Raw genomic sequence first — 57,671 nt, forward strand, 5'->3', positions numbered from 1 at the left:
GCAACAACTCGTTGCAAGGATGTTTACCCCAAACCTGATTTATTCAACAAAGCCCTTTCGATCAAGCAAACTCCCCTCCGTATCATAATAACGACTCGGCCATATTTCGGCGGGATGTACCCCAAGTGCGCCTGCAACCAGCCATTCGCCTTTAGGCCAAGGGCGCGTTAATACATTTGCCAGCGTTGACGAACTCAAACCTACAGAACGTGAAAGCGCAGCCATTGAGGTACTTTTCTTATGCAAGGCAGCAATGATATCCGCTTTGTGCCAATCCTTTTTCATCTAACCTCCTAACAGTTCATCATTAAAGGAACATGCACCACCAATACTACGTTATTCGTAGTATCTAGCTCAAGAAAAAACTACGATTCTCGTAGTCATGATGACAAGACAAAATTACCATGACATTTTCTGCCAACGGCTAAAACAGGCTCGCCTGGCAAAAGGCTTATCGCAAAAAAAACTCGGCATAGTTGCTGGTATCGATGAATTCGTCGCTAGCACGCGCATCAATCGCTATGAGAAAGGTGTTCATGAAGCAAGCATTGAGACTGCACAGCAGTTAGCAGAAGCACTAGACGTACCGCTTGCCTACTTCTATACAGAGAACGATGAGTTAGCCGAAATGATGTTGGCGTTTTTGGGATTATCACCAGAGAAAAGGGCGGAAGTTTTGGCGTTGGTGAAAAATGAGAGAAACACATGACAGGCTGTTAAGTGTTATCCCTGAACTCTGCTTTAGATTTTGTTACCGCACCGCAAACCTCACCTAAACTGTCTCTATCCGATCCTAATAAGGACAAACCTTCTATAAATTGTCCTTATTGGCTTGAATTTTGTCCTTATCTCTACTACGTTTAGAGACACCGACTACTATTCTGTCCTTATAAAAATGAGCAAAGACAATCGTATACAGCAAGAAAAAACATCAATTTTGAAAGCAATGCTTCAGTTCGATGAAGCAAAAAGTCTAGGCGAAATTGAAGAATTATTATTATTTTCAATAAATAAGAAAACACTACAGCGCCGACTTAAAGAGCTGTACGGCGACGGGCAGATCGTGACGGTAGGGGAAAAACGCAATACTAAATATTATGCAAATAAGGACAACTTATCTTCATTGCGTGTCCTTAAGTCATTAGATAAGGACACTATCGATAACAACATAAGGACAATACGTGCAGATGAGGACAATCACCCCATCTTTTCCAAAGAGGCTATCTCACAGCTCGCCTATTTAGATACGCCTTCGTATGCACGTAAAAAATCCAGCTATCAATTTGATATTTTGGATAATTATTTACCCAACGTAACTCAGTACCTGCCGAATCAGATACAAACGACGCTGGCGAAAATGGGGAAACGATTTGATGACAAACTGGCAGCAGGGACTTATGCGAGGAATATTAGTCAACGTCTACTCATTGATTTGTCCTATAACTCTAGTCGACTAGAAGGTAATACCTACTCCAAGCTTGATACACAAAAACTCATAGAACAGGGGCTGACAGCCGATGGTAAAGTTCATGAAGAAACCATCATGATCATGAACCACAAAGAAGCGATTGAATTTTTAATTGAAAATGCCGAAGAGATAATAATTAATCCCTTCACAATCAGAAATATTCACGCCCTGCTTTCGCAAGATTTACTCGCCAATCCCAACGCATGCGGTAACATCAGGCAGATAGAAGTCTCTATTGGAAAATCGGCCTATTTTCCGCTAAACAACCCCCATCAACTCGAAGAATACTTCTCTCTATTGCTACGCAAAGCAGAACAAATCCACGACCCATTTGAACAGAGCTTTTTCTTATTCATTCATTTATCGTATCTACAAGCCTTTGAAGACGTAAACAAGCGAACCTCTCGATTATCCTGCAATATCCCTTTTATTAAGCACAATTTTTGCCCGTTAAGTTTTATTGATGTACCGCAAGAGGATTACTTTAAAGCATTGCTGTACTTCTATGAAACCAATGAGCTCCTGCCCGCTTTGGAGCTGTTTAAATGGGCCTATACGAGATCTTGCGAACAATATGATGTAGTAAAAGAGTCGATTGGCGAAATTGATATTTATCGCATACAACATCGTGTGGCACGAAAAGTGGCGATGGGGAGTATTATCCGGGAAAATCTTAATGAACAGCTTGCAGAACAATATCTTGAGAAATATTGTGCAGAAAATGACATTCCTTCTGCCGATAAATTTATTGCCATGACACTCAGTGATTTAGCTCAACTTCATGTTGGCTCAATCGTTGGACTTGGCATTACAGAAAAAATGTTTATTGAGTGGAAAAAATAATTGAATAAACGGAAGATTCGCAGCGAATCGATAGGAGTTACTCGTCAGGACAGAAACGTAATAGTGGCGAGCGGCAAAACAGTATCCAAAGATCACCAAAATACCAAGTTAGACGCCGAATTTGCTCTCATCATGCAGCGCCACGGCCATACCATCGAAGCACTGCATGACCGATGATAAGTGCAACAAAATAGGACTGTATTCCTACAATCCCCCCAAAAATGGGAATATAGTCCCACCATCGCAGTACAAATCGATCCACCAAATCACCAGCACCATCTCAGGAACATATTCACCCGCAACAAAACAGGGAAAAACCGTCATGCGTTACCTCGTCCTCCCGCTCATCCTTCTTGCATTAACTGGCTGTCAGGCGCTCACCACCTTCGATAAATATGCCACGCTGCGGCTTTATGAAGTGTATGAAGCCAAGAACCTTTCCGCGTGTGAGTACAAGCCGCAGTTTCGCGACTGTACCGTGGAAAAGCGTTCTTTTAACGTCAGAATTACGGACGATAAGAGCAAAATTGCGTTAGTGGTAGGAAAGCGTTATGCCTATTTCGGCTTCACGCGTGATGATTTTTCCCGCCAGACTCAGCCACTGCGTGATTTCCTGATTTGGGCAAACGATCCGAACGCGCAGGATAAACAGATCAAGCAGCGACGTAAGGCCGGAAACGTAGGCGGAACGCTGTTTTACAACACCGAGGTGGAATATCAGTTCGATTATCTGCATACGCGTGCGGATGTTCCGCTGCTCGTCGTTAAACCTCATCAAACGGCTAATTCTTATGGCCTGACCATCGAGGAAGTGAAAAACCTGCTGTCGGTGATGGATGCCTGGTATGCCGGTACGTTTTCCGGGAAGCAGCTGACCTAAGGTCGATGGAAACGGCCAGACAAATCACGTCTGGCCGAGAGAGGAATTAAAATTGCTGCATTCTGGAAGCAAACTGGCCGCAGTTTTTCAGCATCAAATCTTTGACGGGTCGGCGGTCGTAGTAGCCTTTCTCCGTCTTAAATACTTCGTAAACTTCAATGTGTCGTGGCGAATATGATTCGACAAGTTTGCCGGTGACGTAATAGTAATTCCCGACGACGGGTTTAAACGTTACGGTGCTAAATCCGCCATTCGCCGCAATCATTCTGACCGCAATATTGTGTTGCGCACTAACCCAGAATTCACGAATCATCGTTGGCGTTTCGGGAATAGCCGGGAAGCCGAGTGTTTTATTATTGAGTTTAGTTTGGAACCCTATCGCATTATTGGTGTAGCCATTTTCTGGCGCATCAAGATTAATACATCGGTCGGTCGTCGGATAAACGCGAATATAGTCGAGGTTACGATTATCGAACGTGATACCCACGCGGTCAGCTCCCTGATAATCCTCCAGTTTATGACTATAGGTTGCTACCGAGCATCCGCTGAGTAATGCCGCACTTATCCCAATCAGAATAATTTTCCCAAACATAACCCTCCCTTACCTTTATAAAATCAGAACTTCCTGATTATTTTATGCCGTTTTTTATTCGAAAATTTATCCTTTATTACCTCACTTTAAACACTATTAATAAACGAGGCAACATGGCAATTTCTCTCTATTACACCGCTCGACGCAAAAAATCCCTGAGCCCACAAGAGATATCTGCCGTGAAGGAGATCGTTCAGCGCCATTCCGTTAATGAGCAAATTGAGAACTATCTGACAACCGGAGAAGGTTTAAACTGGGAATCCTTTGATTTCGCTCTCAACGTGAAAACCGGTAACGTCTTCAGAAAAGGAATCGTGCTCTCCGGTTCGACCAAACTTCCCGATAACGACGAGGAAGCCACCTGGGTTGGCGTTCAGCATTGGTGCCAGTGTTTATCCGAAATACGTGCCGCTCTGACGCACTGCGAATGGTACGTCGCGGTCGACGATCATGTGATTCCGTGGAGCCATGAAATAAATGCCTACGATCCCACACGCTAAAACCAGTGCTCGCGTCACGGGCTGAAGAGAGGGCGATAAACGAATGTGGCTTCTGGTTCTTGGTCAAAGCCCCCGCAGGCGTCGTGTGGATCACGCCCGAGGGGCAAGAGAGTTGGACTTAACGTAAGCGGCTCACTCGACCTTCTTATTCACCGCCCTCTGGCTTTCCGCCATTCGCTCAGTTGCCGTCTTGCTGCCACTCACCGTCGCATCAGCCGCTTCAGGAGTCATCGAACTCGCGTACAGGCGGCCTTCCTCGATAAAATCTTCATCGATGCCTTCAATATTCTCCTGATTATCACGTCCGGAGAGGATGTTCCAGCAGGCGATGAATAACGCCGCAATCAACGGACCAATCACAAAACCGTTGATACCGTAGATTTCCATACCGCCCAGCGTGGCGATCAGAATCAGGTAATCCGGCATTTTGGTGTCTTTCCCTACCAACAGCGGACGCAAAATGTTATCCACTAGCCCAATCACCAACACGAAGAATGCGACGATGAAGATGGCCTGCCAGAGCATATTCGTTGCAAAGAGATAGATCGCGGCGGGAACCCAGATAATCGCCGAGCCAACGGCAGGGATTAACGACAAGAACGCCATCAGAGAGCCCCACAGCAGGCTGCCCTCGATTCCTGCAATGGAGAATGCAATCCCCCCCAGCGTCCCCTGTACAACCGCCACAACCACGGTACCTTTCACGGTCGCCCGGGATACCGCGGCAAACTTCACCAGTAAATGGTGCTTAACATGGGTGGATAGCGGTAGCGATTCCAGAATCAGATTCACCAGATAGGAACCATCTTTCAAGAGGAAGAAAAGCAGGTAGAGCATCACCCCGAAACCCACGAAGAAGGTGAATGTTCCTTTACCGATCAGCAGCACGCTTCCTGCCAGATATTGCCCGCCTTTCAGCGCAACCTGAGACAGTTCTTGCTGTATTTTGGCAGCGTTATCCAGACCGTGTTCCGCCAGGAAATGTCGCGCCCATCTCGGCAGATGCTGAAATAGCTCTGCCAGCACAACCGGAAATCGCGTGTTACTGTCCTGTAATCGTGTATAAACCTCATTAATTTCAACTACCAAGGAGGACGCAATCACCCCCAATGGAATGAAGACGATCAGGAAGATGATCAGGACAGTCAGCAGCGAGGCAACACCGTTGCGATCGTTTAATTTTTGCCGAATTTTGCTTTTTAGCGGATGAAAGATGACGGCCAACACCGCCGCCCACAAGATGGCGGAATAATACGGCGCCAGTATGTCAAAAAACGCCAGCGTAACGACAAATAAGATAAGGATGAAGAATCCCTTCGTAAGGCCTTTAATATTCACAACGATTTCCCCTTCGTTCAATCTGCTCTCGAAATATAGAACGAAGTGGGGCGTTTGCAATATAGGAAAAAACGCCTGATTCTGAGGAAGTGGCTACATAAGCGCCTCATGCATTGCGATAAAGTCATTTTTTAGCTGGCTATACACGGCGGCATCATTGTCACATGCCCGTGCAGCGGCACGTTTTATTGCCGCATATTCCGCACATACAGAAGGGTTCGCCCGCAGATAATCACGAAAAGCCAGATGCCGCTGAATAGGCTCGTCACCCACCACAAAAGCGTGCAGATGCTGAGTACGCACATCGCCGCCTTTGGTGTAGTAACGACGCCCCGCTATCCCATTTTCGCCGCGGGGGCGATAGCCCAAATCGACCATGACATGATCGAGTCGGTCCAAATCGGATAACGAAACCACTTCCAGCAGCATATCAATCACTGGTTTGGCGGTTAGCCCCGGCACGGCTGTGCTGCCGATATGGTGAATTCTCACCGCAACGTCACCGAGCGCCTGCGCTATCGCACGTGCCGCCGTTGCATAATTCGTCGCCCAGTGTGGATCGTAATCCACCACGGTAATTGTTCGCCCCCCCATGTCCTTATCCCTCAACGCGGTCTTATCACGTAAAGGTTAACAACGTTCAAGGGAAGGTTCAAAAACCATCAGACGGCGAGTGACTCTCACCGCGCGATGTGTGCTTACAGGCCATCCAGTCGCTGCTGAGTGGCCTGCACCAGCGAGTCAGTGGTGATATCGGCAATGGCTTTAGCCCCCGTGAGCGTCATCGCCACACGCATCTCTTTTTCAATCAGGTTCAGCAGGTTAACCACGCCCGCTTCGCCCGCCGCCGCTAACGCGTAGACAAACGCGCGCCCGAGCATGACGCTGTCCGCCCCCAGCGCAATCATGCGCACCACGTCCAGCCCGGTACGAATACCAGAATCCGCCAGAATGGTGATGTCGCCTTTCACCGCATCGGCGATAGCAGGCAGCGCATGTGCCGTCGATAGCACGCCGTCCAACTGGCGACCGCCGTGGTTGGAAACCACGATGCCGTCTGCGCCAAACCTGACCGCTTCTTTGGCATCTTCCGGGTCAAGAATGCCTTTGATGATCATCGGCCCTTTCCACATCTCGCGGATCCACGCCAAATCCTGCCAGGAAATAGAGGAATCGAAATTCTCCGCCAGCCAGCCGATATAGTTTTCCAGCGTCGTCGGCGTGCCGCGATAGGCAGAAACGTTGCCCAGATCGTGCGGTTTACCGTTCAGGCCAACATCCCATGCCCACTGTGGATGCACCATCGCCTGCAAAACACGGCGTATCGCCGCATTCGGGCCGCTCATACCAGAGTGCGCATCGCGATAGCGCGCGCCCGGCGTCGGCATATCCACGGTAAATACCAGCGTCTTGACCCCTGCCGCCTGCGCGCGCTCCAGCACGTTGCGCATAAAGCCGCGGTCTTTTAACACGTAGAGCTGGAACCATAGCGGCCGATTAATGGCGGGAGCCACTTCCTCAATCGGGCAGACAGAGACGGTAGACAGCGTAAAGGGAATGCCCTTCTGTGCCGCGGCACGGGCAGCCTGAACCTCGCCGCGTCGGGCGTACATACCGGTCAGGCCAACGGGCGCCAGCACCACCGGCATTGCCAGTTTTTCGCCGAACAGCTGTGTTTCCAGGCTAAGGTCGGAAACATTTTTCAGGATACGCTGACGCAGCGCGATATCCGCCAGATCGGCGGTATTACGCCTAAGCGTGTGCTCGCCATACGCACCGCCATCGGCGTAGTGGAAAAGAAACGGCGGCAGCTTACGCTGCGCCGCCGCCCGGTAGTCCGTTGAAGCAGAGATGATCATCGTCCTTTCCCATCCTTCTTCTTGTTGGTGTCATTCTTGCGGTCAGTAATGACCGTTACTGGAGCTACTTTTAGTGAAATTATGCTGTTCACGTAAGCCCGTTTTTAGGGGAAACACAGGGGGAGGTTCCCGCAGGGACACCTCACCCTTGTGGTCGCCCCGTGTATCTCGATGCTTAAACGATCGGCATTACCTTTGGTGAAATTGCCTGTTAGTGAAATTGAAGGTACGCGACATGCGTTTGCAGGTATTCCTGCAAGCCGTGTTTACCGTCCGCCCCACCTACACCGGATTTACGCCAGCCCGCATGGAAGCCCTGCATCGCCTCGAAGTTCTCACGGTTGATGTAGGTTTCACCAAACTTCAGCCCTTTCAGCGCCTTCATCGCGGTGTTGATGTTTTGAGTATAGATCGATGACGTCAGGCCGTATTCGCTGTCGTTCGCCATCGTAATCGCCTCTTCCAGCGTGTCGAAGGTCGCGACGGGCAGCACCGGACCAAACACCTCTTCGTGCATGATCGGCATCTCCTGTTTCACGTCCACCAGCAGCGTGGGCGGGTAGAAATAGCCCGTACCGCTTTCGCGCTTGCCACCGAGCAGCACTTTCGCGCCCTGCAATACCGCTTTTGCGACTTTGTCTTCCACACGCTGTAACGCCGCCGCGCTGATCAGCGGCCCCATATCCAGCGCTTTTTTCTCCGCCGTGTTGCCGAAAGTCACCTGCTCCATCGCGGCTTTAATACGCGCGATAAACTCGTCGTAAATGCCTTTCTGCACGTAAACACGCTCAGCACAGTTACACACCTGCCCGCTGTTGATGACGCGAGAACTGACAATCGCTTTCACGGCCAGATCGAGATCGGCATCGTCCATCACGATGGCTGGCGCTTTACCACCCAGCTCCAGCGATACTTTGGTGACGTTCTGCGCCGCCGCCGTCATGGTGGCGATCCCCGCCGCCACGCTGCCAGTCAGGCTGACCATCCCCACTTTCGGGTTTGCGGCCAGCTCTTGCCCGACCGTCGGGCCGTATCCGGTAACAAAATTGATAACGCCTTTCGGCAGGCCAATGTTGTGAATGATTTCGGCGAAAATCACCGCGTTATTGGGGGTGATTTCGCTCGGTTTGATGACGATGGTATTGCCGGTAATCAGCGCGGGCGCCGCTTTACGCGCAATCAGGAAGAAAGGAAAGTTCCACGGTAGAATCCCGGTCGTGACGCCAATCGCTTTGCGGAAGACGAAGATGTTTTCATTCGGGCGGTCACTCTGAATGATTTCCCCTTCATAACGGCGCGCCCACTCCGCCATATAATCTAGGTAGTCAGCGGTGAACAGCACTTCCGTCTGTGCCAGCCCGTGCGTTTTACCGCCTTCGGCAATAATGGTGTCGGTCAGTTCGGCTTCGCGCTCGCGGATACCGTCGGCGATCTTGTGAAGCCAGACGCCGCGCTCAACCGCAGGCAGCGCTTCCCAGCCCGGCTGTGCGGCTTCTGCCGCGTCTATCGCTCGCTTTGCATCATCAGCGGAGCCTTCCGGGATCTGCGAAATAACCTGCTCTGTGGCCGGGTTCACTACATCAATCCACTTCCCGCTGCTGTTTTCAACAAACTCACCGTTGATGTACATACGTTTCTGGGTAGGGCTCATGTCAGGCGTCTCCAAAGTAGGGTAAGGGAATACCACGCATAAACGAATTGTTAATAAAACACGTCTTTTTTGTGAAGTTTTGCCATGCTGCACGATCTACGCCGCATTTACCTTTTCATGGCTGCCATCTCAGTCTAGCAAGTGGCAAAAAAGTCATGCTGAGCACGCCTGACGTAACACTTTTGCAAAGTATTGGGGGAACGCGGGGGAATAACCACAGAGTGGAAAAAGAGGCAATGACAGACGCCGCATCCAACCACGACGCCTGTCTATGAAGCAGGAAATATTACCGTTCTTCGATTTTCACGATCTCTTCCTTCACTTTCCACTTGCCACCCACCAGCTCACCCTGGAAAAAGGTGGGGCGTCAGATCTAAGTGCAGCCTCAGCCCAGTCCGTACCCAGCAGCAAAAATACCACCAGTAAGGAGGCCAACATTTGCCCCAGCACATAACTGAGCACGACGACCAGCATAAAGACAATGGGTAAGGCCAAATCGATCGTGATGTCATTCCTGATGGCGCTTATCGTCAGGCAACGGAGCCCGTGGAGCAATAGCCTTTACCGCCTCTCGGCTGCGCAGAAACATCCATCCGGTCATTCCCGCCAGCATCGCCCCGGTCACCAGATCGATGAACAGGTGGCGGCGCAGTTGCAGAATGGAAAAAGCAATCGCGCCCCCCCACAGAAGATAAAAGCCGGTTTTCACCTTGTGCTGGCGATCGCTCATTGCCCACACCGCCAGCACCGTGAGCGCAATATGCAGTGACGGCAGGCAATTTTGTGGCGAGTCGATGCGTTGCAAAAGCTGTAGCAGGTGGGCGGATAGATCGTCGCTAATAACCTGTGGATACACCATCGTGGTCGGAAAAATCAGATACACCGCGCCTGCGATCAACGCGGTAAGCTGCGTTGCCCGACGTAGCCCTGCCAGACGCGCGATCGGGCAGGATAAATAAGACAGCGGAATAATGATGAAAAAGGAGAGATACAGCCAGATAGCCGAGGCGCTAAAGAGAACCCATTCATCAACGAATGACGTCGGCAGCACCGTACCCGGCCGCTGAAACTGTGCACTCAGTTGATACACCACGCCGACCGTTCCCCAGCCGAAGAGCAGCGCTTTCAGCCGTAATAACGTCGCGGCTTGAGGAAATCGCCTCATACCTCCTCCTTCAAGCGGGTAATCCGTCTGCGCTTTTGCGTAAACTCTGGCGAAATCTCACTGGCGGCGAGATGCCACCGTAGCCGCGATGTATCAATCCCCTGTAGCGCAAACTGCTGCGACAAACTGTCCCGACAGGCTTCCAGCGCTGGCAGGCTGCACGCGGCGGATAAATGCAGCGTCGTTTCACCCTGCTGAACTAGCCGATAGTCCGCATGCAGCGGCAGCGCATTGGCGATAATCCGGCTACAGAGATCCGCAAACACGGTCTGAGACTCGCCGTTACTGCCTGGCAAGCGTAGGCTGTCGTCACTGCGCCCTTCAATGCGAGCAATCGCCATCGTCACTCGACCACACGCACAGGGCGTTTTTTGCTTCATCAACACATCGTCCAACCGATAGCGCACAATCGGCTGCGTGCTGCGGGTAAAATCGGTAATGATGGGCGTAAAGCGTGTGTCATCCAGCCACTGCGGCTCAATGTGAACAAACTCCTCGTTGAGGTGCAGCGTGCCGTGTTCGCAGGTCGAGGCCAGAAAGCCTTCTGTCGCCTGATATACTTCCCCGACTTGCCCGAAAACCTGCTGCAACAATTGCTTATCCTGCGGTTCCAGCACCTCGGCCACGGAAATCACCTTTTTGACCGACAGGCATAGTTCACCGCGCTGTACCGCTAGCGCCAGTTCGCGCAGCACCTGTGCGGGAGCGACGATAATGGACGGTGACCACGCTTCCAGCCGCGCAACATGTTCGGAAAACGGCGCAAAGAGATCATAAAACGACAGGCTGAGCCAGCGGTTATCGACGCTGTGGTACAGATTGTTATCCGCCCGCAGGAACAGCGCCACCCGCTCACCAGCGCGCAAACCATCCGGCAGCATTTTAGCCAGCATTCCCCCCGCCCACACCTGCTGTTCACGCGGGCTGACAACAAACAGCCCACGCTGCCCGGAGGTGCCGGAAGACAGCCCGACGCTAAACCCATTCACATTCGGCGTGAAGTCACGATCCTCCTCACTGCGGCGTGCGCAGGCGAGCAGTTCATCCCGCTTCAGCCCGACGGTGTTCATCCGATCGAATTCGGCCATCATCACGGCTTTATCCATCGTGGGCCAGGCGCTAATCGGCAGTCGGCAATAAGGGCGAAAATAGGGGCTATGCGCCAGCACCCGCCGCGCAAAGCGAGAAAGCTGGCGCTGTTGGTGGCGCTCAAGCGCCTGACGGGTGGTAAAGGTGAGGCGTCTGGCGCGGAAATAGTGCCAGATCGTCATCAGCGGAATCATAGGTCTCCCTCATGGCACAGCCGAATCTCGACCTGCCCGTTCAGGTGCAACTGGTGCAGTTGATCCAGCGTGTGGTAATAGGCTTGTGGATCGTCCATGACCAGATTCGCCAACCGCGACGGCCCGCGACCTTCGCGATAGCTGTGCGGTGACCAGGCGGCATCGCTTGCCAGCAATACCCAACCGCTTTCGGTCAGCACAAACGCACCAAGGTGTCCGGCGGCATGGCCGGGCAGCGGCACCAGCACGATGTCTTTAGCGCTACCCGGCAGCACATAACCTTGCGTAAACGGTGCCAGATCGGCAGGCAGCTCGGTGAGCGGGAAGCTCTCAACAAACTGGAGCGCCTGCTCAAATTGTTCAGGGATCAGCGCAGGGACAAACGCCCGCTTCAAAGCCGCGAAACCACGCAGGTTTCGCGTCTCCTGCCAGCCCAGCGCCGAACAGATAAACGGCACGGAAGGGAAATCCCGCAGCCCCGCGATATGGTCGCCGTGAAAATGGGAGATGATCAGGCCGTCGATATCGGCAGGCTGAATGCCCTGCGCGTGTAGCTGATGAATCAGCGCGTCTTTCGTTTCAAAATGCACTGGCGTCATTCTACGGTACAGTTGGAACAGACCGGAACGCGTGGCGTCGGTGAAATGCTGGGCATAGCCAGTATCCCACAGCCAACGCTTACCTTGACTTTCCAGCATCCAGACCCGCGCTGGAAAACGGCATACTTTCCATCCCGCACCGCGCAGCGCCATGCAGCCTGGATGCAGGCAGTATCCTACTTCAAACGTCGAAATATTAGCCATGTCCGTCAGTGCTCCACTGCGCAAGGTGTGTTTTGAACCAGCGACCCGTTAACGCGATGCCCTGCTGAAGGGAAAAACGCGGCTGATAGCCCAGCTCGCGCTGCGCTTTCTCTGCACTGAGCGTCATATCGAAATTCACCGCCCCCGCGCTGTAGCGCGTCAGCAGCGGCTCTTTTCGACTAAACCACGAAAACAGCTCCATTCCGCCCGCGATAGCGTGCAGCAGCGGATACGGCACCGCCCTGACGCGATAATGCATCGCTAATTGACCGACCAGCAGTTGCTCGAGCATATCTGCAAGGCGTGCAGGTTCATGATTGGTGATGTTGTACGCCGAGCCAGACACTAACCCCGTTCGCTGGCTGGCAAGCGCCATCGCCTCCACCACATTGCCGACAAAGGTCAGATCCAGCAGCGCCTTACCGCCGCGAGGAAGACGCAGTACACCGCCGCCCACCGCGATCTGCTCCAGAACTCGCGGCAGAATCACGCGGTCATGCGGGCCAAACAGGCCGCGCGGACGCAGAATCACGTAGGTCGTTTGCGGGTAGCGTGGCACTAGCGCCTGAAGGCGTTCTTCCGCCAGAAATTTGGTCTGCGCATAGTGATTAGCAAAACGCACCGCGCGGTAGCTTTCATCAATATTCAGGTGGTGTTGATAATCAAAATAAATCGCGGGCGTGGAGATGTGCACAAAGCTCAGGATACCCAACTGACCGGCGGCCTCCGCCAGCCGTGCCGTTACCTCAGTATTGTTCTGATAAAAATCATCATATTGACCCCACGGTGAGGATTTCGCGGCACAGTGCCAAACGACATCACTGTCGGTCATCAGTAATCGACACTGCTCGACCGAGGCTTCGACCAAATCAAGACAGACGAACTGCGCGCCCAATGCTTCAAGCTGCTGCCCCACCGTGCGATCGCGCCCACAGGCCAGCACCTGATGTCCGGCCTGAAGCAGCCATTCCACCGCGTTACGCCCCAACCCGCTGGTCGCGCCCGTGACGAAGACTCTCATGGAATTAATACCATGCCGCCCAGCGTCAGCCCTGCTGCCGTACCGACCAGTATCGCGGGTTCCCCTTCAGGCAGGCGTTGCGTCACGATGGCATGATGCAGCGCCGTCGGAATCGACGCCGCCACCTGATTACCGTGGTAGCGATAAATATCAATCAGCTTTTCCGTCGGGATCGCCAGCCGTTTACGCATGTGTTCCAGCGACAGGTGACTGGCCTGATGCGGAATCACCGCCGCCATCTGATCCAGCGAATAACCGCTGGCCTCAAGCAGCCGTTGCAGATAGCCCTCAATCAAGGCAGAAGCCTGCCTGAATAGCCGTTTCCCCTGCATATGGAACAGAAAATCATGCAGTTCCATCCCTGCCCGCGGGTTACGCAAGGTGCCGCCTGCGCGAATCTGGCACAGTTCGCTGCCCTTCGGATACGTTTCCAGCAAACACGCCGCAATGCCGCTGCGGCCATCACCGCGTTCAACAATGGCGCACGCGGCGCCATCGCCAAAAATCAGCGACGATTCTTCGTCATCCCAGTCAATACCACGCGAAGCGAGTTCGGTAGAGACAATGGCGATGCGACGATAGGCAACCGTATTTAACAGCCCAGCCGCCACCTGAAGCGCGGAAATAAAGCTGACGCAACTGCTGTTAATATCAAAACAGGCCGTCCCTTTCGGCAAAGACGAGGCTTTTAATAAATGACTGGCGCTATAAGGCAGCGCCTGAATGGGAATCGCAGAAGCAAACAGCAGCAGGTCAATGGATGCCGGTGGAATAACGCCTCGCGTCAGCGCGTCATTCAACGCCGCCACACCGAGTTCGGCCTGGCTGGCATGGTTATCCGCATGGTGTCGATAGATAATACCGGAACGGCTTTCGACATAACCGGCGGGTTTATTGAGCCGTACATCTAATTCAGCCGAGGTCAACTGCTGCGCGGGAAGCGCGCTGCCGGTAGCAATAATCTTTATTGGAACCAATCCCTTAGTGAAGGTATGACCTTGTATTTTCAATATCAATCCTTTCCATATTCATTATCGTTTTACCCGCGCACGATAAGACTATCGTGCGCGGTATTTATTCATTCTGTTGATAAGAATAACTAAATCACCACGAATTGAAATCTTAAGCTGTGCGATCGTGCTATTCCATCCAGATACTTTTTCGCTATTCTCTGTTCATTCACGATGCTTAATTACGCCAGAAGTTATACTTATGTCATTATTTATTAAATCTGTTATTGGTGCACTGATCGCATTACTCATCAGCGTACTGGCGAAAAGCCGAAACTATTATATTGCCGGGCTGGTGCCGCTATTCCCCACGTTCGCGCTGATCGCACATTATATCGTTGGCACTGAGCGCGGGCTGGAAGCGCTGCGCGCCACCATCCTATTTGGCATCTGGTCCGTAATTCCTTATTTGGTCTATCTCATCTCACTTTACTACTTTACCGCGTGGATGAAGTTGCCACAGGCATTGCTCGCGGCTGTCGTATGCTGGAGTGTATCAGCGGCACTGCTGATCAAGGTCTGGACGTGGTATCAGGGGAATTAGCTTCTGACTTCTTTATTAGGGTAGCGCAATGACAAAAACAACATACCCCGGCACGGTTTCTCGCCCCATTCTTTCCGAGCAGGAAGCGAGTCGCTTTACGCTATCGCACTATTTTACGCCGCCTGAGCACGATAACCATGCTGACACCGACGTCTGGCAACCCGCGCCGATTATGGTCAATCCAGTGACACCGTGGGTTGTTGGGCCACAGGTCGGGGTAAATGGTGCAACACACGCTCATGTTCAGCAGGCGGTCAATGCCGCGCTGCGGGCACAGCAAGGTCAGGAGCGTATTGCGATTAAACTGTTACCGGGCACCTACACCGGCACGGTCTACATTCCCGCCGATGCACCGCCGCTAACACTCTTCGGGGCAGGCGATCAACCGAATGACGTGGTGATTCAACTTGCGCTGGATTCTATGGTTTCACCGGCAACCTATCGGGAAACGGTAAATTCTAACGGTGAATATCAGCCCGGCGATCCCGCCTGGTACATGTATGATCTTTGTGCGTCAAAGCAGAACGCGACGATTGATACCATTTGTTCCGCCGTAGTGTGGTCGCAGAGCGACAATTTCCAGATGAAGAACCTGACGGTGGTGAATACCCTGCTGGATTCGGTAGATGGTCGTGCACATCAGGCCGTCGCACTACGCACCGACGGCGACAAGGTACAGCTTGAAAGGGTGCACCTCATTGGTCGTCAGGATACATTTTTCGTCAATACCAGCAATCTCCGCAATGAATACGTCACAGATCGCTACAGCCGTGCCTACATTAAAGATAGCTACATCGAGGGTGATGTTGATTACGTTTTTGGGCGCGCAACTGCGGTATTCGAGCGTGTCCACTTTCATACGGTTTCAAGCCGTGGAGGGAAAGATATTCATGTCTTTGCGCCTGATAGCATGCCGTGGGTGCAATACGGTTTTCTGGCGGTGAAGTGCCGCTTTACGGGGGATGAAGGTTTCAGCAGAGAAAGAAAAGCCAGATTAGGCCGAGCCTGGGATCAGGGGGCAAGGCAAACAGGATACCAACCGGGGCAGACGGCAAACGGCCAGTTAGTCATTCGCGACAGCATAATTGACGCCAGCTATGACAGAGTACAACCATGGGGAGCGGCGGCAACCACTGCACGGCCTTTTATGGGTAATAGGAACTCAGCCCGCAATCTCGACGATATACATTTTAATAGGCTGTGGGAATACAACAATATCGATGAAGCGTGATAGGTCACGAAGAGAGAGCATAATGTGAAAGGTGAATGCGGCTTGTGAAAACAAGACACAGGATATCCATTCCCAGTAACCGATACCTCATGGGCCTGTAAAATGACACAGGCCATTAGAGAAGATTACTTTTATTATACTATTGATAAATATTGCTTAATTGGCATTCCCTGATGTTAGCCAATCATCACGCTTATCCTGAGCGGTGTGTATTTCTTTTGTTTTACGCCCCAATACGATTACTGGATTGTACGTTTTTTCACTTACGCACAACAATTAGACTTAGGTACAGGTGTAGGTATATACTTTTTCCATTACAAGGATGTTGATTCTTCAGACTGAGGTCATGAAATGTCGCCATTATTTAACGATAGTGAAATAATAAGCAAAGTAATTAAAAAGCACTTCAGTAAAAATCTGGATCACTACGACGGCGTAAAATTCTCATTTATGGTTCTCAATAAGAAGAACCCTTCTCAAATGATCATCATTTCCAGCTACCCCGACGAATGGGTTGCACTCTACAAAGAAAATAACTATCAGCATATTGACCCTGTGGTTCTTGCATCATTCAATAAGATTTCTCCTTTTTCTTGGGAGAAAAGTCTGGTTATTAACACACGATTGCAGCTTGCAAAGATATTTGACCTCTCCAAGAAATATAATATTATCAATGGGTACACTTTTGTACTTCACGATCATGGTGATAATCTCGCTATGCTATCAATTATCGTGGATAGCTCATATCCAGATGATGTCGAAGCATTCATTGAAGAGAGGAAAGATACTTTTCAGATGCTATTAATTGATGCATATGAAAAAATCATCTCCCTTTGCAGAGAGATGATTGAAAGTAAAAAACAATTAAATAATAAAGAAATCTTTTCCCAACGAGAAAACGAGATTCTTTACTGGGCCAGTATGGGGAAAACCTATCTGGAAGTTGCAATTATCCTTGGTATAAAAACTAGCACGGTAAAATTTCATATCGGCAATGTTGTGAAAAAACTTGGAGTCCTAAATGCCAAGCATGCCATAAGGCTCGGCGTTGAGTTACAGCTCATTAGGCCCGTGCAATAGCAGCAGGAACCCGTAGAGGCCATTGCTTCAATTCATTGTTCATAAATGCACCACTGCGATTAATACGGCGAGCTAAAGCTTCCTGATTCTCATCATCAACGGGAAGAAAAACTAAATACACTCTTTCCTGCTTTTCTGATAAACCTTGCTCGACTACGCTAATTCCCCAGCCAGAACGCTTTAATATCGTCAGCATAGGATGACTTACTATCGTATATATTCCATCATAGCCTTTATGTCTTGAATAATTAATCATTGAAAGAAAAAGCATCGAACTAATTGGATATTCATTACCAAGAATATCTTTTGCACGAGACTTATCCACAAAAAACCGACTAGATTCCAGATAGTTCCCTTCAGGTATATTTATCTCCTTGAAGTAATGAAAGAATGTTCCAGTAATCATGTTAGGGTATCTTGTTTCAATAAATCGCAGACTGCAAATAACCGTGTTATCTTTGATACCAAAAAGATAAGTCGTATTATTATTATCATACTGATCAAATTCCATTCCATCAGTACATTGCACCGCCCAATCCAGTCGATCTTTAAACGTCTCTTTTCTGAGGGTAAATAGCTCTTCTGATTTCGTTTCTGACAGCAAGGCGTGATTTACATCAAATATCTCTAGCATTTTTCCTCCATTGAAAAGTTAATACATAACCTCATGACACTTCATCCCACATATCCTTCGCCTTCAGATTATTATCCAGGCGGATTATTTACAGGTATTCTGTCCCTTTCCACGATGGTTGTACAGATGCAACCTGCATTGTCAGCAAGAGTTCATATACGAAAAAACACCGCGAGAAGGTAAAACATAAACAGATGATAAACAGATAAAAAAAATCCGGAAACGCGAGACGATTCCGGATTTTTATCTTACTTAATCTCCGCGTTATTTCTCTGTTTTATCCTGCAGTTGGCCTACCTGCGGCAGACCCGTGCTGGCAGAGGAAGAGAGCAAGCCCGTTTCAACATAGTTAAACAGTTTTTCACGGGTGTCCGTAATATCCAGATTACGCATGGTCAGTTGGCCGATACGGTCATCCGGCGAGAAGACCGAGTCGCCTTTCTCCATGGTCAGACGCTCTGGTTTATAGGTCAGGTTGTCAGACACGGTGTTCATGATGGAGTAATCATTGCCACGACGCAGCTCCAGCGTTACTTCGCCAGTAATGGCGCTGGCGATCCAACGCTGAGAAGCATCACGCAGCATCAGCGCCTGAGAATCAAACCAGCGTCCCTGATACAAGAAGCGCCCCAGCTGACGACCATTGGCGTGGTATTGCTCGATGGTGTCTTCGTTGTGGATACCGGTAACCAGACGCTCGTAGGCAATGTGCAACAGTGCCATTCCCGGCGCTTCATAGATGCCACGGCTTTTCGCTTCAATGATACGGTTTTCGATCTGATCGCTCATACCCAGACCGTGGCGTCCACCGATACGGTTTGCTTCCAGCATCAGTTCAACATCATCGGCAAAGGTCTTGCCGTTCAGCGCAACCGGATGACCACGTTCAAAACGGATAGTCACTTCTTCGGCCGGAACCTTGACGTTCTCATCCCAGAATTTCACGCCCATAATCGGGTTGACGATTTTGACGCTGGAATTCAGGAATTCCAGATCCTTCGCTTCGTGCGTTGCACCCAGAATGTTGGAATCGGTGGAATAGGCTTTCTCGGCCGACATTTTATAGCCGAAGCCTGCCTGCGCCATAAACTCGGACATCTCCTGACGGCCACCCAGCTCATCAATGAAGTCGGTATCCAGCCACGGCTTATAAATCTTCAGTTCAGCGTTGGTCAGCAGGCCGTAACGATAGAAACGCTCAATATCGTTGCCTTTATAGGTGCTGCCGTCACCCCAGATGTTTACGCCATCTTCTTTCATCGCCGCAACCAGCATCGTACCAGTAACGGCGCGGCCCAGCGGCGTGGTGTTGAAGTAGGTCACGCCCGCCGTCGTGTTGTGGAATGCGCCACACTGAATCGCAGCGATACCTTCAGCAACCAGTTGCTTACGGCAATCGATAAGGCGAGCATTTTCCGCGCCATATTCCATAGCCCGACGAGGGATTTCCTCGTAGTCATCCTCATCTGGCTGCCCCAGATTTGCGGTATATGCATAAGGAACCGCGCCCTTTTGCCGCATCCAAAGCAGCGCGGCGCTGGTATCCAGACCACCCGAGAACGCAATACCAATACGCTGACCAACCGGAAGATGCTTGAGAATCGTTGTCATAAATATATCCCTGCTCGAAAGATCTATGGATAGAAGCCTCGCAGCCCACACCATTATGTTACGCCATGCATTAATGAGCGTTTGGGCCCTGTACACATCCTACATCAGACGGGCCGGTCGATAATCAAAATCGACGCACTCACAAATGCATATTTATGCAAAATAAGTGAGTGATAATTTAAACATCTTTTTGGCGGGACAGGAAGAGAAGAGTCATGCTTTCGTGTAAAAAAATTCGTGGCCGATTCACGACCAAGTTAGCAAGTATAGCGCCATCTTCTCTTCAGGCTAAGCAGCAAAAATCATTTACGCGACCCACTCAACATTAATAAAACATCGTTTCATTTTATCGATATTTCTTTGCTATCCTCTTGCGGTTAACACTTTCCCTTGCATATTGCTGGAGATGCTATGTCTAAGAAAGTCGCCGTTCTGCTGGCCCCAGGGTTTGAAGAAGCGGAAGCGATCATGGTGATTGATGTACTGCACCGCATGAAGATAGAAGTCACCATGCTGTCATGCTATGACAGACTGGAACTGCGCAGTTATCACAATATTCGCATGTTTGCCGATTCTCTGCTGGAAAGAAACCAGGACACGCTGTTTGATGCCGTGGTCATTCCCGGCGGCCCACAAGGTACGGTAAACCTGGCCGCCAACCCGATGGTCGTCGAGTTTATCCGTCACCATGACGAGGCGGGAAAACTGATTTGCCCGCTGTGCTCTGCGGCTGCACGCGTATTAGGCGGTAACAACCTGCTAAAAGGCCGTCGCTACGTTTGCTCCGGCAATTTATGGCAGGACGTGACCGATGGTGTTTATGTTGACGAGAAAGTCGTGGAAGACGGCAATCTGATCAGCGGTAAAGGATTGGGCGTGACGTTCGATTTTGCCTTTACCATCGCTAGCCGTCTGACCGGAGACAAAGAGAACGCCAACTTCCAGGTTAAGCACATCGATTACGATTACTGGCGCGTGCCAGCGTAACCACTCATCCGCCTAATAATAAGGCGCGCACCGCCGCGCCTTCCTGCATGACCTTCTTCTGTGAATAGCCTTAATAACCGAATGGGCTTAATAACCTTCTCCATAACGTTCGCGGTACTCCTTCGGCGTAATGTCATACCCTTTCTTAAAGACGGCATAAAAGTAAGGCAGCGAAGGGTAGCCGCACATTAACGAGATCTCGCCGATCGAGAGCGAGGTCGATATCAGCAAGTTACGCGCCCGATCCAGCTTCTCCGTGTGAATCACACCGTGAATCGTCTGACCCACTTCATCTTTGAAGCGCTTTTCCAGATTCGATCGGGAAATCCCTACCGCATCCAGCACCTGCTCGACCTTAATCCCTTTGCAGGCGTGATAGCGGATAAAGTGCATCGCCTGAATAACCGCGGGATCGTGCACAGAGCGATAATCCGTTGAGCGACGTTCTACCACTCGAACGGGTGGCACCAAAATACGTTGCAACGGTAAATCGACCTGATTCAACAGCAGTTGATGCAGCAACTTCGCTGCGCGATATCCCATTTGGCGCGTGCCCTGCGCCACCGACGAGAGCGCGACGCGTGAAAGGTAGCGAATCAGATCTTCGTTATCGATCCCGATCACGCACAGCTTCTCCGGTACGGCAATATTCAGGTGTTCGCAGACCTGCAACAGATGGCGCGCGCGCGAATCCGTCACCGCGATAATCCCCGTCTGCGGCGGCAGCCCCTGCACCCAGTCGGCCAGCCGATTTTGCGCGTATTGCCAGTTATCCGGTGACGTTTCCATCCCCTGATACACCACGCCCTGATACTTTTCTGCCGCAACCAACTGCCGAAACGCGTATTCCCGCTCCTGCGCCCAACCTTTCCCGCCCGATGCCGGCAGGCCATAAAAAGCAAAGCGGTGAAGCCCTTTCTCTTTGAGGTGCATAAACGCGCTTTCCACCAGTGCATAATTATCTGTCGCAATATAATGCACAGGTGGGTAACCCTCAGGCCGATGGTAGGAACCGCCAACGCCCACCAGCGGCACATTCACATCCTGTAGTAGCTGCTTGATCTCGCCATCGTCAAAATCGGCAATCACGCCGTCTCCCAGCCACTCTCTGATGTTATCAATGCGGCAACGGAAGTCCTCTTCGATGAAGATGTCCCAGTCACACTGAGAAGCCTGTAAATATTCGCCAACCCCTTCAACCACCTGACGGTCATACACTTTGTTGGCATTGAACAGCAGCGTGATGCGATAGCGTTTTTCAAACATGGCAGTCGGCACTCATTAATCGCAAGTTCCTTGAATCAAGTCTGCTTCTTTGAATAGCACAGCGCCCCCAGAGGCCAAAATAATTTGCTGATTATTGCGAGCCGCCACGTATTTCCTCCACCACCCTCGCATCACGTCACACACGCCGCTTTGTTGCCGTATCCATCCACACCGCCAATAGCAGGATTCCGCCTTTTACGACGTATTGCCAGAACGTCGGCACATCCAGCATGCTCATTCCGTTATCCAGCGACGCCATGATAAATGCCCCCATCACCGCGCCCGCCACACTGCCAATACCGCCCGCCAGACTGGTGCCGCCAATCACACAGGCGGCAATCGCATCCAGCTCGGCAATGTTCCCGGCGGATGGCGACCCGGCCCCTAGCCGCGAGCTGAGAATCAGCCCGGCGACCGCGACCATCAGCCCATTAATCGCGAACACAGCCATTTTGGTACGTTCGACATTTACGCCCGATAAGCGGGCAGCATCAATATTTCCCCCCACGGCATAGATACGACGGCCAAATGCGGTTCGCGTCGCCAGAAAAATACCGCCCAGCATCAACAGCGTCAGCACCAGAACCGGTGTTGGCACACCGCGATAATCATTCAGCAGATAAATCGCGCCCAACACCACCAGTGCTGTCACGGTCTGGCGGCTAATATCGCCTGCGGGAGGGTTTATCGGTAACCCTAATCGCGCACGGCTACTGCGCCGACGCCACTGGCAGGTAATAAACACCATCAACCCAATGGCGCCGAACATAAAACCGATGCCGGAAGGCAGATAACTTTGACCAATCTGCGACATCGCTTCGCTGGTCGGGGAAACCGTTGTCCCATTGGTAATGCCGATCAGGATACCGCGAAAAGCCAGCATCCCCGCCAGCGTCACGATGAAAGAAGGGACTTTCCGATAGGCGACCCACCAGCCATTCCACGCGCCAAGCAGCAATCCCAGCGCGAGTGTCACAACGATGGTCAACGGTAAAGGCCAGCCAAACCAGACATCAAAAATAGCCGCTGCACCGCCCAATAACCCCATCATCGAACCAACCGACAGATCGATCTCGGCGGAGATAATGACAAACACCATACCAACCGCCAGAATGCCAGTGATCGCCGTTTGCCTCAGAAGGTTGGAGAGATTCCGCGCGCTGAGATACGCCCCGTCGGTCATATAGGTGAAAAAGAGCATGATGGCGATGATGGCCACAATCATCACGTAGACCTGAAGGTTGATGCTTTTCAACCGTTGCAGCATCGAGGCAGAGCCAGCGAGATGTTGTTGTTCAGACTGCGATGTTTTCAGCACAATGTTCACTCCTCAATGCGGCTTCCATAACCTGTTCCTGGGTTAAATCACAATTGATCAAATCCGCTTTGATCCGCCCCTGATGCATCACCAACACCCGATCGCTCAACCCCAGCACTTCGGGCAATTCAGAAGAAATGACAATGACGGCAATGTGCTGTTTTACCAGTGCATTAATAAGTTTGTAGATTTCATATTTGGCACCGATATCGATACCGCGCGTCGGTTCATCGAGAATCAGAATACGGGGATTCAGCAGCAGACATTTCGCCAGCACCGCTTTTTGCTGGTTACCGCCGCTCAGCCTGGCGATCGCCAGTTCCGGGCTGGAGGTTTTCACTTTCAGGTTCGCCAGCGACTGTCGGATGATGTCCTGCTCACGGGCATCGTCCAGCATGGAAAACGCCCCTGTGAATCGATCAAGTGCCGCCAGCGTCATGTTCTGTGCCACGCTCATCACCGGGACGATACCATCCTTCTTACGATCCTCTGGCACCATCGCAATGCCCCGCGCCATCGCCTGCTGGCAGTTGCTGATAGACACCTGCTCGCCATCAATAAATACGTCGCCCTGCCAGCGGCCGTGATAGGCACCAAACAGGCATTGCACCATTTCCGTACGTCCTGACCCCACCAGTCCGGCAATACCGAGAAGTTCACCTCGGTGAAGAGCAAACGAGACATCATCCACCCGGCGAATGTGGCGATTGACGGGGTGCCAGGCGGTAAGGTGTTCTACGCGCAGCACTTCTTCACCAATGACATGAGGCTCATTGGGATAAAGCTCCGTCAGCTCTCGCCCCACCATCATGGCAATAATCTGATCTTCGCTCAGCTCAGCCGCTGGCCGTGTACCAATATGTTTCCCATCACGAATCACGCAAATCACATCGGAAATGGCCTTAACTTCGTTAAGCTTGTGCGAGATATAGATGCAGGAAATACCGTGAGCGCGCAGATCCTGAATGATCTCCAGCAGGATGGCGGTTTCCCGTTCGGTCAATGAGGCCGTTGGTTCATCCAGCACCAACAAACGCACCTGCTTATTCAGCGCCTTGGCAATTTCCACCAGTTGTTGCTGGCCTAACCCAAGTTCACCCACTTTGGTATCTGGGTCGACGGCCAGCTTAACCTGCTCCAGCATGCGCTGGCAGCGAAGGTACATATTGTCGTAATCCATTACGCCAAAACGCGACCACTCGTTGCCCAAAAAGAGGTTCTCCAGCACCGTCATTTCCTTCACCAGCGTCAGTTCCTGATGAATAATCGCAATGCCTTTTTGCTCCGTATCGCGAATATGATTGGCGCGCAGTTCGTCACCGGAAAAAACGATCTGCCCGTCATAGCTGCCGTACGGGTAGATGGCACACAGCACCTTCATTAAGGTGGATTTGCCAGAGCCATTCTCGCCACATAACGACAAGACCTGACTCGCTTCCAGCGTCAGGCTAACGTTATCGACGGCTTTCACCGCGCCAAACGCTTTGGTGATGTTTTTCATTTCCAACAGATATGGCATTGCGGCCTCCGTGATTCAGGTGTCTCAGACCTCTCCTGCGACAATGGCGAGTCACAACCTCGTGTCATGGCTCGGTACACCTCTTTCCTGCATCCTGAAATTTAGTGGCTGTAACGTGTGTTAATACACATCCACTTTTTTGTGGAAGCCATCGGCAATGACGGTGGAATCGATATTGGATTTATCGACAGAAATCGGCGTCAGTAAGAAGGAAGGAATGTCTTTCAACCCATTGTTTAACTTAGCGTTAGACTCTGGTGTTTTACCTGAACCCAGTGTTACGGCAATATCTGCGGCATCTTTCGCCAGCTTGCTGATCGGTTTATAGACCGTCATGGTTTGCGTGCCTGCCACAATGCGCTTGATGGCTGCCAGATCGGCATCCTGGCCGGAAATCGCGACTTTCCCAGCCAACCCCTGTGCGGCAAGCGCCTGAATCGCCCCGCCCGCCGTCGCGTCGTTCGATGCGACAACCGCATCAATCTTATTGCTGTTCGCCGTTAGCGCATTTTCCATAATTTTCAGCGCATTCTCGGGTAGCCAGGCATCAACCCACTGATCGCCGACCACGTTTATTTTCCCACTTTCGATCAGTGGCGTGAGCACTTTCATTTGCCCCTGACGAAACAGCTTCGCGTTATTATCAACGGGTGAGCCACCCATTAAGAAATAGTTTCCGCCGGGCACCTTATCGACGAGATATTTCGCCTGTAGTTCACCAACCTTTTCATTATCAAATGAAATATAAAAATCCACATCGGTATTATTAATCATGCGGTCATAAGCAAGCACTTTTATTCCCTCACGTTTTGCTTCCGCAATCACATTACCAAGTACCTGGCCGTTATAAGGAATAATAACCAAGACATCAACACCGCGATTGATCATGTTTTCTATTTGAGATATTTGCGTGGCCTCATTGCCGTTTGCTGATTGAACAAACACATCAGCGCCCTGCTTTTTGGCTTGATCAACAAAAAGATCGCGATCTTTCTGCCAGCGTTCAAGGCGCAAGTCATCAATCGCCATGCCTATTTTAACGTCCTTCGCGAATCCGGGCTGACAAACTAAAGTGAATACGGCACAAGCTGAGAGTAAAAAATGTTTAACTTTCATCATCGCGTACCTTTTTTATTTAAGATGCAGGGCCTAAGACTCCAATAGCCAAATGATTATTGTCGCTAAACATCCCCCCATCAATTACAGATTTTTATCCTCCAATTATGTTTTTTGGTTTAATTTCTTTTTTTTGATGCGGGTCATATTTTATTGTCGAGTCACATTTTCATGTTGTTACATATTGCGAAGCGCATTCAGATTAAATAACGTTATTTTTGCGACGCAGCGCACATTTAATAATTCTCTGAATTTCAGTGTGAAATAACGTAATTGAGGAAACACTCATCCACTCCTAAAATTACTCCCATTCCCGTCTCTTCCGTCTGGGTGGTTCTAAGGAGTTAACGATGCAAGCCTATTTTGAACAGATCGAAAAAGTCCGTTATGAAGGTAGCCAAAGCGACAATCCCTTCGCCTTTCGTCACTACAATCCCGACCAGGAAATTCTCGGTAAACGTATGGCGGACCATTTGCGTTTTGCTGTCGCGTATTGGCACACATTCTGCTGGAACGGCGCGGATATGTTCGGCGTCGGCTCCTTTGCCCGACCGTGGCAGCAGTCAGGCGACGCGCTGGAGCTGGCAAAGCGCAAAACGGATATCGCCTTCGAATTCTTTCAAAAGCTGGATGTGCCTTACTACTGCTTTCATGACGTCGATGTCGCACCAGAAGGGAACTCACTGAAAGAGTATCTGCATAACTTTGCGGTTATCACCGATGTGCTGGCGGAAAAGCAGCAGGATAGCGGCGTGAAGCTGCTGTGGGGCACCGCCAACTGCTTCACCCATCCCCGCTATGGTGCAGGTGCGGCCACCAACCCTGACCCGGATGTCTTTGCCTGGGCGGCCACGCAGGTGTTCACGGCCATGAACGCGACCAAAAAACTGGGTGGCGAGAATTATGTGCTGTGGGGCGGGCGCGAAGGCTATGAAACCCTGCTCAATACCGACCTGCGTCAGGAGCGTGAGCAGATTGGCCGCTTCATGCAGATGGTCGTCGAACATAAACACAAAATCGGCTTTCAGGGCACGCTGCTCATTGAGCCGAAGCCGCAGGAACCCACCAAGCACCAGTACGACTACGATGTCGCCACTGTCTACGGCTTTCTGAAACAGTTTGGGCTGGAAAAAGAGATTAAAGTCAACGTGGAAGCCAACCACGCGACGCTGGCGGGCCATTCATTCCACCATGAGATCGCTACTGCTGTCGCGCTGGGCGTTTTCGGATCGGTCGATGCAAACCGCGGCGATCCACAGCTCGGCTGGGACACCGATCAGTTCCCTAACAGCGTGGAAGAGAACACGCTGATTATGTATGAGATTCTCAAAGCGGGCGGCTTCACGACGGGAGGCATGAACTTTGATGCCAAGGTTCGTCGCCAAAGTACCGATCGCTATGACCTTTTCCATGCGCACATCGGTGCGATGGATACGCTGGCACTGGCGCTCAAGGCCGCCGCCAGAATGATTGAAGATGATAAACTCAATCAACTGGTTGCTAAACGCTATGCTGGCTGGAACGGAGAACTGGGTCAACAAATCCTGCAAGGTAAAGCCTCGCTGGAATCACTTGCCCAGTATGCGGAAAGCCATCAACTGGCGCCACAACACCAGAGTGGTCAGCAAGAATTGCTGGAAAATCTGGTTAACCGCCACCTCTTTGGCTAAAACGCTACGCTCACTACGTCATCTACTGCGACAAATCCAGCCCTGTCGCAGAGGCTTATCAGGAGCCACTATGTATATCGGTATTGATCTGGGTACGTCCGGTGTGAAAGCTATCCTGCTGGATGAAATCGGCGAAGTAATTGCAAGCCATAGCGCCGCGCTGAGCATTTCCCGCCCGCATCCGCTTTGGTCGGAGCAAGAGCCTGAAGACTGGTGGCTGGCAACCGATCGGGCGCTACAGGCGTTAGCGGCCGCGCACAGCCTTCGCAGCGTGAAAGCCCTGGGGCTGACCGGACAAATGCACGGGGCAACCTTGCTGGATGCCCGCCAGAACGTGCTGCGACCCGCGATTCTCTGGAATGACGGACGTAGCGCCGCGCAATGCCGAACACTGGAACAGCAAGTGCCCACATCGCGCCAGATTACCGGCAACCTGATGATGCCGGGTTTCACTGCACCCAAACTGAAATGGGTACAGGAAAACGAAAGCGAGATATTTCGCCAAATCGACAAAGTCCTGCTGCCGAAAGATTATTTGCGCTGGCGTCTGACGGGAGAATTTGCCAGCGATATGTCCGATGCTGCTGGCACACTCTGGCTGGATGTCTCCAAACGAGACTGGAGCGACACCCTGCTGGAAGCCTGCGCGTTGAGCCGCAAACATATGCCCGCACTGTATGAAGGCAGCCAGATTACCGGTTATCTGAAGCCCGACATCGCCAGCCGCTGGGGTATGCATCCCGTCCCCGTGATTGCCGGCGGTGGGGATAACGCGGCGGGAGCAATTGGCGTCGGGCTATATCAAACCGGACAGGCGATGCTGTCTCTCGGCACCTCCGGCGTTTACTTCGCCGTCAGCGACGGCTTTCTCAGCAACCCACAACATGCTGTCCACAGCTTCTGCCACGCGCTGCCGAATACCTGGCACCTGATGTCCGTGATATTAAGCGCCGCGTCCTGCCTCGACTGGGTCGCCCATCTGACGCATGCTGAGAGCGTGCCCGCGCTGTTGCAGGAAATTGCCTCGACGCCCGTCGATGACACAATCACGCCGGTGTGGTTCTTACCCTATCTTTCCGGCGAACGTACCCCGCACAATAATCCCGATGCCAAAGGCGCATTCTGGGGGCTCACCCATCAGCACGGCCGCCTGGAACTGGCAAAAGCGGTACTGGAAGGCGTGGGATTTGCACTTGCCGATGGTATGGACGCACTGCATATGACCGGGCTAAAGCCTGACAGCATCACGCTGATTGGCGGCGGCGCGCGTAGCGCCTACTGGCGGCAAATGCTGGCGGATATCAGTGGCCAAACGCTGGAGTACCGCACGGGAGGAGATGTTGGCCCCGCGCTGGGGGCGGCTCGTTTGGCGCAAATCGCCATGCACCCGCATACGCCACTGGCAGACCTTCTGCCGCCACTGCCGCTGGAGCAGGTTCATCAACCCGACGCTCAGCGCCATGACGACTATGCCGAACGGAGACGCACATTCCAGGCTCTCTACCAGCAGCTTAAGCCGTTGATGTAACACGATTCGTCCGGCACGGCGGGCAAACGGTCAACTCACCCAACGCCGCACGTCAATTTTCTGTAGCGCCATCGAAAGCAGCAGGCTGGCTCCTAGCGCGATGGCGAAAACATACAAAATATCGAGAACCGGGTGGGATGGCAGTACCACGTCATGCGTACGCAGGTAGTGAATGATCAACGCGTGGAAGCCGTAAATCGCCAGCGAATGGCGCGAAATGATGGCAAAGCCCGGTAAAATCCGCTGGCTATAGAAGTGCTTAAACGCCACCAGCAGGCTGACCGCCGCCAGAAAAACCAGCGGGCCACAGTAGATGTAAAATGTCTGGGTAAACGTATCGTTCAATAATGTGTGGTGCTTAGTCCCTAGCGCGACCAACGCGGCACATGCGATAAAGAACGGGATAGCGGCTAACGCGATTTTCTTTGGTACTTCCAACATTCCCAATGCACGCCCCAGCGCGGCATACAGCACATAGTAAAACGTATCGCCGTAAATATAGAGATTCACGGGCAGTAACTTAAACCCTTCAAATTCCACCCGCCCCGTATTGGGGTTGGCGACAACTGCCAATAAGACAATCAAGACCACTAAATATTTGCCCGATACTGGCTTGATGGTAATAAGCGGGGAGAGCAGATAAATCACGATAATGGCGTAGAAAAACCATAAGTGATAAAAGACCGGTTTTTGCAGCGCATGGTACAATGAATTCAGACCATTAATCGGCGTGAGTGTCGCAATATAGATCAGCGCGACCATACTATAAAAAAGCAGGCATAAACCGATACGCAGGAAATGTTTTTTCCCCGCGCTGCGCTCGCCAAAGAATAAGTAACCCGAGATCATGAAAAACAGCGGAACACAGACGCGCGACGCAGAGTTCAGGATATTCGCCACATCCCAGTGACCATCGCCCGGCGTACCACCTGCGGTAATAGAGTACGTTGTGCTATGAATCAGAACGACCATCATGCAGGCCAGAGCCCGCAGGTTATTAATCCAGCCGATCTTATCCGTCATGCACAACCTCTTGAAAGCAAAGCGCTATTCAAAATAGCGTAGCCGTTGTTAAGCGCTGGCACAATCTATTATCAACGATCTGCTATTATCAACCACCAGCGCTCAACAATCGGGCAAATCTAAGCGATCACGACGGACTCATACGGAAAAAACCTATTGGCTTACGCCATGCGTGCTCACCAGAACAGGCGGGAACAGCATGGCGTGAGTAAATCAGAACAGCCCCATCGGCTTATCAGAGTAGCTCACCAGAAGGCACTTGGTTTGCTGATAGTGTTCCAGCATCATTTTATGGTTCTCACGCCCGATACCGGACTGCTTGTAGCCGCCAAACGCCGCATGCGCCGGATACGCATGGTAACAGTTGGTCCAAACGCGCCCAGCCTGAATACCGCGTCCCATCCGGTAAGCGATATTTCCGTTACGGCTCCACACGCCAGCACCCAGACCGTATTCCGTATCGTTGGCTATCTCCAGCGCGTCATCCATCGTTTTGAACGTCGTTACCGCCAGCACCGGCCCGAAAATTTCTTCCTGGAAGACGCGCATACTGTTTTTACCGAACAATATCGTCGGCTCCAGATAGTAACCTTCCGCCAGCCCGCCCGACATCACCTTGCGTTGGCCGCCCGTTAGCACCTGCGCCCCTTCTTTTTTACCGATATCAATATAGTTAAGGATGGTGTCAAGCTGTCCTGCTGACACCTGTGCGCCCATCATGGTTTTGCTGTCCAACGGGTTGCCGATGCGAATAGCCTCAACGCGTTTGATTGCCCGTTCCATAAAGCGATCGTAGATAGATTCCTGCACCAGCGCGCGGCTCGGGCAGGTACAGACTTCTCCCTGATTGAAGGCAAACAGCGTGAAGCCTTCAAGCACTTTGTCAAAAAAGCTATCTTCCTTATCCATCACATCAGCAAAGAAGATGTTCGGCGATTTGCCGCCCAGCTCCAGCGTGACTGGCGTCACGTTCTGCGCCGCATAGCTCATGATCTGCTGACCCACTTCGGTCGACCCGGTGAACGCCACTTTCGCAACGCGTTTCGACGTCGCCAGGTATTCGCCAATTTCGCTTCCCGACCCATTCACGACATTAATGACCCCCGCAGGCAGCAGATCCTGAATCAGCTCCATCAAAATCAGCACCGACATCGGCGTCAGCTTGGCGGGCTTCAGTACAATACAGTTACCGGCGGCCAGCGCAGGCGCCATCTTCCAACAGGCCATCAGCAGAGGGAAGTTCCAGGGAATGATTTGCCCGACAACGCCGAGAGGCTCATGAAAATGATAAGCCACGGTATCGCCGTCAATTTCACTGATCGCCCCTTCTTGCGCACGGATACAGGCCGCGAAATAGCGAAAGTGGTCAATCGCCAGCGGCACATCCGCCCCGCTGGTTTCGCGTATCGGTTTACCGTTATCCCAGGTTTCCACCTGCGCCAGCAGCTCAAGATTTTGCTCCATCCGGTCGGCAATACGGTTAAGCACCAACGCCCGATCCTGTACCGACATGCCACCCCATTCCGCTTTTGCCTTGTGAGCGGCATCCAGCGCGTGGTCAATATCTCGTGTTGATGAACTGGCCACTTCACACATCGGCTGGCCCGTTACTGGCGTTAAATTGACAAAATACTGACCAGCATCAGGTGGAACCCAGGCTCCGCCGATAAAATTGTCATAGCGTTTTTTCAGGTTGAGAGAGCCGTATTCGTCAGATGCATGTCGGCCTTCAAAATTATCATGCGCCATTTCAGTCTCCTTTTCAGTTCCGGGTGAGCGGCCATGCCGCGGTGAAAAAAGAGGCAAACAGTAAGCAGTTAAATTAAGCCTATACGGGATATTGAGTTAGCGACAGGATTCAGCCAGAGAAGAAGACAACTCTTCGAGTTGACGCACAGTTTCTTGCGAGAAAAATTCACATCCCTTCGGTCGCGGTGAAATAATATTTTTAATTTCCAGGATTACTAACATGCAGGTATGCCAGGTGGAAGGGGTTCATTTACGCGCGGATGCCGCCCTTGACGGCGCAACGCAACATTCGGTCTATCATCCCGATTCGCTGCATCAACCGCAGTCTGACTGGCTGGCGGAAGAAGTGCCCGTTGCGCTGGTCTACAACGGCATATCGCATGTCGTCATGATGGCTTCGCCGAAAGAACTGGAACAGTTTGCACTCGGGTTTTCCTTATCAGAAGGCATTATTCTATCATCGGCAGATATCTACGGGATCGATATACAGGCCGCCTGTAACGGCATCGAAGTTCAGATTGAGCTTTCCAGCCGACGCTTTGCCGGACTAAAAGAACGACGCCGAGCGATGGATGGTCGCACAGGCTGCGGTGTATGTGGCGTAGAGCAGCTCGCGGAAATCGGCAAACCCATTTCCCCACTGCCCTTCACGCAGACATTTTCCCTCAGTAGGCTCGATAGCGCGCTGGCGCGACTACGAGACGTGCAGCAGATCGGTCAGATAACGGGTTGCACGCATGCCGCGGGCTGGATCGCGCCAGACGGTACACTATCCGGGGGGAGCGAAGATGTCGGCCGTCATGTCGCGCTGGATAAACTGCTTGGTACCCGAGCGAAACAAGGATGGCAGCAAGGCGCTGCGCTGGTTTCCAGCCGTGCCAGCTATGAAATGGTTCAGAAGTCTGCCATGTGCGGCGTGGAAATTCTGTTTGCTGCCTCGGCGGCAACCTCTCTGGCTGTTGAAGTCGCAGAGCGCTGCAACCTGACGCTGGTCGGTTTTTGTCGACCGGGACAGGCGACCATCTACACCCATCCGCAGCGTCTGAGCAAGTAAACAACACCATAAGAGTGACCGCGGTTTGCAGGCGTCAGGATATAGATTAATTTGTTTTTACATAGTGCAATAATGACATAACCGTTTGTTATCACGAGGTAAAGCAATAGGGTTCATGACATCAGAACGAGAATAATCATTTTCAATATCATTTAATTAACTATAATGAACGTATTGCTTACGCGGTACTAACACTACAGTGCCGTAACATTTTTTTTACCATGGAGATGCTAAACATGAGTTATTCACTGCCATCGCTGCCTTATGCTTATGACGCACTGGAACCGCATTTCGACAAAGAAACGATGGAAATCCACCATTCCAAACACCATCAGGCTTACGTCAATAATACTAATGCCGCGCTGGAATCTCTGCCTGAACTGGCTAAATTGCCTGTTGAAGAGTTGATCGCGCAGTTGGATAAAGTCCCCGCTGAGAAAAAAGCAGCGCTGCGTAACAACGCTGGCGGCCACGCCAACCACAGCCTGTTCTGGAAAGGCCTGAAAGCAGGTACGACGCTGGGTGGTGACCTGAAAGCAGCGATCGAACGCGATTTCGGTAGCGTCGATGCGTTTAAAGAAAAATTTGAGCAGGCAGCAGCAACCCGTTTCGGTTCTGGCTGGGCCTGGCTGGTTCTGAAAGACGACGGCAAACTGGCCGTAGTGTCTACTGCAAACCAAGACAGCCCGCTGATGGGCGAAGCGATTTCTGGTACCTCTGGCTACCCACTCATTGCCCTGGACGTCTGGGAACACGCTTACTACCTGAAATTCCAGAACCGTCGTCCAGATTACGCTAAAGCATTCTGGAACGTGGTGAACTGGGACGAAGCCGCGGCGCGTTTCGCTGGCGCGAAAAAATAAAACCTTTTGCCGCCTGATACCATCAGGCTCCTTCTGCGTTTGAATATAAACTGGAATAACAGTCTGTTGTTCCAGTTTTTTATTGTCCCCGCCCTATTTCAAGCCACATGTATGCTGGCAATATCCGGTTCATCTTTGAGCCTCTCTCCGACAGACCGCCGCTTACTGGTGCGTAAAGTTTCAGCGTGAAGTGCCGATATATACTGCGGGTTTTTATCATGTTGTTTTGCAGGAATAGGCTTGGCAAGCGGTAATCCGAGATGCTAGCACCGCTAATCTAGTGTGCATCGGGATAGTGAATTTTACTCAATACCAGATAGTGGTGGGATGTGATGGCGATGAATTTTGACAATCTAAAAGTCGGTAAAAAATTAGGATTAGGCTTTTTCCTAATTCTGCTGATGACCATGGTAATTGCCGGCGCGGGCATTATGTATATTAGCTCGCTGAAAGACAGTATTGATAAAGTTAATTTAAGCAACAATATTAATGATGAAATTAATCATGCTAAATATTACCGTGCATTATACGGCACCACCTATAATCCTGATGATATAAAAAGGAATATCGAACACATTACCAATATCAGTAAACTCGCTGAAAAGGCAAAAGAATTTAACTGGCCGAAAAATGACACCAAGAAAATAGCCAACATCCCCGAATTAATTACCAGCTATAAGGAAAAACAAAATAATTATATTAATGCCGTGAAAAAAAAGGATGCCGTCAGAGAAAGCTGGCATATTTCAACAACGGAAAAACCTCTACAACAGCTCAACGATCAATTAAAGGCAGACAACAACACTACTCTTCAATTATTACTTTCTGACCTGAATCAAAAACTGATTGCCGTCCGCTACCACGTTCGTGGTTTATTACTTTCTACCAATAAAGAAGCCGAAGAAAAGCTGATGGATGCCATTAATGCGGCACAAACGTCACTGACCTTCCTGTATCAGAGCCTGTCTGCCGAACAACGTGAAACGCTGACACCCGTTCTGACAATCTTGAACAACTATGAAGAGCAGGTTATGGCCTACATGCCAGCCTACCAGGAGGAGATGGCTCAGGCAGGGCAAATGCAGGTTGTCGCCAACCAGTTGAATAGCGTGGTTAAATCCCTGCTTAGCGATCAGCTGGCAACCACACAGGAAGACATTCACAATTCCACGCTGCAAATGAGCATTGCAGCATTGATTACGCTACTGTTTGGCCTGCTGATTTCCTGGTTCATTTCACGTCAGATCACCACACCGCTGGGCAACACCTTGAACATGGCTGAAAAAATCGCGACAGGCGATCTCACCATGTCCGTCAACACGACGCGTAAGGATGAGCTGGGTCAGTTGATGAGTGCAATGTCGAAAATGAACAACAACCTGCACAATATGATCGACGACATTCGCGTCGGCGTCAGCCAGATATCTAACGCCTCCAGCGAGATCGTCGCAGGTAATACGGACCTGTCATCACGTACCGAGCAACAAGCTGCTGCCGTTGAAGAAACCGCCGCCAGTATGGAACAGCTCACTGCGACTGTTAAGCAAAATGCGGATAACGCGCACCACGCCAACCAACTGGCTATCGGCGCTTCCCAAACCGCAAGACAGGGTGGCGAGCAGGTGAATAACGTGGTGCAAACCATGACCGCGATTGAAAACAGCTCTAAACGTATCGCGGAAATCACCTCCGTCATCAATAGCATTGCCTTCCAGACCAACATTCTGGCATTGAACGCCGCGGTGGAAGCCGCGCGCGCCGGTGAACAAGGCCGTGGCTTTGCCGTTGTCGCCAGCGAAGTCCGTAATCTGGCGCAGCGCAGTTCTCAGGCCGCGAAGGAAATCGAAGGCTTGATCTCTGAATCGGTTAATCAGGTATCACACGGTGCGACGCTGGTCGGCAACGCAGGTAAAACGATGGATGACATCGTCACCTCGATCACGCAGGTACATGACATCATGGGTGAGATCGCCACCGCGTCAGATGAGCAAAGTCGGGGAATTACCCAAATTAATCAGGCAATTGTTGAGATGGATAGCACTACGCAGCAGAACGCCGCATTGGTTGAACAATCCTCTGCCGCCGCCGACTCGCTGGAAGAGCAGGCGAGACTACTGAAGCAGGCGGTTTCCGTCTTCCGTCTGGCAAACACGCCGCATGATGATACTCCAGCAGGTATCGCGTTTACCGACCAAACGCATCATCTGCACGCGCCGCGCTAATACCAAAACAGCAAGATAGCAGAAACGACAAAGCCCCTGTTTAACAGGGGCCTCATCAACAAATCCATCACGCTAACGCGTCCATCACCTGCATCTGTCTGCGCAGAGAAACAACCTCAGAACGGTTTCGGCGCGTAGCCAGTCATCTCTTTTAAGCCCATCTCGCGCCCCAGTGCGGTCATCGGGTGTACCACCACCAAACCGCGAACGCTTTTCTTCAGCGTCCCCATATCTGCCTGCTCTTTTTTAGTAATCGCACGGCTGAAAGGCAGCTTCGCCAGTTTCTGCGCTTCTTTACTGAGTTTCTGTTCTCTCACGTTACGCAGGCGCTCAATTTCGGTCGTCAGTTTCTCACGCGCTTCCATATTGAGGGCGATAGCTTCAGCATCACCTTGTTCCAGCAGTGTGGCCTGCTTACGCGTCAGCTTATCCAATTGGTCACTAAGGCGTTTAATCTCTGCTTTTTCCTGCTCTTTCATAAAAGATAACCTGTATAACGGGAGAACAATGCGGAGCACAGCATACACTATACTCTTGGCTGACGCAGTGATGTGATACGGTGGAATCGCGTTAAAACGCCTTTTTCAGGCTAATTTGCGCAATCAGCGTGGTCAGGGATAACACCAGCGTGGAACGCACCATCTGCTGATAGCGCTGCTGCTGCATGTTCACCAGAAGCGGATCGCCAGCGTCGGCTCCCGACGGCAAAGCGGGTTCTGCGGGCAGCGCCGTGACGCAATGCAGCTCGCCGATGGGCCCCAAAATTTCATCGTCGGTAAAACGGTAATGACCATCGTCATGCGCCAGTTCGTCACCCAGCGCTATTAACAGCTCCGCATCTTCGTACTCTTTACGGCTGATCATCCCCAGACCATAAATCAGCTTCAGGCGCACGGAAAGGTCGCCCAGCGGGCCCGTTCCCGTCATCAAGGGTTCAACGGCATATTTCACCGCATAGTCGTCTTTACGGAACACCTGCAACATCAGGAGACTGACCGCTTCAGCCAGCAATTCAACAGCACAAAGCATAAAATCGCGTACGGTCTTCCCTGAGTTCAGCGCTTCCAGAACCCGGTTTTCAAACGCCTGTGTTTCTTCCATCGTCACTTCTCGACTCTTTAACCCCGCACACGGCATACCCCATCTCGGCAGCATGCTTACCAGCAGGTGTGGCGACCTCCCATCCCCGACGTCGCCCATATACATGACATTGTGTCGAAAAGACCACACCTGCCTGGTGACGAGACGCGCCGATTACTGCATGGCGTTATACACATTCACTGCTTGCGCGACAACCTCGCTGTTAGCATCCAGACCAGAAATCTGTGCCAGCGCCGCCTGCGGCCCCTGTGCACGGAGTAACTCCGTCAGTTCGAGCGCCTGCGGATCTTGTTCGCTGCGATAATGCATCGCGGCGGCAATACCAGTAATCAGGTTGTCATGTGGCAAATGGTATTCCAGCGTTCCCAGCAGCGGCTTGATCAGACGGTCGCCAGCACTCAGCTTACGCAGGGGTTGGCGGCCTACGCGTTCCACATCATCATGCAGATGGGGGTTTTCAAAACGGCTGAGAATCTTGTTGATATAGGCCACATGCTTATCTGCATCAAAACCATAGCGTTTGATGAGTACCGCGCCGCTCTCTTCCATCGCCCCTTTGACCACCGCTCTGACTTTCGGGTCAAGAATCGCATCGCGAATCGTTTGATGGCGCGACTGCTGACCGAGGTAGGCCGTAATCGCATGACCAGTGTTGAGCGTGAAGAGCTTGCGCTCGACAAACGCCATCAGGTTGTCGGTCAGTTCCATACCGGGAATCGCTGGCGGCTCGCCGCAGAACTGGGTTTTATCGACGATCCATTCACTGAAGGTTTCTACCGTCACCGCCAGCACATCATCGCTACCGGCTTCAGAAGGAGGAACAATGCGGTCTACCGCAGAATCGACAAATCCTACATGCTCAACAACCCATTCCTGATGGCCTTCCGGCAGCAGTTTCAACACATGCTGTTTTAACTGACTAGTACCGCGAACCATATTTTCACAGGCAATAATGTTCAACGGCCGGGTATTGGCGTCGTTATGACGCTTAACCAACCCCTGAGCGATAGTTCCGGCGATTTTTTCCAGAATTTGTGGCCCAACCGCGGTCGTTACCAGATCGGCCACGGCAATCAGCGCCACGGCATCCTGGCTACCGCTGTGAACGGCGCTAACGTTGCTCACGGTTTCAAGGCGTGTGCTATCCCCAACAATCCGCACCGTATAGCTTTTACGGCTGTTCAAGGCATCCAACAGCGGCTGATTAACGTCAGCGAATGTCAGTTCGACGTTGGCATCCGCCAACAATTTACCAATAAATCCGCGGCCAATATTACCTGCGCCAAAATGTAATGCTTTCATGAGACATAACCTTAATAAAACATAAAAAGAGGCCGCCCGAAGGCGGCACTAGTCCTATCAATTAGGCACGCTTTTTACCGGAGAGTAAGTCGAGTACTTCCTGAACATCCTGGGTGTGCGCCAGACGTTCAATAACCGCATCGTCATCCAGCGCATTGGTCAGGCTGGTGATAACCTGGATATGTTCGTTGTTGCGCGCCGCGATACCGATAACCAGACGCGCAACCTCATCTTCTTCATCACCAAAGCGAACGCCTTCGGGGTATTGGCAGAAGACCACGCCCGTTTTCAGCACGCGATCTTTCGCTTCAATCGTACCGTGTGGCACCGCGATCGATTCACCCAGATAGGTAGACGTCAGCTTTTCGCGCTCCAGCATCGCTTCAACATATTCCGGCTCGACATAGCCGCCTTTCACCAGTTGCTCACCAGCAAAACGGATTGCCTGCTCTTTATCTGTCGCATGCTGATTCAGGAACACATTGCCTGCACCCAGTTGGAACAGGTTCGTCCGCTCATCGGCAGCCGCAGGGGCAGACGTCGCGACGGTTTCAGGCTGCGCGGCACCCTGCGCAGCCACCAGACGCGCCGCCAGATCGCTATACAGACCGCTATCAAGGAAATTGGTCAGCGAAATGTGCTGTGCCTGCGGCGCATGACGCATCGCGCGCTCGGTCAGGTCACGGTGTGTAATCACCAGATCCACATCGTCCGGCAGGCTGTTGATCGCGCTATTGGTCACCGAAATGTTGGTCAGCCCGGCATCCTGCACTTTCTTGCGCAACACACCAGCCCCCATCGCACTGGAACCCATACCGGCGTCACACGCTACGATGATTTTACGCACGGTACTCATGTCACCGCTGATACCAGCGCTCGTCGCCGTGCCTTTAGAAGACGCTTTCATTTCCTGCATACGGCGCGTTGCGTCACTCAGGTCTTCTTCTTTTTGCTTAGTGCTTTTCAGCAGAATCGCCGACACAATGAAGGACACCGCGAAGGCCGCAGCAATGGCCGCAAGGTTAGCGAAGTAAGCGCCTTTTGGCGTCATCGCCAACACCGCCAGAATCGAGCCCGGAGATGCAGGAGAAACCAAACCACCGCCCAGCACGCTCAGCGTAAATACGCCAGTCATCCCGCCCAGAATCACGGCGATAATCAGGCGTGGGTTCATCAGCACATACGGGAAGTAAATTTCGTGAATCCCGCCCAGGAAGTGGATAATCGCCGCACCCGGCGCTGACTCTTTCGCGTTACCGCGACCGAAGAACATATAGGCCATCAGCACGCCCATACCTGGGCCTGGGTTCGCTTCGATCAGGAAGAAAATAGATTTGCCGGTTTCCGTCGCCTGCTGAATACCTAGCGGTGAGAAGATACCGTGGTTAATGGCGTTGTTCAGGAACAGGATTTTCGCCGGCTCAACGAAGATGGAGGTAAACGGCAGCAGGTTATTCTGTACCATCAGGTTAACGCCGGAAGCCAGTACCTGAGAGAAGACTTCAACCAGCGGACCAATCGCCAAAAATGCCAGGATTGCCAACAACATACCGATAATACCGGCAGAGAAGTTGTTGACCAGCATTTCAAAGCCGCTCTTGATCTTGCCGTCGACCATGCGGTCAAAACGTTTGATCGCCCAACCGCCCAACGGGCCGACGATCATGGCGCCGAGGAACATCGGGATATCGGTCCCAACGATCACGCCCATCGTCGTAATCGCTCCCACCACACCACCACGCTCACCGAATACCAGACGCCCACCGGTATAACCAATCAGCAATGGCAGCAGATAGGTAATCATCGGACCGACGAGCTTCGCTAACGTTTCATTGGGAATCCAGCCGGTAGGAATAAACAGTGCGGTAATAATACCCCAGGCGATAAAGGCGCCAATATTGGGCATGACCATATTGCTGAGGAAGCGACCAAAGTTTTGCACTTTGATCTTAATATCTGGTGAAAGCATAAAAACACCCCCCTATTGAAACGCGCTGACAATAAGAGCGCGTGGTAATTATCGTGAGACGGCGTGGCAATATGTGTTAGTCGCAGCGATGGTTAGCAACAACGACCGACAGCCTTATCTTTACCGAGATATCAGCAATGACCCAAATCTCGACTGTTATAGACATATCGGTTATAAAAACACCGATTGCTTCCGTCAGTATTACTGTATGCAGCGCGGACTCTAACACGCTGTTTTCATACCGCAACTCCATGGCGGAAACGTGACAAAAATCACACACCCCCCCTACATCAACGATACAAATAGGTGATTTTCTTCACAAAAAACCGTTATAAATGAAAAACTAAACCAATTTACAGACCAATACGACTCCTTATATGTGATTTAAATCACACTTTGCAGAGGTGTAATTGTTTTATTTATGTGATGTTAATCACAATTTATTTTCCCCTTGCGCCTGCCATCATCCTCTTATCAGAAGACCTATCCGTAATAACGCATCGCTGAAATATGGGAAAACGACACGGTTAGGGAGAACTGACACCATTTACCCCTCTGAGCGCATTCATTAAATTCTGCTGTTGCATGGGTAACGCCGCCACCATGCTGTTATATTGCGCCACCTGCTGCGACGTACGGAATTGCACAGACGCACCATTAAACACGGCCTGATCGCCCTGAGCCTGAAGGAAATCGCCGATCTGAGTCAGGCTCTGTGCGAAAGCAATCGCATTCGGAATGGCGGGTAACAGCGCGTTAGTTGGCTGTATTACCGTGCGTGCATACAACCGCTCATAAGGTATCTGCACCTCATCAGGCTGTTTTAGCGTCCGGTGGGCATTGTCCGCCTGCACTTTCGCCGCCTGCACATGCTGGCTCAACAGGTTCATTGCTCCGATAGATTGCCGAAGATCATCACGCTGTGTCAGATAGTCTTTAGGGACGCGAATCCGGGAAATTTGCTCTAGCATTGGCGTCAAACTGCCGGATACCGCCTGAGTAAACTGCTGAGAAAAGGTAGTTAAGATCGCGTAATCGTTGGCAAAATTGCCAAATATCTTCTTTTGTTCTTCCGTCAATGTCGGCAGCTTCCCATCCTGCTGCGACTGCGCGCTTTGCAGGAACGCAACGAATGCCTTCCGCTGCTCCGCCTCACTGTCACCACAGGCGGCCAGTTGCAATGTCGCCAGAATAACCAGAACTGGCAGCAGCCAGCGTGAACGGTACATCATCAGCCTTCTCATTCCCCACTCCTGTTATACTCACTGCCCCGCCAGCCGTGCTTTATTCAGACAAAAACACACCCGCGATGGATTTTCCATGACAAGATTTTTACGACATAAGCATAGTCGAATCAGGCTGGCTGTGCAGAAAAAGGCCAGCGCTGACAACATAATGCCGTTCTTTTAAGGATCGAGATACCGGGGGCTACCACAGTGCGAAGCATCCCTACCGGAACCTCATTACCGTGTTTCCCCCTATAAAATGCAAACGCATTTTAAATGCCACTTGTGGCAGCCCGTCAGGGCGAGCACAGGAACTGGGCGAGTAAATCCATACTTAAATGAACAGAATTAAAGTATGACAACAGGGTTGTCGCATGGAGTAGTCAGTCGTTACAGACAGGAACAGCGAGGCGGGACGTTTACAACGCGGAAAAATAACCCCCGAACAGGAGAACCTACTCGGGGGTTGAGACAACGGTAACGCTATCGCCGTTATTGCAGGACGGAAATATCCGCAACCTGCAAGAACAGTTCACGCAGTTGGCTTAGCAGCGTCAGGCGGTTCACACGCACCTGCTCATCTTCCGCCATCACCATCACCTGATCGAAGAATGCATCGACAGGTTCACGCAGTGAGGCCAGCTCAACCAACGCTTCCTGATAGCGACCTTCAGCAAACAGCGGTGTCAGCTTGTCGCGCAGCACGACAAGGTGCGTTGCCAACGTAATTTCCGCCGCATCTTTTAATACAGCAGCGTTGACGCTCTCATTCAGCGTATCGCTAGATTTCGCCAGAATGTTAGAAACGCGCTTGTTAGCCGCTGCCAGGGCCGCAGCGGCATCCAGCGAACGGAAGTGGCTGACGGCTTTCACTCGGGCATCGAAATCTGCCGGACGAGTTGGACGACGCGCCAATACCGCCTGAATGGTATCCACGCTGTGGCCTTCTTCCTGATACCAGGCGCGGAAACGGCCAAGCATAAACTCAATCACATCATCCACAACGTTGGCGTTAGTCAGCTTGGCGCCATACAAGCGCACCGCTTCTTCGGCCAGCGTCTGCAAATCCAGCGGCAGGCGTTTCTCGACGATAATACGCAGCACGCCAAGGGCAGCACGACGCAGCGCAAACGGGTCTTTGTCGCCTTTTGGGTGTTGGCCAATGCCAAAAATCCCTGCCAGTGTATCCATTTTGTCGGCAATCGCCAGCGCACAGGCCACTGAGGAAGACGGTAGTTCATCACCTGCAAAGCGTGGCTGATACTGCTCATTCAGCGCAACGGCAACATCTTCCGCTTCGCCATCATGACGCGCATAGTGCATCCCCATCACGCCCTGCGTGTCGGTGAATTCAAACACCATGTTGGTCATCAGGTCACACTTGGACAGCAAACCCGCACGCGTCGCATGATTCACATCAGCGCCAATCTGACCAGCCACCCAGCCTGCCAGTGCCTGAATGCGGTCGGTTTTGTCGCGCAGCGTACCCAACTGCTGCTGGAACAAGACCGTTTCCAAGCGCGGCAGGTGATCTTCCAAACGCTTCTTACGGTCAGTATTGAAGAAGAATTCGGCATCGGCAAGGCGCGGGCGCACCACTTTTTCGTTACCGGAAATAATCTGCTGTGGATCTTTGGATTCGATATTGGCAACAAAGATGAAGTTTGGCAGCAGATTGCCGCTGTTGTCGTAAACCGGGAAATACTTCTGGTCACCTTTCATGGTGTAAACCAGCGCTTCGGACGGCACAGCGAGGAATTTTTCTTCAAATTTCGCGGTCAGTACCACTGGCCATTCCACCAGCGAGGTGACTTCTTCCAGCAGGCTGTCGCTCAGATCGGCATTACCGCCAATCTTGCGTGCGGCTTCTTCCGCATCAGCTTTGATTTTGGCTTTACGTGCATCGTAGTCGGCGACGACTTTACCGCGCTCCAGCAGAATCTGCGGATACTGTTCGGCGTTATCAATCGTAAATTCAGCTTCACCCATAAAGCGGTGACCGCGAATAGTACGAGCGGAGTCGATACCCAATACCTGACCGGGGATCAGTTCGTCACCCAGCAGCATAGTGACGGTATGTACCGGACGGACGAACTGCGTGTCTTTATCACCCCAGTGCATCAGCTTTGGAATCGGCAGCTTCGCTAATGCCGTACTTACCATGCCAGCCAGCAGCACCTGTGCCTGCTCGCCTTTCGCGTGGGCGCGATACAACAGCCACTCGCCTTTGTCGGTCGTCAAACGCTCAGCTTGCTCAACGGTGATGCCACAGCCACGCGCCCAACCTTCTGCCGCTTTGGTTGGCTTACCTTCAGCATCAAACGCTTGGGCAATCGCCGGACCCCGTTTTTCTACTTCACGATCGGGCTGAGACGCGCTTAAGCGTGCCACTTTCAGCGCCAGACGACGCGGCGCGGCAAACCAGCTTACATCACCGTGTGCCAGATTGGCGGCATCCAACTCCGCCGTGAAATTCGCGGCAAAGGATTCTGCAAGATTACGGAGAGCCTTCGGCGGCAGCTCTTCCGTGCCAATTTCCACCAGAAAAGTCTTGTCAGTCATGGCTGCCTCTTAGCTCTCTCTCTTATGACACATCGGGAAACCCAGCGCCTCACGAGAGGCATAGTAGGCTTCCGCAACCGCTTTGGTCAGGGTGCGAATACGCAGAATGTAGCGCTGGCGCTCGGTAACCGAGATCGCTTTACGTGCGTCCAGCAGGTTAAAGCTGTGCGCTGCTTTCAGAATGCGTTCGTAAGCCGGTAAAGGCAGCGGTTTTTCCAGCGCCAGCAGGTGCTGCGCTTCTTTCTCGTATTGCTCAAAACAGCTGAACAGGAAATCAACATCAGCGTGTTCAAAGTTGTAGGTCGACTGCTCGACTTCGTTTTGATGGAACACGTCACCGTAGGTAGTTTTCCCTAACGGGCCATCGCTCCAGACCAGATCGTAAACGCTATCAACGCCCTGAATGTACATCGCCAGACGTTCCAGACCGTAGGTGATCTCACCCGTTACCGGTTTACATTCCAAACCGCCAACCTGCTGGAAGTAGGTAAACTGCGTAACTTCCATACCGTTCAGCCAGACTTCCCAGCCCAGGCCCCATGCGCCCAGCGTCGGGTTTTCCCAGTTGTCTTCCACGAAACGAATATCGTGAATGGTCGGATCCATGCCCAGCTCTTTCAGGGAACCCAGATACAGTTCCTGAATATTGTCCGGTGATGGCTTAATGACGACCTGAAACTGGTAATAGTGCTGTAAACGGTTCGGGTTTTCGCCGTAGCGCCCATCGGTCGGACGACGAGAAGGCTGCACATAGGCAGCGGCCATCGGTTCTGGCCCCAGCGCCCGCAGGCAGGTCATTGGATGTGAAGTGCCTGCGCCGACTTCCATGTCCAATGGTTGAACAATGGTGCAGCCCTGGCGAGCCCAGTAATCCTGTAACGTCAGGATCAGGCCCTGAAAGGTCTTGGTATCAAACTTTTGCATGTTGGATTCGCGCGCGATACAAGTGGATTTATAAGGAATGCGCCAGTATACCCTCTGACCGCAAGATATACAGCCAGAATGCGGTAACAAGTGCAAATCCCTGTCATCATCTTTCAAATTTCAGGATCAGCCTGAAAAAACGGTCTGTAACATCTTCAAACTCAGCAGCAGCAACAGAGCGGCAAAGGCCTTTTTCAACGTCGCGACGGGCAGACGATGGGCCAGCCGCGCCCCAACGGGCGCGGTGAAGAAGCTAACAGCAGAAATCAGGAGAACGGCAGGCAGGGAAACATAGCCGACGCTGTAGTCGGGCAGTCCGGTCACAGACCAACCATTGAGCATGTAACCCAGTGTGCCGGAAAGGGCAATGGGTAAACCAACCGCGGCTGACGTGCCGATCGCGTTCTGAATGCGGACATTACACCACGTCAGGAACGGCACCGTGAGCGACCCGCCGCCGATCGCCACCAGTGCCGAAATGCTGCCAATCACCAATCCCGCCAGAGAAACGCCTGCCGTACCGGGCAACTGGCGCTGTGGTTTTGGCTTGATATTCAGCACCATTTGCAGCGAAACATAGGCCATAAAACAGGAGAAAAAGATCGCCAACGCCCGCGTCGGCAACAGCGTCGCCAGCCAGGTGGCCGCGAATGTCCCAATCAGGATAGCGGGCGTAATCCGCACGACCACAGGCCAAAGCACCGCCTGATGTTGATGATGCGTGCGCAGGCTGGAAATCGCCGTGACGACAATCGCCGCCATTGATGTTCCCAACGCCAGATGCACCAAATGTGTATTCTCCACACCCTGTGCAGCAAAAAGCGCCGTCAGCACCGGCACCATAATGCCGCCGCCGCCAATACCCAATAACCCCGCCATAAAACCGACCACCGCACCTAACGCCAGATAGGCTGCCATCCACTCCACTGCCATTCCCTGTACCCTTGTCTATGCTTTTCTTATGATCGAGTAAACAGCTTTGAGCGAATAAACAGCCCTAAGCTAATGAATAGCTTTAAGCTAATAAATAGCCCGAAGCTGTTGGCAAAACATTATTCACGATTCCACGACGACTTTCCGCCCCATCCGCAAACGACATTTCATATCTGCGAGCACGCCTGCAAAACACTGGTTGCTTATACAGCATTATAAATGCCATCATCGCACCACATTGCGACAGACCGCCTTACAATGAAGGCATCACCATCATCAGGAGAAAGGTATGCAACGCTGCGGTTGGGTGACACAAGACACCTTATATCAGGATTACCACGATAACGAGTGGGGAAAGCCCTGCTCCGACAGCCAGAAGCTGTTTGAGTTACTGTGTCTGGAAGGCCAGCAGGCCGGTCTTTCCTGGATCACCGTGCTGAAAAAACGCGAACACTATCGCCGTTGCTTCCACCAGTTCAATCCTGAACGAGTGGCGCAAATGACGCAGGATGATGTGGATCGGCTGATGCAGGACAGCAGCATTATCCGCCATCGCGGAAAAATCGAGGCGATTATCACCAATGCAAAAGTGTGGGTGGCGATGGAAAGTCAGGGAGAGAGCTTCTCGCACTTCATTTGGTCTTTTGTCGGACACCAGCCGCGTCTCAATCATCCCGCTTCACTTGCAGAAGTCCCGGCCAAAACGGACATTTCGGATGCTATGTCCAACGCTCTGAAGAAACGCGGCTTCAAATTTATCGGTTCAACCATCTGCTATGCTTTCATGCAGGCAGGTGGGCTGGTCAACGACCATGTCACCGACTGTTTTTGTCATCAGGCAAGCACATCATGATTCGCCCTTACCGCGACCGCGATCTCGAACCGTTGATACAGCTTTGGCTAAAGAGCACCATTCTGGCGCATCCATTTATTCGTGAAGGTTACTGGCGAGACAGCGCCAGCGCGGTACGTGAGATCTATATTCCCCAGTCGCAAACCTGGGTTTATGAGGAACAAGGGAGCCTCATCGGCTTTATCAGCGTGCTGAAAGCACGGTTCATCGGCGCGCTGTTTGTAGAACAAGCCTATTATGGAAAGCAGATTGGTACAGCGCTGATCCAACACGTTCAGGCACAGTTTCCCTTACTCAGCCTGGAAGTGTATCAGCAGAATACGCGCGCCTGTCGGTTCTACCATAAGCAGGGATTTGTCGTCGTTGAGGAAAACGTCAATCAGGATACGCAGGCCACGGCACTGATCATGCAATGGGCGAACGAGGGAGCAGCCAATGCCACTCCCCCCGGTTTAGGCGGTCACCGCTGAGTCATCGACTCAGCGGGATATCAGAACGTTGTCCAGTTATCGCTTCCGTTATCCCGCGACGAGAGCGTCGGAAGACGAGCCGTCGTCTTATTACCCGAGTTACCATTACCGGAGCCCGCCCCTTGCAGTCTTGGCAAACCGGCAACATCCGCATCAGATATATGGAAAACCGACATCAGTTTTGCCAGCTTCGAGGCCTGTTCCTGCAACGAGTTCGCCGCGACGGAGGATTCGCTCACCATGGCGGCATTCTGCTGAATAGTGGTATCCATTTCAGCCACTGCACTGCCGATTTGCGCAATCCCACGGCTCTGCTCATCCGATGCCGAAGAGATTTCCTCCATGATGTCATTCACACGACTTACAGAAGCCACTATGTCATCCATCGCCGTTCCCGCCCGAGAAACCAGCTCTGTCCCGACATCCACGCGGGAAACCGATTCTGAGATCAGGCTTTCGATCTCTTTTGCCGCCTGTGAACTGCGCTGAGCAAGGCTACGCACTTCGCTGGCGACCACTGCAAACCCGCGCCCTTGCTCACCGGCTCGGGCTGCTTCCACCGCCGCATTCAATGCCAGAATATTGGTCTGGAAAGCGATGCTATTAATCACCGTCGTGATATCAGAGATCTTCTTCGAACTACCCGAAATATCGCTCATGGTATTAATCACGTGGTTAATAATATCCCCGCCGCGATTGGCATTAGTTGAGGCTTCTCCGGCAATCTGGCTAGCATATCGGGCATTATCAGCGTTGTTTTTCACGGTAGCCGTTAGCTCTTCCATACTGGCTGCCGTTTCTACAATCGCCGCCGATTGCTGCTCGGTACGTGATGATAAATCATTATTGCCAGCAGCAATGTCCGAGGAAACACTCTCAACGCTGTATACGCTTTGGCGAATATCAGTTATTAAATGACGTAATTTCTCCGTCATTATCATCATGGCCGTCGTTAATTGTCCCAGCTCATCATACCGTTCTACTGTGACAGTCGCAGAAAGATCGCCGCTTGCGATACGTTCAGCCAGTTTCAGGTTGGTTATAATGGGTCGGGTAATTTGCCGAGTGACAGACCAGGCGACCAATAAACCAAATACGATAGCTATCGCCCCTAGAATCAGAGTTTGCAGTACAGAGCTATTGATAATGTCATCATTTTTCGCACCAAGCTTTTGCAGAATATTGCCGATGTCACTCGTCATTCTGTCTCCGGTGGCTCGGAATTTGACATCGGTCGCTTTTAACTGGCCCAGCAGTGCGTAATACTGCTCAGCCGTTTGGTGATAATTTTCAAATGCTTGCCAGAATGAATCTACCACACGACGGCGATCGCCGCTGACCGAGGATGCCAGCGCATCGTAGGAGGCTTTCGATTCGGCATAGGCCTGTTTCTGCGCGTTAAATGCGACCTCGCTATTCTCTCTTTGTAAGGTGTAGGTGCTGTTCACCAGTTTGAGAAACAGTAACGAGAGGGCTTCCTTCTGCATAGATAACGCATTTTCATCCGCACTGACGGAAAGATCGGTCATAAATGCCGTTAACGCATCGGAAGCGTTAACCTGGCTGATTTTCTTCGCCGTATCGACCACCGCGCTGGCAGCGGCTTTCATGGCAGTAAGATCGGTATCATAGTTTGTGAAATCTTGATCAAGTTTATTAAAATCAGACAGATAATCTTCTTCCCACGTGAGGGTTTTCGCTTTTTCTTTCAGTTGGTGTGCCTGACTAATGTAGGTATTAAGGTTCTTGAGATTGTCCTCCGCAAAGGTGAATGAGTATTTTACTCTCGCCATTTTTGACTGATCGATTTGATGATTCATTTCATTCAAAATCGTCGTTTTAACATACAGATCGTGGATGATAAAAAACCGTATAGCGCTAACGCCAGACGCGATCATGACCAGCAACAGGACAACACCGAAACCGCCGTACAGCTTATGAGACACCTTGAGATTACTCATAATCCTGGTAAAAAAATGCATTTCCGCCCCCATTAACAAACCGCACCTAACACATTCCCGTAAATAGGGTTATCGGTTTGTCGTCGTAATGCTTTACCCGAAAGCGAGTGATATAAATCACAAATGAAATATATTAATCAATTAAGACATAAAAACTCACGCTAAGCGCCCGTATGCGATCGTTCATCCTATCCCTCGTGCAAATCCCCCATGAATCGCGGTTAACCTTGGGCAGATGCGGGGGCGGTATCGCTTGCAGTCTCCCGCCAGCTACGCGATTATTTGATGAGCTATTTCTACGTTAACTTCCTTAATCTGCTGGAGTTTATGATGAAACCTAGCGTTATCCTGTACAAAAACGTTGCTGACGACCTGCGCGCTCGTTTAGATCAACATTTCAGCGTCACTGAACTTGATGCCTTTCCTTCACTCGACCACCCGGCTCTGGCAACAGCCGAAGGCATCATTGGTTCCGGCGGCAAGGTCGATAAAGACTTCTTGCAACACGCACCGCGTTTACGCGCGGCCTCCACCATTTCTGTCGGGTACGACACCTTTAACGTCGATGCATTGAATGAAAAAGGGGTAATCCTCATGCACACCCCGACAGTGCTGACGGAAACCGTAGCGGATACCGTTCTGGCGCTGATGCTCGCCAGCGCGCGTCGGGTCGTGGAAGTGGCCGAACGCGTCAAAGCAGGTGAATGGAAAGGTGGTGTTGGCAGCGACTGGTTTGGTATAGACGTTCACCATAAAACCATCGGCATTCTGGGGATGGGCCGCATCGGTCTGGCCGTCGCACAACGCGCTCACTTTGGTTTCAGCATGCCGGTGTTGTACAACGCACGCCGCCATCACGCCGAAGCGGAACAGCGCTTTAATGCCCGTCATTGCGATCTCGATACGCTCCTCGCCGAGTCTGATTTCCTCTGTATCACGCTGCCGCTCACGGCAGAAACGCATCATCTGATTGGGCGCGAGCAGCTAGCAAAAATGAAACCCAGCGCCATTTTGATTAATATCGGTCGTGGTGCCGTCGTGGATGAAGACGCGCTGACGGAAGCGCTGGTGAAAGGCACCATTCAAGGCGCAGGTCTGGATGTGTTTGTCAAAGAACCGTTGCCCGTCGATTCTCCACTACTGGATTTGCCTAACGTTGTGGCGCTACCGCATATCGGTTCTGCCACGCACGAAACCCGCTACAGCATGGCCGCCTGTGCTGTCGATAATCTGATTGCCGCCCTGAGCGGTCAGGTAAAAGAAAACTGCGTAAATCCGCAGGTGTTGAAATAGCTCTCAAGCAACCTTAGCGCTGCGACGACATGCTCGCAGCGTGGCCGCTGTCCACTCAATAAACCCGTCATCACACGTAAAACGCGGCTATTTCCGCAAAAAAACACGCTTCTCCCTACCTAAAAACTGGATAACCAATGCCAGTTTTGTTCTTTGCTGTTTCCTAACGCCTATGGAAGTATCGGCTGTAATGAACGATTAACGTCTCCTGCCGTATTCCCCTACGTCTGGACGTAACCGATACGCATATTTACTTGATAAAACAGAATGTTAATAAAAACCATTACCTGTAGGGACAACCATCGTGGCGACTTTTTTGCATCCTCATCAGAAACTCACTCTTTTTGCCTCTCTGCTCCTGGGTGGTGCGCTAAGCGCACAAGCAGCGAACGAGGCGCCAAAAATCGGCGGCACGCTGATTTATCTGGAACAGCAGGCGCACACCAATCTCTATACACCCGCAGGCGGGTTTTATCCGAACGGCGGCATTCTCAATCAGATTACCGATAAACTGACGTACCAAAACCCTGAAACGCTGGAAATCGAACCGTGGGTTGCAGAGTCCTGGACCGTCAACGCAGATAACACCGAATACACATTCAAGATTCGTCCTGGCATTACCTTCTCTGACGGCACGCCGCTGGATGCCAACGCGGTAGCGAAAAATTTCGATACCTACGGATTAGGAAATACGGCGCTCAACCAGCCAATTTCAGAGGTCATCAATAACTATCTGCGCAGCGAAGTTATCGACCCGCTCACCGTGAAGTTTTACTTTAAGAAGCCATCTCCAGGCTTCCTGCAAGGCACCTCGGCCATCGGTTCCGGTCTGGTTTCGCTCAGTACGCTTGAGCGCAATTTCAATCAGTTAGGTAATGCCAAGAACATTATCGGCTCTGGCCCATTCGTGGTAAGCAGCGAGAAGCTGGGGCGCGAGCTGAAACTGACCGCCCGTAAGGATTACAACTGGGCACCGGTTAAATCGAAGCATCAGGGACGTGCCTATCTGGACAGCATTACCTATCTGGTCACCCCGGAAGACAGCGTGCGTATTGGCGCGTTGGTATCTGGTCAGGCGGATTTCATTCGTCAGATCCAGGCCTACGATGAAAAACGGGTGCAAAGTCAGGGCTTCAATCTTTATGCGCCACCGACACGCGGCGTGAATAACAGCGTGGTTTTCCGCCCGGATAACCCACTGGTCGCTGATATTCGCGTGCGTAAAGCGCTACTGCACGCCACCAACACCAAAGAGATCATTGATACGCTGTTCTCTGACAACTACCCACAGGCCACCTCACCACTGGCTAAAACCGCCGCCGGCTATGTCGATCTCTCCAGCAAGCTGGCCTTCGATCCCGCACTGGCCAACAAACTGCTAGATGAAGCGGGATGGAAAACCGGTTCGCAAGGATTGCGGCAAAAAGACGGCAAAACGCTGGAACTCACGGCTTATGAATCGCTGCCACAGCCGCAGAACAAAGAAACCCTGCAACTGGTTTCTCAACAGTGGGCAAAAGTCGGCGTGAAGCTGAACGTGCTGGCGGGTGACGCAGGCAGCAAAACCGTCGATAGCCTCGATCCACTGAAAACCGGCGTGGCACCGGCAATGGTTGGCCGTGCCGACCCAGACGTGCTGAAAAGCCAGTATTACCCGACGGTACGTAATGTCCTGCTGCAAAAAGGCGGTTCCAGCGACAAGGTGAGCACCTTTGTGGATGCACATCTGAATACGCTGCTGGATGGCATCGCCGCGGAAACCGACCGCAGCAAGCGACTGGCTCTGGTGGGAGAGGTGCAAAACTACCTGATCGATCAGGCTTACGTCATCCCTATTTTTGAAGAACCCCAGGTGTTTGCTGGTGCGCCCACCACCAAAGGTATCGCGTTTGAAGCCGTAGGCCGCCCTAGCTTTTACAACACCTGGCTGGATAAGTAGCACAGAAGAAGGGGGGAGAAGATCATCATGAACCGATATCTGGCACTGCGCATCGGTCAGGCACTGCTCGTCCTGTGGGCGGCATTCACCCTGTCTTTTATCCTGCTTCAGGCGATGCCGGGTGATGCCGTACTGATTAAGTTTCAAAACCCAGAGCTCGGTCTGAGCGCCGAGCAGATCGCGCAGTTGCGGTTGTCTTACAGCGCCGATACGCCGGTACTCACGCAGTATTTTCATGCGATAACCCAGATACTGCGTGGCGATCTCGGCCTCTCTCTTCAGGCGGGCGTGCCAGTCACCGAACTGATTGCCGCGAATCTGCCGCCGACGCTGCTGCTCGCGGTGCTGGGTTTTATTGCCGCTGGCCTGCTGGCATTTGCTCTCGCATTCTTATCGACGCTCACACCGTTCCAGTGGCTACGAAGCACGCTGCAATCGCTACCGTCGCTGTTTATTTCCGTGCCGACCTTTTGGCTGGGCATCGTGCTGATTCAGGTCTTCTCTTTCCGTTTGGGGTTGATTCCGGTGATTAACCCTGGCGAATGGGAAGGCCTGATTCTGCCCGTTCTCACGCTGGCGCTACCGATCTCCGCCCCGCTGGCTCAGGTGCTAATGCGCAGCATCGATCAGGTACAAACCCAGCCGTTTGTTGCCGTCGCCCGCGCCAAAGGGGCCAGCCGCAGCGGCGTGCTCTGGCGACATATCGCGCGTAACGCCATGCTGCCCACGCTGACCATCGCCGGTCTGCTGTTGGGCGAGCTGATTGCGGGGGCACTGATTACCGAAACCGTGTTTGGCCTTAACGGGCTTGGTCAGTTGACGCAGGAAGCCGTGAACTATCAGGACAGCAGTGTGCTACAGGCCATCGTACTGATTTCCGCCGCCGCCTTTGTTGTCGTCAATCTGGCCGTCGACCTGCTCTATCCCCTTCTTGACCCGCGCCTGAAAAGCACGCCAGGAGCCACGCTATGACTACCGTACAACTGGAAAAAATCACGTTTCCTCTTCTGCGCAAGCGGCCGCTTCTGCGTCGCTACACCTTTCAGCCGGGGCTGGTTCTGGCCTGGCTGGTTATGCTGACCGTCGCACTCTGGGCGCTGTTCCCCGGCTGGTTTACCAGCTATAGCCCGACGGAAGGCATCGCGGGCGCACAGCGGCTGGCACCCGATGCAGACTACTGGCTCGGTACCGATCAGCTAGGGCGTGACCTCTATGCACGTATCGTTTATGGCGCGGTGCACTCACTTTCTGGTGCGGTCATCGCCGTCGGGCTGGGTCTGGTACTTGGCAGCCTGTTCGGTCTCTTGGCGGGTGCCGTTGGCGGCTGGCTGGATAGCGTTGTGATGCGCAGCATTGATGTGTTGCTGGCCATCCCCGGCCTGCTGCTGGCATTAAGCGTCATCATCCTGTTGGGTTTCGGCACGGTTAACGCCGCGATTGCCGTAGGTGTCACCTCCGTCGCCAGCTTCACCCGTCTGGTGCGTTCAGAAGTGCTGCGCGTGCGCCACAGCGACTATGTCGAAGCCGCCTATGGCAGCGGCGGCACCTTTTTCAGCGTGTTATGGCGGCATATTCTGCCGAACTCACTGACCACCGTTTTCGCCTTTGCCGCGTTGCAATTCGGTAGCGCGATTCTGGCCATCTCCACACTCAGCTTCCTCGGCTACGGCGCACCGCCGCCCACACCGGAATGGGGCCTGTTGATCGCCGAGGGTCGTAACTACATCGCCACCGCGTGGTGGCTAACCACCTTCCCCGGTCTGGTGGTGGTACTCGTTGTGCTGTCCGCTAACCGCATCAGCCAGTCAATCAGGAGAACGGCACGATGAGCCTGTCAGCCAGCTTACAAACCGGCGCGGCAGTGCCCGTGTTGGCTCTGGAAAACGTTACGATTACCTACCGCAGTGACGATCGTGAGCAGACCGTGGTGGAAGGCGTCTCTTTTCATATTCAATCTGGAGAAGTGGTCGCGCTGGTCGGGGAATCCGGTTCAGGGAAGACCACCACCGCGCAGGCGGTTATCGGTTTGCTGGCCGAAAATGGTCGGTTAACGCGCGGTGCCATTCGGCTCAATGGCATAGATATCAGCGGCTGGTCGCAGAAGCGACTGGACAGCGTGCGCGGCGCGCAGATCAGTCTGATCCCGCAGGATCCCACCAGTTCCCTGAATCCGGTACAGACCATCGGTGAGCAGGTAGACGAGATTCTGCGGATTCATCAACGGGAAGATCGCCAGACTACCCGCCAGAAAACGCTGGCCCTGCTGGAGCGCGTGGGGCTAAACCAGCCGGAACTGCGCGCAAAGCAGTACCCGCACGAACTGTCCGGTGGCATGAAACAGCGCGTCCTGATCGCGATTGCGATTGCGCTAAAACCCGCGCTGATTATTGCCGATGAACCCACCAGCGCGTTGGATGTCACGGTACAGAAACGTATTCTCGATCTGCTTGATGAACTACGACGCGAAAATGGCACAGCGGTGCTGTTCGTCACCCACGATCTGGGTGTGGCGGCCGAGCGTGCCGATCGGCTTCTGGTCTTCCAGAACGGCTATATTCAGGAGCAAGGCCCTACGCTTGAGGTACTCAGCGCGCCCTCAAGCCACTATGCCCGTACGCTGCTGGCTAACGTCCCGTCGCTAAACCCAACGCCGCGTCCACCGCGCAACAATACATCGGGATCTGACATTATTGTCTCGGTTGAAAATCTGGTGCAGACCTTCCCCTTGTCAGGCCGTAAAGGGGAATACTTTCGGGCGGTAGATGACGTCTCTTTCCGCGTGGCGCGCGGCACAACACACGCTATTGTCGGCGAATCCGGCTCAGGTAAAACCACTACAGCGCGCAGTCTGCTCGGCTTTCATCACCCCAGTGCCGGGCGCATCCTGATCGACGGCACCGATATCACCCACCTGAAAGGTGAAGCGCTACGGCAGTTCCGGCAGAAAATTCAGTTGGTCTATCAAAATCCTTTTGGCTCACTCGATCCGTCACAGCAGTTGTACGACATCGTTGAAGAACCACTGCGCAATTTTAATCGCCATACCGCCGCGCAGCGGGAGCGAAAAATTCATGAGATGTTCGAGCGCGTCGCCCTGCCAGCCGCGCTGCTGTCACGCAAACCGCGTGAGTTGTCCGGTGGCCAACGCCAACGTGTTGCTATCGCCCGGGCGCTGGTGCTGGAACCACAGGTACTGGTGTTGGACGAGGCCGTTTCCGCGCTGGATGTCACCGTGCAGGCACAGATTCTACGTTTGCTGACCGAATTACAGGAATCACTCGGGTTAACGTATCTGTTCATCTCACACGATTTGGCGGTGGTACGCCAGATCGCCGACACCGTTTCCGTGCTTTACCACGGTAAGCAGCTTGAATCCGGCCCGGTGGAGCAGATCTTCGCCCAGCCCGAACATCGCTATACCCGTGAACTCATCGAGGCCATCCCCGGGCAGCAACATCCGGCTTTTGCCCATTCGCATCACTCTCACATTCGTACTGAATCCACATTCACTCTGAAACACATTCACGCTGAAAAAATGGCACTAAACCAAGGACTGTAGAATGACAACGAAACGGCTGGGATTTTTCACGCGATTGCTGGATGACGCTTCCGCTCAGCAGCGCTATCGGCTGGCGACGGAACAGATCGTCAAAGCCGAACAACTCGGATTCGACAGCGCCTGGGTCGCGCAGCACCACTTTCACGCCGATGAAGGCGGGTTACCTTCACCGCTGGTGTTTCTGGCGCTGGTTGCCGCACGCACGCACCGCATCCAACTCGGCACCGGCGTAATTACGTTGCCGATGGAAGAGCCGCTGCGCGTGGCGGAAGATACCGCCGTGCTCGATTTACTCAGCAACGGCAGATTAGAGATCGGCGTGGGTTCTGGCGGTACGCCATCCTCCTTTGCCGCGTTCGGCCATGACAGTGCACAGCGCGGCCAGATCCTCGGACGACATCTGGAGAAACTGCGTGCCGCGTGGCGGGGAGAAGCCTTGAGTGAAGACGGTAATCAGCTCTATCCTGCTGCGCCACATTTAGATAAACGCGTCTGGCAAGCCACGTTCTCCATTGAAGGCGCAGAGCGAGCGGGTAAAGCGGGCGATGGTCTGATGCTCTCTCGCACCCAGCCGCGCCCGGAGCATTTCCCGGACGCCACGCTGGCTGACCTGCAAAATCCAATGATCGATGCTTATCTGGCCGCGTTACCCGCCGGCGTCGCACCGCGCATCCTCAGCTCGCGCAGCGTTTTCGTGGCTGACGATCGCCAGTTGGCACTGAGTCTGGCAGAAAAAGGGCTTAACCGCTCCGCCGCCCGTTCCGGCACGTTCCGACCGATTCCTCACGACTCGGTAGAGGCGCTGATTGCCTCCTTCGATAGCCATGTCGGCACCGCCCAGGATGTTATCACGTCACTTCGGGCAGACAGCTCGCTGGAGCGTGCGACCGATGTGACATTCCAGGTGCACTCCATCGACCCGCCGCACGCATTGATTCTACGCTCACTTGAACTGATTGCGACTCAGGTCGCCCCCGCTTTGGGCTGGAAGCCCGCCGTAAAACAAAAAAGCCCGCTTGGGCAGGAGATCGCATGACGCACGCTAACACGTTACACACCCCTGACGTACTGGATGCACTGGCCGAAATCGGCCCGGACTCCGCCCTCGCCGCAGCCAGAAAAACCCGCGATGCAGCAACTCGACACACTCAGGGCAGCTACGATGCGCTGTTTAATGCCAACACCGCAGACGATGCGACACTGCCGCTATCGCTGCGCTTCTGGTTTGCCGCAAAGATTAGCGGCTGGCAGCAGGATGAGCAGCTACAACATTTCTATACCGAGCGACTGGCAGACTTCCCGGAACCCACGCCGACACCCGCGCTACAACTGGCGTTGGATCACGCCGAACGCCTGACGAAAACGCCCGTGCAGGCCACAGCGTCCCATGTCAGCGCTTTGGCGCAGGCGGGCTGGTCGGTAAACGATATCGTGACGCTGTCGCAGCTCATCGCATTTGTGAATTTTCAAAGCCGGCTGCTGCGCGGCTATCGCCTGATTGCCGGCCATCGCGTCAGTCAGCCGCATTCACAGGCCGCCGTCGCGGGTCAGTGGCATACGCAACCGCTGACGCACAGTGGTAAATCTGCACCGCAGGCGTTTACTCAGGCAGAGCTGGGCTGGGAACCGTGGATCGCCCCCAAACCGCTGGCCGAATTTAATGCGGATGAGCAGGCGATTCTGGCGCGTTTCGGCCACACCGATTCCGACTATTTTCGTCTGCTAGGCCGCAATCTCCCGGTACTGGAACA

At 52.4% G+C, this 57,671-nt stretch carries 51 protein-coding genes and 1 pseudogene (1 of these 52 running past the window's edge); 24 read left to right on the forward strand and 28 right to left on the reverse strand.

All coding sequences use genetic code 11. The features are described 5' to 3' along the window. Positions 1–39: 39 nt before the first annotated feature. The gene (locus tag ACKQAD_RS08230; protein WP_409159711.1) at positions 40–285 is read right to left on the reverse strand and encodes a helix-turn-helix domain-containing protein; all 246 of its coding nucleotides are present in this window, start codon (positions 283–285) and stop codon (positions 40–42) included. 97 nt (positions 286–382) lie between these two features. On the opposite strand from ACKQAD_RS08230, the gene ACKQAD_RS08235 reads away from it, so the two are divergent. From ACKQAD_RS08235 to ACKQAD_RS08250, 4 genes and pseudogenes are all read left to right on the forward strand, one after another. Next, positions 383–709: a helix-turn-helix domain-containing protein gene (locus tag ACKQAD_RS08235; RefSeq protein WP_409159712.1), complete on the forward strand. Its 327-nt coding sequence runs from the start codon at positions 383–385 to the stop codon at positions 707–709. A gap of 186 nt (positions 710–895) precedes the next feature. Beyond that, the gene (locus ACKQAD_RS08240; protein WP_409159713.1) at positions 896–2,311 is read left to right on the forward strand and encodes a Fic family protein; all 1,416 of its coding nucleotides are present in this window, start codon (positions 896–898) and stop codon (positions 2,309–2,311) included. Between the two features lie 96 nt (positions 2,312–2,407). After that, positions 2,408–2,488 (forward strand): annotated as a pseudogene (locus ACKQAD_RS08245) (type II toxin-antitoxin system prevent-host-death family antitoxin); the annotation flags it as partial. Between the two features lie 145 nt (positions 2,489–2,633). Continuing rightward, positions 2,634–3,191, forward strand: coding sequence for a hypothetical protein (locus tag ACKQAD_RS08250; protein ID WP_409159714.1), 558 nt, complete (start codon positions 2,634–2,636; stop codon positions 3,189–3,191). 46 nt (positions 3,192–3,237) lie between these two features. On the opposite strand, the gene ACKQAD_RS08255 is transcribed toward ACKQAD_RS08250, so the two are convergent. Further along, on the reverse strand, positions 3,238–3,783 hold the full coding sequence (locus tag ACKQAD_RS08255) for a hypothetical protein (RefSeq protein ID WP_409159715.1): 546 nt from the start codon (positions 3,781–3,783) through the stop codon (positions 3,238–3,240). Positions 3,784–3,896: 113 nt separating this feature from the next. Between ACKQAD_RS08255 and ACKQAD_RS08260 the strand changes: the two genes are divergently transcribed. Together ACKQAD_RS08260 and ACKQAD_RS08265 are read left to right on the forward strand one after the other, a co-directional pair. Further along, positions 3,897–4,283: a hypothetical protein gene (locus tag ACKQAD_RS08260; RefSeq protein ID WP_409159716.1), complete on the forward strand. Its 387-nt coding sequence runs from the start codon at positions 3,897–3,899 to the stop codon at positions 4,281–4,283. A 5-nt stretch (positions 4,284–4,288) separates the two neighbouring features. Beyond that, positions 4,289–4,405, forward strand: a complete 117-nt coding sequence (locus ACKQAD_RS08265; RefSeq protein WP_409159717.1) for a DUF596 domain-containing protein — start codon at positions 4,289–4,291, stop codon at positions 4,403–4,405. A 10-nt stretch (positions 4,406–4,415) separates the two neighbouring features. Here the strand turns inward: ACKQAD_RS08265 and ACKQAD_RS08270 are convergent, their stop codons facing one another. The 9 genes from ACKQAD_RS08270 to ACKQAD_RS08310 form a co-directional block, all read right to left on the reverse strand. Then, the gene (locus tag ACKQAD_RS08270; protein ID WP_409159718.1) at positions 4,416–5,621 is read right to left on the reverse strand and encodes an AI-2E family transporter; all 1,206 of its coding nucleotides are present in this window, start codon (positions 5,619–5,621) and stop codon (positions 4,416–4,418) included. Between the two features lie 93 nt (positions 5,622–5,714). Further along, entirely contained in the window at positions 5,715–6,215 is a 501-nt protein-coding gene (locus ACKQAD_RS08275; RefSeq protein ID WP_409159719.1) for a GrpB family protein, read from the reverse strand. 104 nt (positions 6,216–6,319) lie between these two features. Beyond that, complete coding sequence (lldD, locus tag ACKQAD_RS08280) at positions 6,320–7,480, reverse strand: FMN-dependent L-lactate dehydrogenase LldD (protein WP_409159720.1); 1,161 nt, start codon at positions 7,478–7,480, stop codon at positions 6,320–6,322. Between the two features lie 211 nt (positions 7,481–7,691). Continuing rightward, positions 7,692–9,131, reverse strand: coding sequence for an aldehyde dehydrogenase (gene aldA / locus ACKQAD_RS08285; RefSeq protein WP_409159721.1), 1,440 nt, complete (start codon positions 9,129–9,131; stop codon positions 7,692–7,694). Positions 9,132–9,639: 508 nt separating this feature from the next. Further along, positions 9,640–10,296 carry a phosphatase PAP2 family protein gene (locus ACKQAD_RS08290; protein ID WP_409159722.1) on the reverse strand — a complete coding sequence of 219 codons (657 nt, stop codon included), beginning with the start codon at positions 10,294–10,296 and terminating at the stop codon, positions 9,640–9,642. Next, positions 10,293–11,579, reverse strand: a complete 1,287-nt coding sequence (locus ACKQAD_RS08295) for a F390 synthetase-related protein (RefSeq protein ID WP_409159723.1) — start codon at positions 11,577–11,579, stop codon at positions 10,293–10,295. Before ACKQAD_RS08295 ends, ACKQAD_RS08290 begins: the two co-directional genes overlap by 4 nt. Then, positions 11,576–12,382: an MBL fold metallo-hydrolase gene (locus tag ACKQAD_RS08300; protein WP_409159724.1), complete on the reverse strand. Its 807-nt coding sequence runs from the start codon at positions 12,380–12,382 to the stop codon at positions 11,576–11,578. Before ACKQAD_RS08300 ends, ACKQAD_RS08295 begins: the two co-directional genes overlap by 4 nt. Further along, positions 12,375–13,403, reverse strand: a complete 1,029-nt coding sequence (locus tag ACKQAD_RS08305) for an NAD-dependent epimerase/dehydratase family protein (protein ID WP_409159725.1) — start codon at positions 13,401–13,403, stop codon at positions 12,375–12,377. Before ACKQAD_RS08305 ends, ACKQAD_RS08300 begins: the two co-directional genes overlap by 8 nt. Beyond that, a complete protein-coding gene (locus tag ACKQAD_RS08310; RefSeq protein WP_409159726.1) occupies positions 13,400–14,413 on the reverse strand; it encodes a 3-oxoacyl-[acyl-carrier-protein] synthase III C-terminal domain-containing protein in 1,014 nt (337 codons plus the stop codon). Before ACKQAD_RS08310 ends, ACKQAD_RS08305 begins: the two co-directional genes overlap by 4 nt. A gap of 202 nt (positions 14,414–14,615) precedes the next feature. Here ACKQAD_RS08310 and ACKQAD_RS08315 point away from each other — a divergent pair, with 202 nt between their 5' ends. From ACKQAD_RS08315 to ACKQAD_RS08325, 3 genes are all read left to right on the forward strand, one after another. After that, on the forward strand, positions 14,616–14,957 hold the full coding sequence (locus ACKQAD_RS08315) for a GlpM family protein (protein ID WP_409159727.1): 342 nt from the start codon (positions 14,616–14,618) through the stop codon (positions 14,955–14,957). Positions 14,958–14,985: 28 nt separating this feature from the next. Beyond that, complete coding sequence (pemB, locus tag ACKQAD_RS08320) at positions 14,986–16,188, forward strand: pectinesterase PemB (RefSeq protein ID WP_409159728.1); 1,203 nt, start codon at positions 14,986–14,988, stop codon at positions 16,186–16,188. A gap of 351 nt (positions 16,189–16,539) precedes the next feature. Continuing rightward, positions 16,540–17,268: a helix-turn-helix transcriptional regulator gene (locus tag ACKQAD_RS08325; protein WP_409159729.1), complete on the forward strand. Its 729-nt coding sequence runs from the start codon at positions 16,540–16,542 to the stop codon at positions 17,266–17,268. Here the strand turns inward: ACKQAD_RS08325 and carI are convergent. Both carI and argG read right to left on the reverse strand, forming a co-directional pair. Beyond that, a complete protein-coding gene (gene carI / locus ACKQAD_RS08330; protein ID WP_409159730.1) occupies positions 17,252–17,902 on the reverse strand; it encodes an acyl-homoserine-lactone synthase CarI in 651 nt (216 codons plus the stop codon). The genes ACKQAD_RS08325 and carI overlap by 17 nt on opposite strands. Positions 17,903–18,166: 264 nt before the next feature. Beyond that, on the reverse strand, positions 18,167–19,513 hold the full coding sequence (gene argG, locus ACKQAD_RS08335; RefSeq protein ID WP_271875128.1) for an argininosuccinate synthase: 1,347 nt from the start codon (positions 19,511–19,513) through the stop codon (positions 18,167–18,169). A 411-nt stretch (positions 19,514–19,924) separates the two neighbouring features. Here argG and ACKQAD_RS08340 point away from each other — a divergent pair, with 411 nt between their 5' ends. Then, a complete protein-coding gene (locus ACKQAD_RS08340; protein ID WP_409159731.1) occupies positions 19,925–20,500 on the forward strand; it encodes a DJ-1/PfpI family protein in 576 nt (191 codons plus the stop codon). A gap of 87 nt (positions 20,501–20,587) precedes the next feature. On the opposite strand, the gene xylR is transcribed toward ACKQAD_RS08340, so the two are convergent. The 4 genes from xylR to xylF all read right to left on the reverse strand — a co-directional run bounded on the left by xylR (position 20,588) and on the right by xylF (position 25,719). Beyond that, positions 20,588–21,766, reverse strand: a complete 1,179-nt coding sequence (gene xylR / locus ACKQAD_RS08345) for a D-xylose utilization transcriptional activator XylR (protein ID WP_409159732.1) — start codon at positions 21,764–21,766, stop codon at positions 20,588–20,590. A gap of 136 nt (positions 21,767–21,902) precedes the next feature. Then, the gene (xylH, locus tag ACKQAD_RS08350) at positions 21,903–23,033 is read right to left on the reverse strand and encodes a xylose ABC transporter permease XylH (RefSeq protein WP_409159811.1); all 1,131 of its coding nucleotides are present in this window, start codon (positions 23,031–23,033) and stop codon (positions 21,903–21,905) included. Between the two features lie 28 nt (positions 23,034–23,061). Continuing rightward, a complete protein-coding gene (locus ACKQAD_RS08355; RefSeq protein ID WP_409159733.1) occupies positions 23,062–24,603 on the reverse strand; it encodes a xylose ABC transporter ATP-binding protein in 1,542 nt (513 codons plus the stop codon). A gap of 120 nt (positions 24,604–24,723) precedes the next feature. Then, positions 24,724–25,719 (reverse strand): D-xylose ABC transporter substrate-binding protein, encoded by a 996-nt coding sequence (gene xylF, locus ACKQAD_RS08360; RefSeq protein ID WP_409159812.1) that lies wholly within the window; start codon positions 25,717–25,719, stop codon positions 24,724–24,726. A 350-nt stretch (positions 25,720–26,069) separates the two neighbouring features. On the opposite strand from xylF, the gene xylA reads away from it, so the two are divergent. Both xylA and xylB read left to right on the forward strand, forming a co-directional pair. Further along, positions 26,070–27,389: a xylose isomerase gene (gene xylA, locus ACKQAD_RS08365; RefSeq protein ID WP_409159734.1), complete on the forward strand. Its 1,320-nt coding sequence runs from the start codon at positions 26,070–26,072 to the stop codon at positions 27,387–27,389. A gap of 70 nt (positions 27,390–27,459) precedes the next feature. Continuing rightward, the gene (gene xylB, locus ACKQAD_RS08370; RefSeq protein ID WP_409159735.1) at positions 27,460–28,917 is read left to right on the forward strand and encodes a xylulokinase; all 1,458 of its coding nucleotides are present in this window, start codon (positions 27,460–27,462) and stop codon (positions 28,915–28,917) included. Between the two features lie 30 nt (positions 28,918–28,947). Here the strand turns inward: xylB and ACKQAD_RS08375 are convergent, their stop codons facing one another. Next, complete coding sequence (locus tag ACKQAD_RS08375; RefSeq protein WP_409159736.1) at positions 28,948–29,940, reverse strand: acyltransferase; 993 nt, start codon at positions 29,938–29,940, stop codon at positions 28,948–28,950. Between the two features lie 213 nt (positions 29,941–30,153). Then, the gene (exaC, locus tag ACKQAD_RS08380) at positions 30,154–31,689 is read right to left on the reverse strand and encodes an acetaldehyde dehydrogenase ExaC (protein WP_409159737.1); all 1,536 of its coding nucleotides are present in this window, start codon (positions 31,687–31,689) and stop codon (positions 30,154–30,156) included. Between the two features lie 220 nt (positions 31,690–31,909). On the opposite strand from exaC, the gene fdhD reads away from it, so the two are divergent. The 3 genes from fdhD to ACKQAD_RS08395 all read left to right on the forward strand — a co-directional run bounded on the left by fdhD (position 31,910) and on the right by ACKQAD_RS08395 (position 35,828). Further along, positions 31,910–32,743 (forward strand): formate dehydrogenase accessory sulfurtransferase FdhD, encoded by an 834-nt coding sequence (gene fdhD / locus ACKQAD_RS08385; protein ID WP_409159738.1) that lies wholly within the window; start codon positions 31,910–31,912, stop codon positions 32,741–32,743. Positions 32,744–32,979: 236 nt separating this feature from the next. After that, positions 32,980–33,606: a superoxide dismutase [Mn] gene (sodA, locus tag ACKQAD_RS08390; RefSeq protein ID WP_409159739.1), complete on the forward strand. Its 627-nt coding sequence runs from the start codon at positions 32,980–32,982 to the stop codon at positions 33,604–33,606. 332 nt (positions 33,607–33,938) lie between these two features. Beyond that, complete coding sequence (locus ACKQAD_RS08395; protein ID WP_409159740.1) at positions 33,939–35,828, forward strand: methyl-accepting chemotaxis protein; 1,890 nt, start codon at positions 33,939–33,941, stop codon at positions 35,826–35,828. Between the two features lie 116 nt (positions 35,829–35,944). Here the strand turns inward: ACKQAD_RS08395 and ACKQAD_RS08400 are convergent, their stop codons facing one another. The 8 genes from ACKQAD_RS08400 to ACKQAD_RS08435 form a co-directional block, all read right to left on the reverse strand. Further along, entirely contained in the window at positions 35,945–36,307 is a 363-nt protein-coding gene (locus ACKQAD_RS08400) for a YibL family ribosome-associated protein (RefSeq protein ID WP_409159741.1), read from the reverse strand. A gap of 91 nt (positions 36,308–36,398) precedes the next feature. Next, a complete protein-coding gene (locus tag ACKQAD_RS08405; RefSeq protein WP_409159813.1) occupies positions 36,399–36,965 on the reverse strand; it encodes an MltR family transcriptional regulator in 567 nt (188 codons plus the stop codon). Positions 36,966–37,082: 117 nt separating this feature from the next. Continuing rightward, a complete protein-coding gene (locus ACKQAD_RS08410; RefSeq protein ID WP_409159742.1) occupies positions 37,083–38,231 on the reverse strand; it encodes a mannitol-1-phosphate 5-dehydrogenase in 1,149 nt (382 codons plus the stop codon). Positions 38,232–38,292: 61 nt separating this feature from the next. After that, on the reverse strand, positions 38,293–40,200 hold the full coding sequence (locus ACKQAD_RS08415; protein WP_409159743.1) for a PTS mannitol transporter subunit IICBA: 1,908 nt from the start codon (positions 40,198–40,200) through the stop codon (positions 38,293–38,295). A 527-nt stretch (positions 40,201–40,727) separates the two neighbouring features. Continuing rightward, complete coding sequence (locus tag ACKQAD_RS08420) at positions 40,728–41,444, reverse strand: DUF3053 domain-containing protein (protein ID WP_409159744.1); 717 nt, start codon at positions 41,442–41,444, stop codon at positions 40,728–40,730. Between the two features lie 474 nt (positions 41,445–41,918). Beyond that, positions 41,919–43,988: a glycine--tRNA ligase subunit beta gene (gene glyS, locus ACKQAD_RS08425; protein ID WP_409159745.1), complete on the reverse strand. Its 2,070-nt coding sequence runs from the start codon at positions 43,986–43,988 to the stop codon at positions 41,919–41,921. Positions 43,989–43,997: 9 nt separating this feature from the next. Continuing rightward, the gene (glyQ, locus tag ACKQAD_RS08430) at positions 43,998–44,912 is read right to left on the reverse strand and encodes a glycine--tRNA ligase subunit alpha (RefSeq protein ID WP_409159746.1); all 915 of its coding nucleotides are present in this window, start codon (positions 44,910–44,912) and stop codon (positions 43,998–44,000) included. Between the two features lie 126 nt (positions 44,913–45,038). Then, positions 45,039–45,845, reverse strand: coding sequence for a sulfite exporter TauE/SafE family protein (locus tag ACKQAD_RS08435; protein WP_409159747.1), 807 nt, complete (start codon positions 45,843–45,845; stop codon positions 45,039–45,041). Positions 45,846–46,134: 289 nt separating this feature from the next. On the opposite strand from ACKQAD_RS08435, the gene ACKQAD_RS08440 reads away from it, so the two are divergent. Then, on the forward strand, positions 46,135–46,698 hold the full coding sequence (locus ACKQAD_RS08440; RefSeq protein WP_409159748.1) for a DNA-3-methyladenine glycosylase I: 564 nt from the start codon (positions 46,135–46,137) through the stop codon (positions 46,696–46,698). Then, positions 46,695–47,168 carry an N-acetyltransferase gene (locus tag ACKQAD_RS08445; RefSeq protein ID WP_409159749.1) on the forward strand — a complete coding sequence of 158 codons (474 nt, stop codon included), beginning with the start codon at positions 46,695–46,697 and terminating at the stop codon, positions 47,166–47,168. Before ACKQAD_RS08440 ends, ACKQAD_RS08445 begins: the two co-directional genes overlap by 4 nt. A gap of 20 nt (positions 47,169–47,188) precedes the next feature. On the opposite strand, the gene ACKQAD_RS08450 is transcribed toward ACKQAD_RS08445, so the two are convergent. Next, positions 47,189–49,150, reverse strand: a complete 1,962-nt coding sequence (locus tag ACKQAD_RS08450; RefSeq protein WP_409159750.1) for a methyl-accepting chemotaxis protein — start codon at positions 49,148–49,150, stop codon at positions 47,189–47,191. Between the two features lie 309 nt (positions 49,151–49,459). On the opposite strand from ACKQAD_RS08450, the gene ghrB reads away from it, so the two are divergent. The 7 genes from ghrB to ACKQAD_RS08485 all read left to right on the forward strand — a co-directional run. Then, a complete protein-coding gene (gene ghrB, locus ACKQAD_RS08455) occupies positions 49,460–50,422 on the forward strand; it encodes a glyoxylate/hydroxypyruvate reductase GhrB (RefSeq protein WP_409159814.1) in 963 nt (320 codons plus the stop codon). A 304-nt stretch (positions 50,423–50,726) separates the two neighbouring features. Next, positions 50,727–52,361 (forward strand): TIGR04028 family ABC transporter substrate-binding protein, encoded by a 1,635-nt coding sequence (locus ACKQAD_RS08460; protein WP_409159751.1) that lies wholly within the window; start codon positions 50,727–50,729, stop codon positions 52,359–52,361. Positions 52,362–52,388: 27 nt separating this feature from the next. Then, on the forward strand, positions 52,389–53,333 hold the full coding sequence (locus ACKQAD_RS08465; RefSeq protein ID WP_409159752.1) for an ABC transporter permease: 945 nt from the start codon (positions 52,389–52,391) through the stop codon (positions 53,331–53,333). Further along, positions 53,330–54,190 (forward strand): ABC transporter permease, encoded by an 861-nt coding sequence (locus ACKQAD_RS08470; protein WP_409159753.1) that lies wholly within the window; start codon positions 53,330–53,332, stop codon positions 54,188–54,190. The genes ACKQAD_RS08465 and ACKQAD_RS08470 overlap by 4 nt, the downstream gene beginning before the upstream one ends. Beyond that, a complete protein-coding gene (locus ACKQAD_RS08475; protein ID WP_409159754.1) occupies positions 54,187–55,920 on the forward strand; it encodes a dipeptide ABC transporter ATP-binding protein in 1,734 nt (577 codons plus the stop codon). Before ACKQAD_RS08470 ends, ACKQAD_RS08475 begins: the two co-directional genes overlap by 4 nt. Before the next feature lies 1 nt (position 55,921). Beyond that, positions 55,922–56,956: a putative FMN-dependent luciferase-like monooxygenase gene (locus ACKQAD_RS08480; protein ID WP_409159755.1), complete on the forward strand. Its 1,035-nt coding sequence runs from the start codon at positions 55,922–55,924 to the stop codon at positions 56,954–56,956. After that, positions 56,953–57,671, forward strand: the 5' portion of a protein-coding gene (locus ACKQAD_RS08485; protein ID WP_409159756.1) for an alkylhydroperoxidase domain protein. The gene runs 415 nt beyond the window's last position; 719 of the gene's 1,134 nt are visible here — the first part of the coding sequence; the start codon lies at positions 56,953–56,955; its stop codon lies off the right edge, out of view. Before ACKQAD_RS08480 ends, ACKQAD_RS08485 begins: the two co-directional genes overlap by 4 nt.

The sequence above is a fragment of the Pectobacterium artocarpous genome (assembly GCF_046159765.1).
In the GTDB taxonomy this organism is placed as follows: Bacteria; Pseudomonadota; Gammaproteobacteria; order Enterobacterales; family Enterobacteriaceae; genus Pectobacterium.

Bases quoted from the DNA above. Each gene is read 5' to 3' on its own strand.
- ACKQAD_RS08230 (WP_409159711.1), bottom strand. From the start codon at position 285: ATGAAAAAGGATTGGCACAAAGCGGATATCATTGCTGCCTTGCATAAG.
- ACKQAD_RS08235 (WP_409159712.1), top strand. From the start codon at position 383: ATGATGACAAGACAAAATTACCATGACATTTTCTGCCAACGGCTAAAA.
- ACKQAD_RS08240 (WP_409159713.1), top strand. From the start codon at position 896: ATGAGCAAAGACAATCGTATACAGCAAGAAAAAACATCAATTTTGAAA.
- ACKQAD_RS08250 (WP_409159714.1), top strand. From the start codon at position 2,634: ATGCGTTACCTCGTCCTCCCGCTCATCCTTCTTGCATTAACTGGCTGT.
- ACKQAD_RS08255 (WP_409159715.1), bottom strand. From the start codon at position 3,783: ATGTTTGGGAAAATTATTCTGATTGGGATAAGTGCGGCATTACTCAGC.
- ACKQAD_RS08260 (WP_409159716.1), top strand. From the start codon at position 3,897: ATGGCAATTTCTCTCTATTACACCGCTCGACGCAAAAAATCCCTGAGC.
- ACKQAD_RS08275 (WP_409159719.1), bottom strand. From the start codon at position 6,215: ATGGGGGGGCGAACAATTACCGTGGTGGATTACGATCCACACTGGGCG.
- lldD (WP_409159720.1), bottom strand. From the start codon at position 7,480: ATGATCATCTCTGCTTCAACGGACTACCGGGCGGCGGCGCAGCGTAAG.
- aldA (WP_409159721.1), bottom strand. From the start codon at position 9,131: ATGAGCCCTACCCAGAAACGTATGTACATCAACGGTGAGTTTGTTGAA.
- ACKQAD_RS08290 (WP_409159722.1), bottom strand. From the start codon at position 10,296: ATGAGGCGATTTCCTCAAGCCGCGACGTTATTACGGCTGAAAGCGCTG.
- ACKQAD_RS08295 (WP_409159723.1), bottom strand. From the start codon at position 11,579: ATGATTCCGCTGATGACGATCTGGCACTATTTCCGCGCCAGACGCCTC.
- ACKQAD_RS08300 (WP_409159724.1), bottom strand. From the start codon at position 12,382: ATGGCTAATATTTCGACGTTTGAAGTAGGATACTGCCTGCATCCAGGC.
- ACKQAD_RS08305 (WP_409159725.1), bottom strand. From the start codon at position 13,403: ATGAGAGTCTTCGTCACGGGCGCGACCAGCGGGTTGGGGCGTAACGCG.
- ACKQAD_RS08315 (WP_409159727.1), top strand. From the start codon at position 14,616: ATGTCATTATTTATTAAATCTGTTATTGGTGCACTGATCGCATTACTC.
- pemB (WP_409159728.1), top strand. From the start codon at position 14,986: ATGACAAAAACAACATACCCCGGCACGGTTTCTCGCCCCATTCTTTCC.
- ACKQAD_RS08325 (WP_409159729.1), top strand. From the start codon at position 16,540: ATGTCGCCATTATTTAACGATAGTGAAATAATAAGCAAAGTAATTAAA.
- carI (WP_409159730.1), bottom strand. From the start codon at position 17,902: ATGCTAGAGATATTTGATGTAAATCACGCCTTGCTGTCAGAAACGAAA.
- argG (WP_271875128.1), bottom strand. From the start codon at position 19,513: ATGACAACGATTCTCAAGCATCTTCCGGTTGGTCAGCGTATTGGTATT.
- ACKQAD_RS08340 (WP_409159731.1), top strand. From the start codon at position 19,925: ATGTCTAAGAAAGTCGCCGTTCTGCTGGCCCCAGGGTTTGAAGAAGCG.
- xylR (WP_409159732.1), bottom strand. From the start codon at position 21,766: ATGTTTGAAAAACGCTATCGCATCACGCTGCTGTTCAATGCCAACAAA.
- xylH (WP_409159811.1), bottom strand. From the start codon at position 23,033: ATGCTGCAACGGTTGAAAAGCATCAACCTTCAGGTCTACGTGATGATT.
- ACKQAD_RS08355 (WP_409159733.1), bottom strand. From the start codon at position 24,603: ATGCCATATCTGTTGGAAATGAAAAACATCACCAAAGCGTTTGGCGCG.
- xylF (WP_409159812.1), bottom strand. From the start codon at position 25,719: ATGAAAGTTAAACATTTTTTACTCTCAGCTTGTGCCGTATTCACTTTA.
- xylA (WP_409159734.1), top strand. From the start codon at position 26,070: ATGCAAGCCTATTTTGAACAGATCGAAAAAGTCCGTTATGAAGGTAGC.
- xylB (WP_409159735.1), top strand. From the start codon at position 27,460: ATGTATATCGGTATTGATCTGGGTACGTCCGGTGTGAAAGCTATCCTG.
- ACKQAD_RS08375 (WP_409159736.1), bottom strand. From the start codon at position 29,940: ATGACGGATAAGATCGGCTGGATTAATAACCTGCGGGCTCTGGCCTGC.
- exaC (WP_409159737.1), bottom strand. From the start codon at position 31,689: ATGGCGCATGATAATTTTGAAGGCCGACATGCATCTGACGAATACGGC.
- fdhD (WP_409159738.1), top strand. From the start codon at position 31,910: ATGCAGGTATGCCAGGTGGAAGGGGTTCATTTACGCGCGGATGCCGCC.
- sodA (WP_409159739.1), top strand. From the start codon at position 32,980: ATGAGTTATTCACTGCCATCGCTGCCTTATGCTTATGACGCACTGGAA.
- ACKQAD_RS08395 (WP_409159740.1), top strand. From the start codon at position 33,939: ATGGCGATGAATTTTGACAATCTAAAAGTCGGTAAAAAATTAGGATTA.
- ACKQAD_RS08400 (WP_409159741.1), bottom strand. From the start codon at position 36,307: ATGAAAGAGCAGGAAAAAGCAGAGATTAAACGCCTTAGTGACCAATTG.
- ACKQAD_RS08405 (WP_409159813.1), bottom strand. From the start codon at position 36,965: ATGCCGTGTGCGGGGTTAAAGAGTCGAGAAGTGACGATGGAAGAAACA.
- ACKQAD_RS08410 (WP_409159742.1), bottom strand. From the start codon at position 38,231: ATGAAAGCATTACATTTTGGCGCAGGTAATATTGGCCGCGGATTTATT.
- ACKQAD_RS08415 (WP_409159743.1), bottom strand. From the start codon at position 40,200: ATGCTTTCACCAGATATTAAGATCAAAGTGCAAAACTTTGGTCGCTTC.
- ACKQAD_RS08420 (WP_409159744.1), bottom strand. From the start codon at position 41,444: ATGAGAAGGCTGATGATGTACCGTTCACGCTGGCTGCTGCCAGTTCTG.
- glyS (WP_409159745.1), bottom strand. From the start codon at position 43,988: ATGACTGACAAGACTTTTCTGGTGGAAATTGGCACGGAAGAGCTGCCG.
- glyQ (WP_409159746.1), bottom strand. From the start codon at position 44,912: ATGCAAAAGTTTGATACCAAGACCTTTCAGGGCCTGATCCTGACGTTA.
- ACKQAD_RS08435 (WP_409159747.1), bottom strand. From the start codon at position 45,845: ATGGCAGTGGAGTGGATGGCAGCCTATCTGGCGTTAGGTGCGGTGGTC.
- ACKQAD_RS08440 (WP_409159748.1), top strand. From the start codon at position 46,135: ATGCAACGCTGCGGTTGGGTGACACAAGACACCTTATATCAGGATTAC.
- ACKQAD_RS08445 (WP_409159749.1), top strand. From the start codon at position 46,695: ATGATTCGCCCTTACCGCGACCGCGATCTCGAACCGTTGATACAGCTT.
- ACKQAD_RS08450 (WP_409159750.1), bottom strand. From the start codon at position 49,150: ATGCATTTTTTTACCAGGATTATGAGTAATCTCAAGGTGTCTCATAAG.
- ghrB (WP_409159814.1), top strand. From the start codon at position 49,460: ATGAAACCTAGCGTTATCCTGTACAAAAACGTTGCTGACGACCTGCGC.
- ACKQAD_RS08465 (WP_409159752.1), top strand. From the start codon at position 52,389: ATGAACCGATATCTGGCACTGCGCATCGGTCAGGCACTGCTCGTCCTG.
- ACKQAD_RS08470 (WP_409159753.1), top strand. From the start codon at position 53,330: ATGACTACCGTACAACTGGAAAAAATCACGTTTCCTCTTCTGCGCAAG.
- ACKQAD_RS08475 (WP_409159754.1), top strand. From the start codon at position 54,187: ATGAGCCTGTCAGCCAGCTTACAAACCGGCGCGGCAGTGCCCGTGTTG.
- ACKQAD_RS08480 (WP_409159755.1), top strand. From the start codon at position 55,922: ATGACAACGAAACGGCTGGGATTTTTCACGCGATTGCTGGATGACGCT.